The organism is Dorea sp. BIOML-A1, from assembly GCF_009875615.1.
GTDB classification, from domain to species: Bacteria; Bacillota; Clostridia; order Lachnospirales; family Lachnospiraceae; genus Dorea_A; species Dorea_A amylophila.
In genome coordinates this window covers 1-57671 of sequence record NZ_WWSA01000015.1, presented here as the reverse complement: position 1 = coordinate 57671, position 57671 = coordinate 1, and the positions used below count along the sequence as shown (strand labels likewise).

The following is a 57671-nucleotide window of genomic DNA, read 5'->3' as shown; positions in this document are numbered from 1 at the left end:
GATAATGTACGGCATTTTCCAGAAGTGCACCATGTTCATCGATCAGTCCAAAATCCACGCCCCATGTATCAATCCCCATACTGTCGATGGTTCCATATTTTTTCGCTTTGACAATTCCCTGCTTGATCTCAAAGAACTGCCGGAGTGTATCCCAGTACATCGTTCCGTTTACGATAACAGGATCATTCGAAAAGCGGTGGATCTCTTTCATCTCTATTTTCCCATCTTTCAGGGCGCCGAGAATTGCCCTTCCACTGGAAGCACCAAAATCAAATGCCAGAACATAATGTGTATTCTGATTTTCCATCCTGTACGCTCCTTTCTTTCCCGTTTTTCAGCTCTTTTGTGATTATTTTTTCAGTTTGTCGGCAGGATGTCTTCCTGTCAGTCCATACTGGCTTCTCATAGAATAAAGTCTCAGTACCTGTTCTTCCGGAAGTTCTTTCGGGCCGCCAAGCATTTTTGCCTGATACAGAAGTCTTGCATAGAACTCCAGTGATTCCATCTTGAAATACGCATTCATCAGGGAATCGGAATAGGTCAAAGCTCCATGGTTTTCCAGAAGTACTGCATCATAATAATCCAGATATTCTGCAACTGCATCCGGAATTTCGTCTGTAGAAGGTGTTCCGTATTTTGCAAGCGGTACTTCTCCAAGTGACAGTACTGCTTCCGGCATGATCTTCTCTGTCAGACCCATTCCACAACATGCGAATGATGTTGCATACATCGGATGTGCATGTACAACAGATTTTACATCTGGTCTTTCTTTATAAACACGCATATGCATCTTAATTTCCGAAGAGGGACGGAATCCTTCATTAGCCTCTAATACATTCGCATTCTCATCTACTTTACAGATGAATTCCGGTGTCATGAACCCTTTACTTACACCTGTTGGTGTGCATAAGAATTCGTGATCATTTAATTTTACGGAAAAGTTTCCATCATTGGCCGCCACCATGCCTTTGTTATATACGCGTCTGCCCACTTCACACATCTGTTCCTTGATTTCTAATTCTGTCATCTTTTTTCCTCCTTGATCTCTTAGATTCTTTTACAATCTGACTGCCGCCTGATTGATATAATACATTGCTGCTCCGATCGCGATCACATTCTCTCCATCTTCGCAGACTTTTACATAATCCTTTGCACTTTCTTCCCGGTAGATGTCCTGGCTGTCCAGAATCCCCCATATTTTTTCGATGAAGTAGTCAGCATATTCTCCCAGTTCACCGCCGATCAGCACCGTGTCATCATACAGCATACGGATATTGAATACCGCATCACTGAGTCTTTCCACATATTCGTCAAGAATTCGTTCATATTCCCGATTCCCCTGATCGATCCCGGCAAAAAAATCTTTTAATTCTCCTCCCGCCGCATCTTTCAGGATCAATGAATTGCAATACGCATCAAAACATCCATAATTACCGCAATAACAACGTCTTCCATTTTTTTCAAGACGCATATGTCCGATCTCACCGGCCCGGTTATGATTCCCATTATAGACTTCATCCTGCACAAGAACAGTTCCACCGATACTGCTGTTCAAGGATAGGTAGAATACATTCTGTCCGAGTTTTAGCTTCTGGTTGTATCCAGCTGCCGTCATATCATGAAACAGCCGTGTTTCAACCGGAATGTACTTTGCAAGTTCTTCTCTTCGGACATCTGACATTTGCTCCGTAAAACTGCAGGTCACACGTTCTCCCTCATTATCTGTCAGCCCTTCTACTGTGATTCCCACACCCAGGATCTCTCCTTCTTTTAATCCCATCTCCCATACCAGACGTTGATATAATTCACCTATTTTCCGCCTGTAATTATCATCCGACCGAAACTTTAACTTTTCTGTAATCACATTTCCAATTACATTCCCCTGCAGATTCAGAACAAGTCCTTTCATATAACGTTCCGATAACTGGATACCAATCGCACATCTTGCATTTTCATCGCAGCTATACGCCATCGATGACCGGCCGCCTGTATTGGTTGTACTTTTTTCAGCCCGGATCAGTCCTGCTTCTTCCAACTCTGTAACGATACTGGTCACGGTCGGAAAACTTAAGTTCAGCTCTTTCGCCACATCGGCTCTTGCTGCCATCGGATTCTTTTTGATATATTCAAATGTCTGTTCCCGGTTCAACTGCCGTATCTTTATTGTATCAATCTTTGTTCCCGTCATCTGTATTACCGCAGCTCCTCCTTCAATCCTCCATTATTCACATATCGTTGGATTGTCATCTTATATTACAATTTCAAATTTCTGTTCGTCATTCAATGCCACCTTGGTACAGTCATTCATGTAGGTTCCTTCCGGTAATACAATCAGACTCTGCAGTTCTTCTACATTCACGGGCATAGCTGCCAGATGCCATACTGCCGCATCCAGTTTTACCATCGTTCCTTTTGGTACAATAAACGCTTCTGTCAGTTCAGTCACTACATCCCCGCCGGACTTTGGTGCTGTATGCAGAACAGCGTCATCATTCAACGGCATAAACATCTCCCATGTCGTCTTATGATATTCCAGTTCCTCTACAATATACTTCTCCGGTTTACTCACTTTCAGTGTTGAAAAACCTATCCTTTTCTCTGATGACACTGCAATCCGGTCCGGATAAAATGTAAAAAATCCTCCGCCCAATCCATATCCTTCTCCATCGACTGCAGACCAGAATGTTCCGTACTGTCTGAATGCATCTGCTGTTAATGGCTTCGCCTGAATTGTTCTCATAATTGTATCTCCTTTCGTTATTTAAAACACTTTTTAAATGTGGTTTAATATATATTAAAAATAATATTATTTTTCAAAAAATTCAAGCGCATTTAACAAAGAACTCTGTTTTCTCTTTTTTCACCAAAAACAGAGTTCTCTTTTTATCTATTTTCACAATTTACTATTGCACTCCCACATCACATCGATGTAGACTCCATATCCAGACGTTTGATAATATCTTCCTGAATATCCGGTGACAGATCCAGGAAATTCACAAACGTTCCATGAATTCTCATAATATATACTCCGCTTGGTGCATATTTCTTCGGATTCGCCAATACTTTTCTTAGCATCTCCGGTGTGGTTACATTAACATACAGGTAGAATGGAGAGATTCCGTCTGTCTTCTTAGGATTAAAGAAGAGCGGGGCCATGATCTTGTCTTTGAATTCCATTCCTTTGCCTTCCATAGTTTCACTCTTGAAGTAATTTGGATTAATTCCAAGGTGAGATGCACATCCGCCATTCATCTTATCAAATGGAAGTTTCATGTTAGACATGATTCTGAATCCGAGTCCCTGATGCGCTTCGCCGTATAATGGGTCGATACCATATCCAAGCTCTTCTCTTGCAAGTCTTCCGTCCGGTGTTGCACCTACCCAGTAGCCATACAAGAGGTGAGTAGACGGTGAAGCCCAGTCTGCACGGAATGCATTGCCAAGATAATTCTTCTTAGAGCATACCATGTCACTTACTTTTCCTGCAATTTCCGCTGCATCCTTATCTACAGATGCGATGTTATTGCCATATTTCTTTGCTTTCATCAGATACTGACGCATCTCCGGATCATGTTCAAAGTTATCACGAAGTGCCTCTACCATACGTTCTGCATCTTCCGGTCTTTCTGCAAGCAGCGTATCAATTGCCGCAAATGAATCTGCTACTACAGACAGTCCATGGATCAGACAGCCGCTTCCGTTATATTTTGTTCCCTGTGTTTTTGTATCTCTGGTGTCTACGCCGGTCTTTATTCCATCCATCAGAGTTGAGAGAAATGGTACCTGTAAGATAGAGATTGCTTCAGAGGCTGCATTGGCACATTCTACCATCTGGTCTACGTATTCTTCCAGGTTCTCATAGAAGATCGGGCGGATATTCTGAAGCAGTTCCAGTGCGTTCTTACATCCGTTTTCTTCATAACTCTTGCCAAACTTCTTTCCTGAGATTTCTGATTTTCCATCATTTATGCACAGTTCCAGAACTTTTGCCATATTAAGCCAGCTGTTGGTTGTATTACCATTATCTTTACCCATGATTAGAGGCTCCTGACATCCTGCTACCGAGTAGTCTTCCAGATCCTGTGGTTCTACATGATTCTTCTCTTTTAAGAACTCAAATACGGAATCATCGTTAAAGAAAGACGGTGTCAGGCATCCAGGTGTGAATAAAAATCTTCCAAGGCTTTCATATAATTTATCCGGTGTATTCTTATGTAATTTCACAGACAGGATCGGCTGTGGAAGGTTCATGTCATAATATGCATCTAACAGCGCATACGAAGTTGGGTTTGTCATATCCTCTCCTGTATTGGACTTTCCGCCAATGATCAGGTTCTGTGAAATTGCCCAGCTTCTGTCTGCTACGTTATAGAATACAAGCAGGTGCTTTAATAATGCAGCTGTCATGTCTCTGCCTGTATCTTCTTTGCTTCTGTAAGGTTCGAAGATACGATCTGCATTTCCAACAGAGAAAGCATATGGGTTCGGTGTCTGCTCCAGGCACATTACCTGCCACATAATGATAAATAACTGAATTGCCTCATACAGATTCTCTGCTCCGTTCTCCGGTACTTTTCTAAGCGTTGCAGCCATCAGTTTAAAGCGCTCTTTATCTTTCGCTTCCAGTCCTTTCGCTTTTTCTTCTGCCATATCCGCATATCTGTTTGCAATGATCACTGCTGCATCCAGTGCAATATCCATAGCATCAAAATATACCTTCTTATCTTCATCCGTTTCTTTTGCTTTATTTACTTTGATCTGCTCTTTTAATCCTTTCACACCGACTTTTAATGCACCTCGCATATCCGGGATCAGATGTCCGGTAACCTGCTCGATAAAGAAGATTGCCTCGCTTGTCTTGTCGCCTGCAATATCATAAGCTGCACAGAGTGCCTGTGCAAATTTTGTATTTTCATTGTATTTTTTCAGATCATCAATTCTTTCCCGTGTAATATCCCCAATTGGATCAATATCACCAAATACAGCAACCGGATCGCAGTATCCTGTAAATGAATCTACCGAAAATGCAGGATTGATCAGTGCATAAGATCTTGCAAATGCATCGTCCTGTGTTCCCGCAAAAATATGATAATCACTGAGCCACAGTGGAATTCTCTTTGCAATTTCTACCAGTGTCTTTGAGATACGGATACTATCAACATCTTCTTTGAACTTCTCATCGCACTCTCTCATGATCTCTTTTGCAAGAAACCATCCTTCCAGGTGATCGGTTGCCCTTTCTTCTTTGAATCTTTCTTTTGCCAGTTCTGTAATTTCCTGTGCGTTTAAAATACTTTCGATCTTCATATCCTGCTTCTCCTCCTTTTTGAAGTTTTTACCGAAAACCTTTCTTTTGCCTTTAGGTTTTCTTATATTTAAGTCCCGCATCTTTGATCATCTGACGGAACTGTTTTACCAGTTCCTGATCTACGTACGCATCTTTGGTCATGCGGTATTTCCATCCACACTCTTCCCATTTTTTCTTACCGAATTCGTGATAAGAAAGCACTTCAAATGTTACATTGTCTCCATTGATTTCTTTAAAAAAGCGGACAAATGCTTCCAGATCTTCCGTTGCATTGTTCACGCCACCGATCAACGGAACTCTTACATGAAAATACGGATGCTCTTTTGCTGCTTTCCTGATATTTTTCATAATCTCTTCATTCGCACCGCCTGTGTATTTCTGATGTTTTACCGGATCACATAACTTACAGTCCATAATCAGCTGATCAACATATGGGAACAATTCTTCTGTCCTTACATGCGTTCCATTTGTCTCAATTGCTGTATTGATTCTATGTTCTTTCAGTTTTTTCAATGACTCAAGAAGTTCTTCAAACTGCATTGTTACTTCCCCTCCGGTAAATGTAACTCCGCCGCCATCGTAATACATCATTTCGTTATTCAAGACTTCTTCTACGATCTCGTCAACCGTATAATTCTGGTAAGACAGATACATCCCCTTTGTATCATGTTCTGTGATGCACTCATGATTTTTACATCCTACACAGATGGTCCTGTCTACTTTTGTTCCACTGATCGCTCCATGCGGACAGATGCTTTCCAAAATCCACTCCGGATCTGATACGATCGTTCCTTTACACTGCATCCCCTCCGGGTTCGCACACCATGGACACTTCAGATTACAGCCTTGCATATGATATACCAGTCTGTTTCCATCTCCGTCCTGGGAGTAATTGAATCCTTTCTGAAATATCTTCATCTGTCATCTGTCCTTTCTTAATAGTCTCACTATAACCTGAACAGATCTGCGTTATGTCCATATAACTCACGGAATATCGCGAACTGTTCTTCATAGTATTTCTGATTCTCATGGTTTGGTGTTACAATTGTATCTTTCATATGTACCAGTTTATCGCAGGCTTCCTCATAGTTTCCGAATTCTCCGGCCGCAATTGCTGCTGTTATCGCAGCTCCGATGCATGCCTGTTCATTTCCCTGATTTGTATAGATCTCGCAATCGAAGATATCTGCCTGCATCTCCAGAAAAAGCTTTCCTCTTGCTCCTCCACCGGATGCTATAATTTTGTGATATTCAATTCCGAGGTCTTTAAATATTTCTATCGATGTCCGAAGTCCGAATACAATTCCTTCCATCGTGCTCCGGATCATATGCGCTCTTTCATGTTTCAGTGTCATTCCAAAGTAAATGCCTTTTGCATTCGGATCATTATATGGCGTTCTCTCGCCACTCAGATACGGAAGGAATACCAGTCCCTCGCTTCCTGCTGGTACAGACGCCGCAAGTGAGGTCATCTCATCATAAGATCCCATCTCCAGAATGTTGTTCATCAGCCACTTCAGCGCAACACCGCCGCTTAAGTGTGCTCCCATCAGCATCCATAAGTCTTCTTTCACATGACAGAATGTATTGGTCCGGAATTTTTCATCATATAATGGTTCGTTAAATCCTCCCGAGATCTGACAGGACGTTCCGATGTTCGCTGCAAGTACGCCCGGCCGGATAATTCCGTTACCCACGCCCTGCATCAGAGTATCGCCACCGCCATAAGCGATCTTGATTCCTTCTTTTAATCCGGTCTGTTCTGCACATTCTTTATTAACTGTTCCCGCTGCTTCGTATGCTTCATGACATTCCGGGAAGATTTCTTTTGGCATCTGAAGTTTCTCTATCAGCCCCCATGCCCAGTCACGCTTCTTTGTATCGAATATTGCACCACTTGACGCATCCGACATGTCCGTTCCGATCTCTCCGCACATCTTATAACGGATATAATCTTTCGGGAAAACTACATAACGGATCTTTTCAAAATTCTCCGGCTCATGTTCTTTCACCCACATCAGTGAGGAGATCAAGAATCCTGTACTAAGTGAATTCAGCACGGTTCCACGATATGTATCCTTTCCTGTGATATCGTATATCTTCTGGATCTCTTTTTCTGATCTCTGGTCTGCCCAGATAATTGCATTGCGAATCAGCTTGCCGTCTGCACCTATCATAACCAGTCCGTGCATCTGTCCGGAATAACTGATCCCATGAATCTTAGCTGATTCCTCCGGATATCTCTTCACAAGATCTGTAATCGTCTCTTTTGTTGCCTCCCATAACTTCTCCATATCCTGTTCTGCATATTGTAACTTTTCTTTAATAATGTCATACCCAATCTGAGAAGTTCCGACTGTCTTTCCCTCGCTGTCCATCAATAATGATTTCACGCTGGATGTTCCTACATCCACACCAAGATAATAATTCATAACCGCTCTCCTTTTGGTATTGTCGAGTAGTACCATTTGTTTTCTAATATAAGGGACGGAATATATAATAGTTCCGCCCCTTGTTTTTTTACATTCGCAACTGCTTAATCTGCAATCTTTATCATGACCTTTCCGGCTCTTCTGTATTCAGGCTTTGTAAATACATCTGCAATATCATCCAATGGTACAATATTTGTGATCAAGTCCTCCAAACGTAATGTCTTTGACTCCAGAACCTGTATTGCTCTCTCGTACGTATAAGGATTGATAAATGATGATGTAATATGCAATTCTTTCTTAAACACATCATCCGGCTTCAGTGGGAAACTATCCTCTGGCGAAGCAAGACCAAAAAACATTACTGTCGCACCCTTACCGGCAAATTTCACTGCATCTTCCTGTGTATGTATATTTCCCACACACTCAATTACAACATTTACATTCGGTGTATATTCATCCAACACCGCCTGAACATCTTCGTTTATTGGATCGATTACTTTTGTTGCGCCTAATTTTAATGCAAGTTCACGTTTTTCTTCTACCGGTTCGGACAGGATCAGCTTTGTTGCACCTTCATTCTTTGCAAGCTGCAACATGATCATTCCAATCGGTCCTCCGCCTATAACAAGCACCGTATCACCAGATTTAATATGACAGAGATCTATTCCATGCAGGCAGCAGGAAACTGGTTCTGCCATTGCAGCCTCGATAAAACTCAGATCATCCGAAAATGTATACAACTGTTTTTCATGCATAATAACATATTCTGCAAATCCTCCATCTACAGTTGTACCTACACCAATATTATCTGTACAAAAATGCTGCATAGCATTTTTACAGAAATAACATTCCCCACACATATCATTCGGGTCACCGCTCACACGGTCCCCCACTTTAATTCTATTTACATTAGCTCCGATTTTTTTTACAACTCCCGAAAACTCATGCCCCGGAATCAACGGCGGTGTAACTTCAAAAGATCCTCCATCACCATTAAAAATGTGCACATCCGTTCCACATACTCCACAATACTTTACCTGGATCAACACTTCATTGTCTTTCAGTTCCCTTACCGGAACATCTTCTACTACCAGATTATGTTTTCCGTAATATACTGCCGCTTTCATATTGTACCTCCATAGTTTAATTTTTAACTTGCTTCTTTTAATGGCATTGTAGCACAATACCATTATTTCATCAATATTTTAACTTAAATTATCTCAAAAAACTCATCAATCATATGGATTGCTGCTCCCACTCCTGTCGGTTCTTTCTTATATTTAGAAGGAACAAGATACCTTTCTGATTTTTCCTTAAATGAATCTCTGGCATCTACCCTGGCACACAGATCTTCCATATACTTCTCTATATATGCCCCTACATAACCGCCGATTACAATTTTCGTATCATATAACATACGTATGTTGTGAATACCTATTGACAAATATTCTAAATATCTGTTCCAATGGCGCCTTGCTCCGAGATCCTTCGTTTCTAATAATTCAAAGAATTTTTCCAGATCACCATCCGCATATTCTGCAAGCACATTTGCTCTGCACACTGTGTCAAAACAACCCCTTTGGCCACAATAGCATCTGTCTCCGGCTTTCGGAATAATCGTCATGTGTCCGATTTCACCGCTTTTCCTGCGTTCTCCCTCAAATATTTTATTAGCAACAATCACAGCTCCACCTACACTGTTGCTAAGACTAAGATAGAATGCATCATCCAGGTCATTTCTGTCCCATACTTCCGCATAACCTGCTGCTGCCGAATCATGGAACAGCCGGTTATGATATGGAATATATTTCGCAATATCTGCTCTGGTCACTCCTGTGAAATTAAGCGTAAGCCCGTAAGTAACCCTTTCACCATCATCACTGATCAATCCCTGAACTGCAATCCCGACTCCGAGAAATCTGTCATCCGGAAGGCCAGTATCCTTTTTGACTTCTTCTACCGTCTCTCCAATCTTTCTCAGATAATTATCGTCATTCAAATCAAAATTCTCCCTGACCCTGATCAGACTGATAACATTACCGGATAAATCTACTGCCACACAATTAATATGATGCCTGTTTAAATACAAGCCGACTGCATATCTGGCTTTTTCTATGTAGGAATAAGCGGTCGCATTTCTCCCACCTGTATTTGATATTTTTTTTGACGTATCAATCAATCCCAACTCCGCCAGATTATTTAAATTCTGCGTGATCGTCGGAAGACTCAGCCCTAATCCGATCACAATATCCTGCTTTGATACTGCTCCCTGTTCCCTGATATATTGATATATTAACTGACTTTTCCTCAAAACTCTTCCCCTTGTCTACTAAAGTATTTAACGAAAATATTTTAGCAAAAATATTTTAGCAAAAAATCCCGGTAAAATAAACTTTTACCGGGATTTTAATATCTTTTCAGCTTTATTATTAGTTAGCCTGTCTCTTCTTCTGGATACAGTCAAAACCAACAGCAAGGACAAGTACAATACCAAGTACGATATCCTGAATCCAGGTATTGATATTCATAAGCACCATACCATTATTCAATGCCCCAATAATAAATGTACCAGCTACAACACCAGACATTCTACCGGAACCACCTGCTACAGACACACCTCCAAGGACAACGCAGGTAATAACTTTGAATTCGTAGCCAAGTCCTGCATTACCCATACCGGAATTTGTTCGTGACAAAAGTACAATACCGGCAAGTCCTGCAAAAAATCCTGATAATGCAAATACCAGATATTTAACTCTTCCTGTACGGATACCAGAAAGTCTTGCAGCTTCAATGTTACCACCTACTGCATAGAAATAACGTCCAAAATATGTCTTATTCAGAATAAATGCTCCAATGATAAAGCAGATAATCATAATAATTACCGGAATAGGTACCGGTCCAACCCATCCTGCACCAAATACAGAGAATTTTTCAGGGAATCCATTGATTGGCTGTCCATTACACATAATCAATGCAATACCGGAAAATGCTGTTTGTGTCGCAAATGTTGCGATCAGTGCCGGGATACCGATTGTCGCTACCATGAAACCATTCAAAAGACCAATCAGTGTAGATGCCAGTAACGAAATCAGTACTGCAAGATACATATTAACACCGAACTCAACCATCAGTTTTGCACATAAAATATTAACGAATGTAATAACAGATCCTGTACCAAGGTCGATGTCACCCAGCAAGATAACAAACATCATACCTACAGAAGCAATTCCCCATACAGCGACCTGACGCAGCATAATTAATAAGTTACTCATTGTAATGAATCTTGGATTTGCAATTGTAAATGCAATTACAAGAACGATAAATACTAACCAGATAGCCTGGTCTTTTAAAACTCTTGATACTTTGTTTTCTTTCATTTGTCTAACCCCTTCCTATGCCTATTTATCTCTTGCTGCGGATGCATATGTCATAATTACTTCCTGGGTGAACTCATCTTTTGAAAGTTCTCCTGTCATGTTTCCTTCTGAAAGAACCACAATTCTGTCAGACATACCCATCAACTCTTCCATCTCTGAAGAAATCATTAAAATTGTCTTTCCCTGATTCTCAACAAGATCGTTCATCAATTTATAAATCTCATATTTTGCTCCAACATCAATTCCTCGTGTTGGTTCATCAAAGATAATCAATTCCGAATCTGCTGCCATCCACCTTCCAAGGATAACCTTCTGCTGATTACCACCACTTAAATTTTTAACCAGCTGATTCAGGGAAGGAGTCTTAATTGCCATATTTTCTTTATATTTTTCTGCAATTTCCTGTTCTTGCTTATTGTTTATAACGCTGAGTTTGGAATTGCGCTCATAGATTGGCATATTAATATTATTCTTAATAGAAATACCCAACATAGCACCATGACGTTTTCTGTCTTCCGGCACCAGAGCAATTCCAAGATTAATCGCTTCTCTCGGGCTCTTCGGATCTATCTCCTTACCATTAAAAATCATTTTTCCTGATTTTTTTCTGACTGCCCCGAATATCATCTCGGCAAGTTCTGTTCTTCCGGCTCCGACCAGTCCACCAAGTCCAAGAATCTCGCCTTTATGAATCTTTAAGCTGATATCCGTATCTCCGTTACCTGTTACATTTTGTAATTCAAGAACAACTTCGTCTTTCTTAACACAATCTTTTCTAGGTGGATAACTTTGTGTAAGTTCACGTCCTACCATCAATTTAATCAATTCCTGGACTTCACTGTCCTTTGTGATCAATGTCTTTACATATTCTCCGTCACGCATAACCAGAATACGGTCTGACAGACGATATATTTCTTCCAATCTATGAGATATGTAAATAATAGAAACCCCTTCTTTACGAAGTCTTTCTACTACTTCAAACATACTCTCAACTTCTGCACTTGTCAAAGGCGCAGAAGGTTCATCCATAATCAGTATTTTTGCATTCTGCTGAACTGCTTTTGCTATTTCAACCATCTGCTGATATCCAACCGTCAGGTTCTTCATCAGTGCCTTCGGGTCAATCTTAATATGAAGAGCTTCAAATGCTTTTGCCGCCTCTTCTTCCATTGCTTTTTTATCAATGACTATTCCTTTACGGATAGGTCTTCCCAGGAATAAGTTTTCTGCTGCTGACAGTTCCTTCACATTGTTAAATTCCTGATAAATAATTGCAATACCATTTTCCGATGCCAACTGTGGTGTCATGCTAGAAAACTCTTTGCCATTTACTATAATCTTTCCAGAAGTTGGAATAACCGCTCCAGAGCAACACTTAATCAATGTAGATTTTCCAGCTCCATTTTCTCCAATCAGAGCCAGAATCTCGCCTGGCTTTAATTCCAACGTAACGTCCTTCAACGCTACAACACCCGGGTATTCTTTTCTTATATGCTGTAACTGTAATACATATTCTTCGCTCATGTTCATCCCCCGTGATTCTACTAATTAACAGAGGCGGCGTAATGCCGCCTCCTTTTTAATCTGTTTCAGTTTTATGACTGTTTTACATTCCTTTTAAGATCTCATCAATGTTATCTGTTGTGATAGGTTTGATTGTTCTGTAAACGTTGTGATCATCACCCTCAAATTTCTCACCGCTTAAGATTCTTTCATACATTTTCATACAAGCTTTTGCTGTATCTTCGTTAGATCCTTCAAATCCAACGATAGATCTTACTGCTTCATTTCCAGCTTTCAGGGAATTCAGCTGCTGCTCTGTAACGTCTGTTGTAATAACACCTACGTTCTCTGGAATTTTTCCTTTTCCGTATTTCTGAAGAAGAGCTTCATTCGAACCGATCATAGCACCAGCTCCGACTCCAACGAATACATTAGCATCTGGATGTGCAGAAAGTACAGACTCTACGTTGCTCTGTGCTTCCGGTGCTTCCAGACCATCAACTTCTGCGATCACTTCATAATTGTCTTTGCAATTTTCTTTCAGACCTTCTTTGATACCATCAGCTCTTTCTTTCAGAACCTTTGTTGAAGGATATCCGATAACTGTAACCTGTGCTTTATCATCTGCTGTAAATTTATCGTTGATAAATTCAGCTGCTGTTTTACCAATCTCTTTACCAAGCTCTGTATTGTCCAGTACCCAGTTAGCCGTTGTGTTTTCCATCGGGTCATCCCAGCACATTACTTTAATATCAGCATCAAGAGCTTCTTTACAGATGTTCTCTACCGCTTTTGCATCAGAAGGGTGAACCATGATCAGGTCACATCCCGATGTAATGAAGTTCTCGATCTGGCTAACCTGTGTAGCAGAGTTGTCTTCACAGTCGATCAATGTGTAATCCCAGCCTTTGTCCTTTAACTGTTCTTCGAGTTTTCCCATAACTCCTGCCCAGTACGCATTGCTTAATGACTGAATTGTAATTCCGACTTTGTACTTTTTGTCTTTGGAATCTCCGCTTTCTGACTTGCTGTCTGATCCTCCGTCTTTGCTTCCGCATCCAACTGCCATAGCTGCTACCATCGTTACGCACAGTAAGATACTTACGATTTTCTTTTTCATAGATTGTCCTCCTTGAAATTAATAATTTTATTCGTATAGCCGTTGCTATTAGCTATCTTAGAACGATATAACCGGTCAATTTAGAAGCATGTAAATGCTCCATCTACGATGATATCTGATCCGGTTGTAAATGTACTTGTGTCTCCTGCAAGATATACCAGAATTGACTGTAATTCTTCCGGTTTTCCAAGGCGTCCCATAGGAGCCATTGCATTCCACTGCCCAATCAGTGGTTTCAGATCATCTCTTGACATGATCAGATCTGTTCCAATGTATCCCGGGCTTATGCAGTTGACTCTGACACCTTTCTTTGCCCATTCTACAGCAAGTGATTTTGTCAGAAGACTTACTCCTGCTTTTGACGCATTGTATCCACACTGTGGCTGCGGAACATTTACAATATGTCCTGACATAGAAGCTGTATTAATGATGGAACCATAACCCTGTTTTAACATTACTCTTCCTGCTGCTGTTGCACAAAGGAAAACGCCTGTCAGATTGATATCAATTACTTTCTGCCACTGAGCAAGTGTCATCTCCTCAGCTGGTGCATTTACTGCGATTCCGGCATTGTTATAACATGCATCAAGTTTTCCATATGTATCAACCACTTTAGCTACCATTGCTTCAACCTGATCCTGCTTTGTAACATCACATTCAATTGCGATTGTCTTAGAACCTGTCTTTTCTGCAATCTCATCTGCTACTTTCTGAGCCCCTTCAAGATTAATATCTACGATTGCTACATCTGCCCCTGCTTCTGCAAATGCCATGGCTGCACATTTTCCGATTCCGCTCGCAGCCCCTGTTACGTAAATTGCTTTCCCGTCAAGTCTCATGTTCTCAATAATTCCCATGTTGCCCTCCTCCCGGTTGTTAGCCGTGTCTGTTGGTTTTGATTCCGCATAACTCTTTTGTAAATCACTTTTACAAAATCGCTTTGCATATCTTTGTTGGTATTATTATAATACTTGTTCTTTTATTTGTGCAATATGCAATATTAACTAAATTTTGTATGTGTATTTTGTATAGTTTTAATAATATTATTTATTTAACATTTGTCTATATTGTCTGTATATAGTTTTCTATTAATTTAATCGCAGCTCCAAGTGCAGATGCCTCCGCCCTGTAATCACAAGCTCTTACATAATTTCCATCATGACCAAACAAGTTCTTTTCCGCCACCATCTGACGTAATCTTGGTACATATGGTCCAATCAGATTACCTACATATCCACCCAGGACCACTTCACAATCAAAGCACATCCTGAGATTATCCACTGCTATTGCTAAATTATCCAGATATTCATCCCATATCTTTTCATACTCTGCATTTCCCTCTTCAAGCTTTTCAAAAAATATCTCCAATTTTCCTTCTGTAAGATCTGCAAGCCGGAGTGCCGAACAATACGCATCCAAACATCCTTTTTTTCCACAATAGCAGGTTCTTCCGCCCGGATGGATTACCATATGCCCAAATTCCGCACTCCGCCAGTTATCTCCCCGATACATATCAACAGCCTCAAGTTCATTTCCTGCCGTCATGATTACATTGCTGTTTTCAAACAGCACCGCACCACCAACAGTATTACTCAGCATAAGATATACCATATTACCACAATTCACATGCTCAGCACTTTCTGCAATCGCTGCACAATTCGCATCATTAAGAAGAACTGCCGGGTATTTAAAATGTTCTTTCCATTCACTGCAGGATACATTATAAATATCCAGTGCGTTGGAATATGTAATAAGCTGTTCTTTCTTATCTATAATACAAGGCATCGATATTCCGATTCCCAATATCTTATCTTCCGGTATTGCATTTTCTTCTATAAATCGTCTGGTAAATACAGCAAGTGCATCCAGATATTCATTCGTATATTCAAAACTCTTTCTGATCCTTACATGTTTTAATGCCTTTTCTGACAAGTCTGTATACGTAATACTTATATGGTTTGCCGTCAGATCAATTCCGACTGCGTATTTTATATCTTTTACCGCAGCAATTGCTTTTGCCTTTCTTCCTCCCGTTGATTTTAACTCCCCGGCTTCCTTTAGCACACCTTCTTCTTTCAGTTCATTCACAATTGTAAGAACCGTCGGTCCACTGATATCTAATGCAGCAGAAATCTCCGGCATACTCGTCTCTGCCTGTCCGTTCACATATCTGAATACACGGTTTCTATTCTGTCTTTTCACTTCTACGCTGTTCGTGCTTCTTTTCATAATTTCTGCCCTCTACTTTATTAAGTATTTTATTTAAGTGTTTTCGTAACATCTATATTATATCATGTTACAAAAAAGAATACAAATATTTTTCACAATTTTTTTCATTTACTTTGCGCATTTTTGTACCATTTGTATATACAGTTTTAAAATTATAATTATCTACTACAAAAAACAGATGACACAGTTTCTGTGAGCATAACCTCTTTCTTTTCTGTATCACCTGTTTGTATTTTTATTCATTCTTTATATATAAGATATCCGCCACCGAACAACTTCCATATTCTGTCTCTATCACAGTGCATGGCCATGCTTTCGTTCTGGTAAATATCTCGACACCATTATCCGCAAGGAATGTAGTGTCCTCGCACTTTGTCCCTGCAATTGTTGGATTCCATGCATATGCCTGATTCTTCTTAATTACACCTTTCGTCTCTGGTGTTACTGTAAATTCCCTACAGCCATATCCGGTCGGTCCGCCCTGATGGTGCATCTTCCATTCCTTCGAACATCCTTCTTTTGCATATAATTCCTGTGCTTTCCGAAAATACGCTTGATAACTCATACCGTCTTTCATCACTTCCCACCAATACACAGTCCGGACTGATTCCCCTTGCGATGCATCCTGTTCTGATCTTATCTGCAATTTCTTGCTCTGTCTGTCCAGGTCTTGCATTCATGGCTACACCTTCTACGATTCCGGCGCATTCCTGCCCGATCTTCCGGTAACGCTTCAGTTCTTTTTCACTTAACTGCATACGGACATCGATAAGCTCTGACTGTACATTATCCGTACCCGCAATTCCAGTATCGGATGCAAATGTCCGGTCTCCTATATAATCTTTCAGATGTGCTTCAAAAGATTCATACCATGGGATCAGCATTCCTTTTGCTCTCAGCGCATTCTGCTCCGTTTCCATACGTGGACAGTCACTGCTGTCTGCTGCTACTGTAACCGATCCGTCTTTTTCGATGAGCAGATGTGCCACTCCGACTTCTGTGTTCGTCACTACAGCATTTGCATTTTCTTCTGTGATCCATTTGAAATTATCCCGTCTTCCTAAGATCACTCCGTCATATTCCGAAGTCTGAAGCCAGGATAATAATTTATCTAGATTCTTCATTAATCTTCTATCTCCATATTAACACATACTTTACCTGTTTTTCCGGTTGCAAATACGCGGTATGCTTCTTCCGTCCGGCTAAGCGGATATCTGTGTGTAATGATCTGGCTTGGATGGATCTTCTTGCGGTCCAGAAATTCGACCAGACGCTCCATATTACCTACGGATGTTACCCATGATCCATGTAATGTCAGGTTCTTATGTAACAGAAGCGGACTTGGCTCGAATGTTACGGTTCCCTGCTCGCCAAGGAATACCACATTGCCCCACATTCTTGCAGCTTCCAGACATCTGTGACGGCCGATGCTGCTTCCGGAACAGTCCACTGCTACTTCTACACCTTTTCCGTCTGTATACTCCATTACTTTCTGTACAACGTCATCATCACCTAAGAGTACCTGATCTGCCCCGATCTTCTTTGCCATCTCCAGACGTTCTTCTGAGATATCTACACCGATCGTCTCTGCACCCATGGCTTTCGCAAGGATCAGTGCCGCCTGTCCGACAGGTCCCAGCCCCATAACCAGTACGCGGTCTCTTCCGGATACATTAGCCCTTAATAATCCCTGGTAAGCAGTTCCGAATCCACATGCGATCATGGCTCCGTCTTCATATGTCAGGAAATCCGGCAGATGAATACAGGTAGATACATCTGCTACCATATATTCCGCAAGTGCACCGTCTCTCTGCCATCCGTAAGCACGTCTCTCCGGATTCTGGCAGTTAATGAAGAAGCCTTTCTTACACTCGTCACAGTATCCGCATCCCTGAATGTGATATACAACCACACGGTCTCCTTCTTTAAAGTCCAACACGTCTTCTCCAACCTGTACAACCTGTCCGCTCGGCTCATGACCTGCAATCACATCGTCATATCTTGCTCCACCTGTCTTATCTGTATGTTCATAATAAATATATTTCAGATCACTTCCGCAAAGACTGGCTGCCTTCATCTTCAGAAGTACCTGTCCCGGTCCGGGTACCGGCACCGGCTGCTCTACCTTCTGTACTTTTGCTCCTCCCGTAAGTTTCATACCGATCATCTTTTTTGGAATTTCGTATTTCATGTTGTATCCCTCCTGAATATTTTTATGATTTTTCTGCTATTAATCTTTCTGGTGTATTCTTTTTGTCATCCTCATCTTACCCCTTTTTCACATTCCATAACATAAACAATCTGACGAATTAATGGACTATATTACTGCTTCTGGATATAGTCACCGTTCCGATATTCTTTTGGTGATACTCCCATTACTTTCTTGAATATTCTGGAAAAATAATAGGGATCATCATATCCCAGTTTTTGACTAATCTCCACAATATACAGATCTGTAGACTTTAAAAGCTTACACGCCTCCTGCATCTTCAGGTTGATAAAAAAATCAATCGGCGCCCTGCCGGTATATTTCTTAAATGATGCATTGATATAGCTTTTCGAAAGTTCCAGTTCCTCTTCCAGATCCTCTAATTTCAGATTCCGATCCAGATGACGGTACATATAACGTACGATTGTTGTAATATGCCGGTTCTGCCGGCTTGCCTCATCTGCTTTTTCGCGAAAATATATCTCGGACAGGATCAGTGACAACACCTGGGAAATGTAGATAAAGTTTCCAAGTGTATAGTTGCGCTCCAATACACGGAACAACACACCAAATAATGTTATGATCCTATTCTCCGCATGTATGGAATTCATCTGAATGATCTGGTATTCTTCCAATGGATAATAGCCTGTATTTTCGCCCTTGAAGTGTACCCAGAAGATACTCCACGGATTCTTCTCACTGGCATAATATTTATGCTTCTGGTTTCTTGGTATACAGAACACTTCCTGAGGGTGAAGATGATACTTTTTATTTCCGATATGGATATAGCCTTCCCCTTCTGTACAATATAAGAGGATATATTCTTCTGTTCCTTCCTCCCGTTCCCGGTAATGATGATACGCCTTCGGGAAGAATCCGATATCTGTCAGGTACATCGCTTTTACCAGCGGATGTTTCAGGTATTCTTTGAATGATTCTGTTGGAATTATGAAATATTGTTCATCTTTGAATCCGTCTCTTTTCTGGCTTTCCTGTATGTATGCTTCATCCTTTTCTCTTTCCATCTTCGTTTGTCCCCTTGCCTTTTATGAATTTCTTATTACTCTTTTCATGGTTCTTTTTCATTATATTCAGCATAGCAATTTTGTGGAATATTGTCCATCTTTTTATGAAATATGATATTCTGCCAATACTATTTTCATGCTATCGTAAAAGCATACACAAAAGCATTGCTATAAATATTCGCAGCTTTGAGATGGGAAAATCATCATCACATATTTATTATTTTCAAAGGAGAATCTATTATGAGTAATAACGTACACGTATGGGAAGAAAATGTAACCATCCCGACCTATAAAGTCTATCCACCGGAAAAGGGGCCTCTCTTTATCGAGAACCGTGCCTATCAGGGAAGTTCCGGCAAGGTCTACCCGCTTCCGGTAACCGAAAAAATCTCTGATAAAAAAGAAGATGTAAGCTACCACGCTATCTATTTGGAGAATGATTATCTGAAGGTTATGGTTCTTCCGGAACTCGGCGGACGTATCCAGAGAGCTTATGATAAGACAAACGGTTATGACTTTGTCTACTATAACCATGTGATCAAACCGGCACTCGTTGGCTTAACCGGTCCTTGGATCTCAGGCGGTATCGAATTCAACTGGCCACAGCATCACAGGCCAAGTACTTACAGTCCGGTGGATTATTACTATAAGGAACGAGAGGACGGCTCTGCTACCGTATATGTCAGTGAGATTGACAAGATGTACGGTACAAAGGGTATGGGGGCATTCACTCTCTATCCTGACAAGGCTTATATCGAGATCAAGGGACAGCTTTTTAACAACACCGATATTCCTCAGACCTTCCTCTGGTGGGCAAATCCGGCTGTTCCGGTCAATGACAATACTTACTCTGTATTCCCGCCGGATGTATATGCAGTTATGGACCATGGAAAACGTGCCGTATCTACATTCCCGATCGCAACCGGAGAATATTACAAATACGACTACTCTGCAGGCGTTGACATTTCCATGTATAAGAATATCAAGGTGCCGACTTCTTACATGGCTGCGCATTCTGACTTTGATTTTATAGGTAACTACGATGAAGGAAGAAAAGCCGGACTGCTGCACGTTGCCGACCATCACATCTCTCCTGGCAAGAAGCAGTGGACATGGGGCAACGCGGACTTTGGCCGTACATGGGACCGCAACCTTACTGATGAGGATGGACCATATATCGAACTGATGACTGGAGTATTCGCAGACAATCAGCCGGATTTCACATGGTTAAAGCCTTACGAAGAAAAGACATTTACCCAGTATTTTATGCCATATAAAAATGTTGGACGTGTGAAGAATGCTACGAAGGATGCCATGGTGAACTTTACAATTGAAGATTCTACAGCTACACTGCTTTTGTATACTTCCGGTTCTTATAACGGACTCACCTTATCTGTAGAAAAAGAGGGTAATGTACTTTACAGCAAGACCATTGACATTTCTCCTCTGCAGGCATTTGAAGATACTTTTACGACTGATACCAGTTCCACCGCAGGCTGCACAGTAAAAGTGACTGCTACAGATGGACATACACTTGTTACTTATACCGGACTGGAAGAAAAACTGGAGCCAATCCCGGATCCTGCTGTTCCTCTCGGCACACCGGCTGAATTGAAATCTACAGAAGAATTATTCTTAGGTGCACAGCATCTGGAGCAGTACCGTCATGCAACATATGAACCTGCTGATTACTACGAAGAAGGACTCCGCCGTGATCCAAGTGACATCCGTCTGAATAACGGATACGGTATGCTGCTTATGAAGCGCGGTGATTTCGCTGCTGCAAAGAAACATTTTGAAGCGGCCATTGAAAAACAGACCTGGAAGAATCCAAATCCATATAACGGGGAATGCTACTTTAACTTAGGTCTTGCAGAATATTTCTTGGGAAATGAATCTGCTGCCTATGATGCATTCTATAAATCTACATGGAGCCAAGAGACGCAGAGCGCCGGATTCTACTGGCTTGCACTGCTTGCATGCAAAAAACACGAATATGAACAGGCGCTTACATTTGCAGAGCAGTCCATGATCCGCAACTGGCATAACATGAAGGTACGTGCATTAAAAGCTTCTATCCTTCGAAAGCTTGGACGTTGCAACAAAGATTTTCTCACTGAAAGTCTTGCAATCGATCCGTTGTCACTTGACTGCCTGTATGAAAAATCCGTTTCAGAAGATGATCTGAGCGGATGGATCAGCACAATGCGTACCTCTGCACATAACTATCTGGAAGTTGCTTTGGACTATATCAAAGCCGGACTTTATGAAGATGTGGTACGTATCTTGGATGCAACACCGGACAAGTCGCCTATGACCTGGTACTATATGGGTTATGCTTATGAAAAAGATGGTAAAAATGAAGCTGCACTGGATGCTTACCAGAAAGCAGAACATACCAATCCGGATTACTGCTTCCCGAACAAGATAGAAGAGATTCTTATCTTAAATGTTGCTATATCTGCACTTAAAAAAGTACCATATGCACATTATTATCTTGGATGCCTGCTGTATGATAAGAAGCAGTATGACAAAGCTGTAAATGAGTGGAAAGAAAGCATTTCCGAAAATCCGAAGTATGCTATGGCTTATCGTAATCTTGCAATTGCTTATTATAATAAATGCAAAGAACCTGCCAAAGCTCTGGATTATATGAAGCAAGCATTTGAACTGGATTCTTCTTATCCAAGATTTCTTCTCGAATACGACCAGCTGGCTGCTAAGAATAATGTTGCACTGGAAGACCGTCTGGCTCTGCTTGAGAAATATCCGGAGTTAGTCGAAGACAGAGACGTGCTGTATCTTGAATATATCACGCTTCTGAACGAGACCGATCAGTACGACAAGGCTCTGGATGCTTTGAAGGGACATACGTTCCATCCATGGGAAGGTGGAGAAGGAAAAGTCAGTGGCCAGTACCGCTATGCGCTGACTCACAAGGCTCTTGGGCTTATGAAAGAGAAGAATTATGAGGAAGCAATTAAGCTTCTTACAGATACATTTACCTATCCGGATAACTTAGGCGAAGGAAAACTTCCGAATGTTCTGGATAATATTGCGGAATATTATATCGGATGCTGCTATGCGGCCCTGAATGCGACCGAAGAAGCTGCCAGATGGTGGGAGAAAGCTTCTGTAGGACTGGATGAGCCATCGGCTGCTCTTTACTATAATGACCAGCCGTCTGATACGATCTTCTATCAGGGTCTTGCGAATGCTGCTCTTGGAAGAACAGAAAAGGCTGCTAAGTGTTATCATCAGCTGAAAGCGTTTGGTGAGAAGCATATCTTTGATGAAGTGTCTTATGATTACTTTGCGGTATCGCTTCCAGAGCTTGAGGTATTCCCTAGTGATATTAAGCTTCGTAATACGATTGATTGTAAGTATCTGATGGCGCTTAGTGCGATCGGACTTGGGGATTATGAGAAGGCCCGTGATGGACTTGATGAGGTGCTTGCGCTTCAGGGGAATCATCAGGGGGCGATAGAGCATGTGAGGTATCTTGAAAAAATTGGCTGTTTAGTACATTAATTTGGGTTGGATTCCCAGTCACGACATGAGAAAGCGCTGGTATCCTATCTGCTGCTAGATGTCATGATGCAGCAGAGACAGGATACCAGCGCTTTCTCATGGATCGAGAGGCCACGATGAACTAGTGTATTAAACACCCACCATCCATCTCCCATACTACATCCGCCAACACACATATATCCTCACTATTATGACTGGTCAGCAGGATTGTCTTTCCTTCTTTTTTCAGATCCATAATCAGGCTCCGGATTTCTTCTACTCCTTTTTTATCCAGTCCATTGAATGGCTCATCGAGTATCAGAAGGTCTGGATTTTCCATGATTGCCTGTGCGATTCCAAGGCGTTGTTTCATACCTAAGGAATATTTGGCTACTGCTTTTTTTGAATCTGGATCCAGGCCTACTCTTGAAATTGTGTTCCTGATCTCTGTATCAGTTATTTTTCCTTGAATCTCCGCCAGCAATTTCAGGTTGCGGAAACCAGACATATTTGGCAGAAATCCTGGTCTTTCTATGATCATTCCCATGGATTCCGGGAAATCTACATCTTTTCCGATTACTTTGTCGTCTATGGTAATTGTTCCTTCGGTTGGTTTTATAAATCCACAGATACATTTGAACAGGACGCTTTTTCCTGATCCGTTATTACCTACTATGGCATGTGTCTTCCCTGCTTCGAAATCACAGGTGATTCCTTTTAGCACTTCTTCCTCACGGAATGTTTTATGAAGATTTCCCACACGAATCTTTATTTTCTTCATTTTTATCCACCTCTTTTCCCAGGTAATACTTTATTCTGTGTCGATATGTCCACCATCAATTGCATTTAAAGTTACCTCATAAGGCAGGCTTTCCTTGTTCACCTGTTCTTTATCTTGCCATGACCTATCCACTTCAAACACCCACATCGGCACCAGCCATACGCTGTTTGGATCTTCATATGCACTGATATTTCCCAGTCTGAGTTTTACATCCCGGATTTCATATGTGAATTTCAGTCCTTCTTTTTTCGTCCGTTTGCCGTCATCTGAAATTTGCATATATAAAATGTGTTGTGCTAATTTTTCTTTTATCTTTTCGAATGGCAACAGCTTTGTATTATCAGCGATTTTTTCTTTTTTCACAGATATATTATTCCACCGGAATTTTTTAACTCCGTTTTTTGTTATTATCATCTGTATGCTTTCTGTACCGAATTTTGGTACATAGACAGTCTCTGGTATTTTTGAACTGTCTCCATAAACATCACTATATGTTGTTTCATATCCTGTCAGATTTCCTTCTGTCCTGAAAAAATATAGAGAATATCCCACTTCTGTCTCGCATTCTCCGTCCAACATTCCCCAGCTTTCCGTTTCTGTACTTCCGGTTGCCCTGACACATTCCTGTATTTTCATTCCTGTAACCGCCAGATCTTTCAGCACCTGTTCTGCTTTTTTCCGTGCCTCATCTTCTGTTATATCAGGCGCATCCGAAATTTTATTCTTTAATTTTTCAACCCAGCTTTTATATTCCGGAGGATCTTCTTCCGAACCGGTCTCAAGCCTTTCTATCGTCTTTTCATCTATATAAGTTCCTTCTTGATATAAAAATCTTGTCACAGATCCAGCCTTCGTATCATAATTAACTGCCCGGATAACCGGATCTATGTTTCTCCCCTTATCTATCCTTACAGATAATCCTATTTTATCTTTTGTATCGTAATAGAAATCACTTTGTCCATCCCATTTATCTCTTTCTGTTTGATATGGAGTCTCCCATTTTGGCGCTACATATTGCAATGTTTCTTTTTTATCCGGTGCCTGAGCAATTATCTTATCCAGCTGTTTGTAACTATTTTGCCAATATGTGGTAGACGCTACAGCTTCCAACTTTGCCCATCTACCCTCAAAATTTTGTATCTTTTCCTGTTCTTTCTTCAGTTCATCCTTACTCATTTTCGGATATCTATAGATTTTATTTCCTTCCGAAAAATAGTTACACAAGCTGCCAAGTTCCTGATTACTCAGCTTTTTCATTTCATATGCATATACCGGTGTATTATATATTTCAGGAATATTCATCTCGTAGTCAGCATGAATCGTAATAAATCCATCACTTTTTTCGATTGTATCTGTCCAATGTTTTGGAATCTCCAGCTTCTTTGGATCCTTTGAAGCCGGAATTATATTTTCGCTAATAGATCCTTTTTTCTTGTCTGTAACTATTTTTTCTTCTGGTGTTTTTACACATGCTGCCAGATTGGTAAGGATAAACGATGTAATACACATTGTAATGATTATTCTTTTATTCATACTTTTCCCTCCCACACTTATGAAAATTGAAACTCATATCTCCCTGCCAGCCAATGAATCACACACAGATTCACTCCACTAAGAACGAATAAAATCAGACAGCTTTGCCATATTCGCGGAAGATAATCATATCCGAAATTATGCATATAATAAGTGACATGATTCAGAGGCGACAACCAGCCGCATAAAACATTGTTTTTGTATTGTACGGTCTCTGGTATATGTAAAAGTTTTCCTATTATCTGCGGAGTCAGCAAAAGGCCATACAGGTTTAATAAAAATACGCTCAATATTCCCCCTAACCGGTTCTTTCCAAGATTCCATATCATCATCCATGTCACAGTCAAGGTCTCATATAAAAGCATTAATAAGAAGATCTTAATCACACAGGTATATGGGTCTGACATTTCCATTGTCTTTACCGATGCAGGTAATGCAATGTCGCTTCCCACTCCCGAATATCCCAACATTGCTCCTGTCTCACTCCACATATTCCCCGGGAATGATAACGGTGCACACAAAAGACAAAATATGCCAAGTAAAAATAGTAAATAGATTATTGTTACAATTCCAACATATATGATCTGTGCACCAATCCATTCCCGCCTGGCCATGCGGATCAGATAATAAGGTGTCGCCTGATTTATGAATGGCATATCACCAAAGAAAAAGAGTAATAAAAGTGATGACAGCAGAATCGAATCCGCTTTTCCGAATGCCCATATAAACGGTTCAAAAATCTGCATTGTCGTTCCATATGTCCGTGCAAATATCAACGCCCTACCAGATAACATAACGCAAAATGTGAATGCCAGGACAAATCCTGCAATGATTTTCGGATTTCTTTTCCAGTCGAGAAAATTCAATCTTACGATTAATAATGTACGATGTAGTTTACCCATTTTCCCACCCTCTTTTAATTTTGAAATAATATCCTGTCCCCGTTACCATAATCAGCACAATTAAAAATATAATCGTCTCCACAGCCCCGGTCTGTTGTGGTATCATCCATTCCTTGGGACTTAACATCCACCGATTCTTCAGATATGCTTCTGCCAATGTAGAAACAACATAATAAAAGATAAAGGGTGCCGCATATGCCATATACCGATTTTTCGTTATCGCTCCAACCAGCCCGCCAGTCAATGCATACAGCATACCATTCAGACACAAAATCAATATATTTTCCAACAAAGCCATATGATATGACATTCCCATGTTTTTCCACTGCATAAATTGCATGTTATTTAACGGATATCGTATTACATTTACTACCAGTAATAGCAGAAGCGAACACGCTGCTGCCAGACCTCCGTATAACCCACAATTTACTACTTTGCTAAAACCGTATCGTTTTCTGGATGTCCTTGGCATAATATACATCGATATTCCATTTTGCAGATCTTCTAAATACGATGCGCTTGCCGGTAATGTACACGCCACAGGCAATAGAAAAATAAATATTTCCGAATGCATTCCCTGATACCAGCTTTCTGTACACCATACATAACTTCCTATATAATCAATCTCCCCCATTGCGTCTTTCAGGTCTCCCGCTCCGATTATTCCGGCTGCTGTCAAAACCAATATACCTATGTAAAATCCTGCGGAATAACTCCCCCGTTTTGCTTCCACTTTGAATATATGATTTTTCATACTTGTCACCTTCTCTGAACCTGGATAAAACCTCCATCAATTGCATTCAGCACGACTGTTTCCGGGCCAATGTTCTCCGTTGTAATTTCTTTTCCTGTTTTATGTTGCATTTTTCCTTCCACATCAAATACCCATACCGGAACCAGCCACGATCTTTTTGGTTTGTTATATGCATTTATATTTGCAGCACGAAGCTGTACATTTTTCACTGTATAAATATTAGCAAACCCCTCTGGGCTGATTCCTCCAAGATTTGCAATCTGCGCATATAACAAATGATCTGCCAGCTTTTCTTTAATCTCGTCAAATGTCAGTAATTTTGTGTTTTCTGCTATTACATCTGTTTTCTTTGAAATATCTGTCCATTCAAATAGCTGAATGCCTTCTTTCGTAACAATCATCCGGATACCTTCGGTTATAAAAGATGGAGCATATACCGTTTCTGCCAGATTCTCATATTGTTTTGAAGCTAATGTCAATGGATAACCTACTACATCTCCTGCCTTCACCGAAAAATAAACTGCATATCCACTGCTCACCTGTGTATCATCGGTTCCTACCCCTGCCCAGCTCTCACTGTCTGTATTTCCAATGGCCTTTACGCAATCTCCGACATCCATTTCTGTAATAGATAATTCTTTTAACACACTTTTTGCCATTTTCACTGCATCTTTTTCTGTAAAATTTTCATCCGTTACGTGTTCCATATTTTCCGATAAATAACTTAGATATTCTTCATTTCCATATTGGAATGCATGTTCAAGTTCCCATTCCAGATTCAGTTCTCTTTCATCAATAAAAGTTCCCTGACGATATGCAAATGCTGTCGTACTCCCAATCTCATTATCGTAACTAATCGCTCTGATTACCGGATCTACTTTTCTTCCCTTTGCAACTCTTGCAGTAAACCCAATATTTTTATCCGTCTCAAAATACCAGTTATTCCATGTTCTTTTATGTGTTGCATTACACCATGACTTTCCGATCCATTCCATACCGTTCTTCAACGGAATTCTTAATTCTGCTTTTATTTCTTTTGGTTCCGTTCTCTTTTCATCTGCATTTTTAATCAGATTTTCTACACTTCCAACCATAGATGCCATATAATTTGCATCATAAGATCCCCAGTTTCCTATGCCTGCTGTCATTTTTTCTTTTTCTGCAATGAGTTCTTCTTTTGTCATCCCCGGATCTTCATACAAAGATGAGCCTTCTGCAAAATAGCTGCACAAATTTTCCAGTACCTTCCGATCCATTTTCCGTATCTTATATGCGTATACCGGTGTATTATATATATTTCCAATGGAAATATCATCATCTGCCTCCACAGTAATGAATCCATCTTTTCTCGTGATTGTCTCTTTCCAATGTTCTGGAATATTTAACTGTTTTTCTTTACCATCCTTCTCTTTTGGAATAATATTTTCCTCTGATAATCCTTTCGATTTATCTGTCACGATATTTTCTTCCGGTGTTTTCACACATGCCGTTAAATTTAATAACATAGCAGTAAGTAACATAAAGGCCGCCAATTGTTTTTTCTTCCTCATACGCTTCCTCCCTCACTATTTTCTTTTACAACTTCCCTGTTTTTGTTATTCAAAAGGTAACACATTCGTATGTCATTCATATGTCATTTTGCTCCTTTTAGCATAATATCTACCCATATATTCAGCTCCTTACAGACGCATTTGCAACTGTCAGCTTTTCTTGCATGTTTTGGCATACATAGAACCTGCCACTGGCAGCTTCTATTGCATACTTTGGTATAAAAAACACAAGAAATATATCTTTTCAACATACTCCTTGTGTTCTGCTTTTTGATTCTTTATTCAATTTGTCCTGAACCAGAACTCCACTCCATTCTCTTTATTCCCACAGCCATATGCGAATCCATGCAGTTCCAGTATCCTTCGGCAGATTGGTAATCCCATTCCGGTTGAGCCTTTTTCTCTATTTCTTGACTTATCCTGCCTGCTTAAGATATCCCACACCCGTGTTATATCCTCTTCTTCTAATCTGGCACCTTCATTCCACACCCAAAACCTACATCCTTTTTTCTCTCTTGTTAGTTTTACGGTTATCGTTCTTCCGCTTTCCGTATATTTATATGCATTGGAAAGATAGTTATCAATGACCAGTGTCAATAACTCTTTATTTCCCCTTATCTGTTCTGTCTCTTCCATTGATACGTTACATTTAACACCGGCCGACTCGAATAAATCTTCGTATTTTTCTATTTCTTCCTGCACGATTTCTCTCATATCACATTTTACTTTTTCCAGATGCTGTATTTTCTGCAAACGGTTATATTGTAAAAATGATACGATCAGCCGGTTCATCTGTTTTGTTTCGTTATACACGGATCTGGTATAATCCATATTTTTTTCTGGTGCTACATTTTCCATTATGCACTCGCATTCGTTCTGGATGACGGCAAGCGGCGTTTTTAGTTCGTGTGCGACAGCACTTGTAAGCATCTGCCTTGATTCTTCCAGTTTTCTGTTTTTGATATGTAAATAATTCATAAGGCCTAGCAGCATTGTTCCCAGAATCAGAAACAGCAGACTCTGCGTAACCACGGCGCCCCGGAAAACGGAAGATTCTATTACTTCCACTCTTTCTTCATAAGCAGCTGCCAGATACATTGTATACACATTTCCATTAATCTCCAGGTTCTGTGTATACCAATAATGATGCTGATCATAATACTCGTACTCCGTTGCCAGTTTTCCTGCGATATGGTTCCGGATATTGGAGCGGTTCAGACTCTGATACAGACTCTGATATACACCTCTTCGTTTTCCACCATTATCCAGATCGGTCAGATACATCTGCATATACCGGTATCTTTTATCCTGCTTTAATTCATTCTGTCTCTTTTCCATGACTTCCTGCTTCACTTTTTTCTGTTTGTCTGTAAGATTCGTATCTGTATTATTCTCATATTTATCAAGCTCATATACTGCATTATATGCATATTTCGTAGATGAATGATTTGATAACTTTAGTGTAAGCACTTTTTCGGGTTTTATCCCGTTTACCAGGGTCAGCTTAACCGGAATTGCCTTTCCTTTCTTCATATAGTATTCCAATTCCTTCACCTGCACGGTATTAATCGGTCCGACTGTCGCCCGGAGTTTATCTATTTTCTCCCACTGCTTCTTTGTCAGATAATCGTCCAGATGTATTGCCTGATACTCTGCACCTTCGTACACTAGTAACATGCTTCCTGTCTTTTCTTTTACTCTGACTTCCGGATCTACGAATGCTGCCTGCCACGGATACTTATGTTCTGCCTCCGTATAAAAATCATATGTAATGGATTCCAGTGATATATATTCTCCCTCATTCGCTCTCTGGCAGTAGTTTTTTTCAAAATAATCTTTTACGCTTTTTACACTCTGTCTGAAATCACTTTCTACATAATTAACCGCAGATTTGTAACTCACCAGCAGACATGCCAGATACATCACTATAAGAAGCACAACCAGATACAAATTCATCTTCTTTCTGCTCATCTGCTACTCCTCCCTGTATACATATCCGGATCCAATCACTGTCTTAATGCAGTCCGCATGATCTCCCAGAAGCTTTCTGATGCGTTTGATATGTGTATCCACAACTCTTGTATCTCCTTCAAAGTCATATCCCCAGATTCTGGACAGTATGATTTCCCGTTCCAGTACTACATCCCTATTCTCCATCAGATATGCCAGCAGCCGGAAATCTTTACTGGAAAATGAGACTTCTTCCCCCTCTACATATACTTGTTTACGGATCAGATCTATCACGATTCCCTTTCCCGTCAGTCTGTGTTCCTGATCTACTCTTTTACTTCTCCTGATTATTGCCATAGATTTCTGCGATAATACTGACAGTGGAAATGGCTTTACAATATAGTCATCGGCTCCTACTGCATATCCTGCGAGCAGATCTTCTTCCTCTCCCAGAGCCGACAGAAACAGCACAGGAATATTCTGCTGTCTTCTTATCTCCCTGCATGCTTCTATTCCATTTATCCCGGGCATCATCACATCCAGAATAATCAGATCAAATGCCTGTGCAAATGCTGCTGTTAACGCCGCTTCACCATCCGGTGCCAGAACGATCTGAAAGCCTTTTGACACAAGATAATCTCTCATCGTTTCTCGCAATTTTCTTTCGTCATCTGCAATTAGTATTTTGTACATGCTATCCCCTCTTTCTGTTCTTATCATAACATGCTAATATGAATTTCATATGGCATATTGCACAGATTTTTCACTTTTCTATTCCATTTATTGACTTCTCTTTCTGTAACTTATATACTGTAGCTACATTTACAGATAACTATATCCATTCATGATATTTCGTTTTCTGATTAAACCGTTTTATTATAAACGGTTTTCCTAGTCATTCTAGTTGTTTCAACTAATTTTTCATTTTTTATTAATATGTCTGTTTTAACAGCAACATATGTTTAAGGTTGGTGATGTTTATGATTGTATTTTTATTTTATATTGAATAGTAAATAAATATTTGTTACAATTAAGGAGGAATATATTTGACATTTTACAAATTGAATAAGAAGTACAAAGACAGAATTTTCCGGCTCATTTTTCACGACAAAGCTGAATTGTTAAAGCTATATAATGCATTGAACAACAGTCACTACACCAATCCCGACGATCTCATTATTACAACCATTGACGATGTTGTTTATATGGGTATGAAAAATGATTTATCTTTTATTATTAGTAATATGATGAATCTTTATGAACATCCGAGTACATTCAGCCCAAATCTTCCATTACGCGGACTATTCTATCTAGCTTCATTGTATCGGACTTATGTGGATTCATTCAAAAATAAACTTTATACAGAAACAGCCGTTTCTCTTCCTTACCCGCAATACATCGTCTTTTACAATGGAACAATGGATGAACCAGAACGTCAGGAATTGAAATTAAGTTCTCTCTACGAGAAACCAATTCAAAATTGTACGCCTGCTTTAGAATGTACTGCGGTTGTTCTCAACATCAATCTTGGTCATAACCACGAACTCATGGAACAATGTAATACTTTAAAAGAATATGCAACTTTTATTGATACAATCCGCTTACATATTGCAAATGGAGAATCTTTTGAAACAGCAATAGAATCCTCGGTTGATGAATGCATCCATTCGGATATTCTGGCTAATGTGCTTCGGAAAAACCGTGCGGAGGTGATTGATGTGATTTTAGAAGAATATGATGAAGAAGAATTTCGCAAATATCTGCGAGAAGAAGCAACTCAACAAGGACTTGCCGAAGGTCGTGCTGAAGGTCAAAACCTTGAACGTATTCATGGAATCAAAAATCTAATTGAAAGTTTCCAGGAACTGCATATTTCACAAGAAGACACCATTTCTAAGCTTATAGAAAAATACACATTGTCAGAAGGAGACGCAATGTCTTACGTTTCACAATACTGGAAGTAAAAAAACAGAGCAATATCGTATCTCTAAGCGGAAGAGTTCTCATACGATATTGCTCGTTTTATCATAACTTTATAATGCAGATAACCTGCCACTGGCAGCTTCTCTTGCATACTTTGGTATGTAAAATATCCAAATCATACGAATATCTGCATATTGTAATACTATAATTTCTTAATCTCAATCTGCGGCAGTATACGTTCCATATCTTCTTTTACGAAGAATCCGGTTTCTTCTCTCAATGCTGCTGATGCTGAGATTGCACTTGCAAGCTTTAATGTCTCCTGTACACTTAAGCCTCTTTCAAATCCGAGTGCGAATCCTGCGATCATGGAGTCTCCGCATCCTACGGTATTGACCGCATCGATTCTTGGAACGATTGCCTGATATACCCCGTCTTCGCAGATCAGGAGTGATCCGTCTGCTCCAAGTGAGATGACTACGATCTCGATACCGGCTTCATGGATCTTCTTTCCTGCTTCGATCAGTTCTTCCCTGGTATCACAATGGCTTCCGGTCAGCATACGGATTTCATCAATGTTCGGCTTTACCATCGTTGGTTTTGCCTCGATACCCATCTCCAGAAGTTTTCCGCTCGTATCAAGAATGACCTTCTTACCTGCCTCTTTTACAATCGATACCAGTTTCTGATAAGCAGTTCCGTCCAGTCCCTTTGGTACACTTCCGGACATTGCTACTACATCAGCTTTTGGTACTAATGTCTTGAATTTTTCGCAGAATCCTTCAAAGTCTTCTGCGGATACGGTAAATCCAGGCTCTAGGAATTCTGTCTGTACATGGTTCTTTTCGTCCCAGATATTGATGCAGGAACGGCTCTCTGCATCCATGTGATAGAATTCACTCTTGATGCCGAATGGTTTCAGGGAATCTACGATATAATTTCCTGCATGTCCACCTGCGAATCCGGTTGCTACCACTTCTGCTCCTGCGATAGATGCAGGCTTTGATACATTCAGTCCTTTTCCACCAGGTGTATAAGTACACTCTGCTACACGGTTAACTTCTCCTACCTGGAATTCTTTTACTACATATCTTTTATCAATCGCTGCATTCAACGTAACGGTTAATATCATCGCACTTTGCCTCCTATGCTTCGCTGTCGATTAAGATCTTACCTTTTACCAGTCCTCTTGTCTTGTACATCTCAAATGCACTTGCGATTTCGCTAAGCGGAATCTTCTTGAAGATGAAGGAATCGTCAAACTTCAGTTCTCCTGTCTTGAAGTAGTGTGCTACTAATTCCCATTCATGTCCCGGGAATGGTGCACTGTATGACATCCATGATCCTGTCAGGATAAATTCTTTACGGTTTAAGTTCTCCCACTCTTTTACAGAGAAGGTAACTTCTTTTGTAGGAGTTCCAACGCAGCATACCTGTGCTTTGTTGGCAGCTAACTGGAATGCCATCTTAATTGTGATAGAATTTCCTGCTGTCTCATACACATAATCATAGCCTTTGCCACCTGTAAGTGCCATAGCTTTATCCATGAAGTCTTCTTCCAATGTATTGATTCCGGCCGTTGCTCCGAGACGTTTTCCTAATTCCAGACGTTCATCAGAGATATCAAATACAACAACTTCTTTTGCTCCGAAGATCTTAGCCCACTGCATAACGAACATTCCGATGGTTCCGCCTCCAAGGATGGCTACTGTCTTTCCACCTTTGAAGTCTACTCTTTCCAGTCCATGAAGTGCTACTGTTGCCGGCTCAAAGAATGCACCTTGTTCGAAGCTTACGCTGTCTTCGAATTTTACAGCATTCTTTTCAGGAACAACCACATACTCTGCAAAGCTTCCGAATTCTCTGGAACCAATGAAGCTATAATGTTTACACAGAGAGTAGTTACCCTTCTGACAGTCTTCACATTCCATACATGGTACAAGTGGTACACCTGCAACTCTGTCACCTGGTTTTACAGATGTTACGCCTTCTCCTACTTCTTCTACTGTTCCTGAGAACTCATGTCCCAGTACATTAGGGAAGAAATGGCATGCATCCCCATTGACACGTGGAATATCTGATCCACAGATTCCTGTATATTTTACTTTGATCAGTACCTGGCCTTTTTTTGGTACTGGTTTCTCGATTTCTTCATATCTGATATCTTCTCTTGCGTGTACGACTCCTGCTTTCACTTTTACATTCCTCCTGTTTTCTTCATGGTCTCTTTTAAGTTCTCATAGATTTCCAGATAGGTCTCATAATTCTTCTGGTAAATTGCATGTTTTTCCATATCAGGCTCGTGATGGCGAGTCTTTTTCACTGTAATCTTTACAGCTTCTTCAAAATCTTTATACATTCCGATTCCGACTCCGGCAAGCATAACTGCACCAAGTGTAGTCGCTGTATCGGAAGATGGTACGGTGATTGGTTTTCCTGTTACGTCACATTTGATCTGTGTCCAAAGAAGAGAGTTTGCAGATCCACCCATTGCGAGCAGTTCTTCTACTTTTGCTCCTGTCTGTTCTCCAATATCCAGGTTGTGCTTCAATGAATATGCCACACCTTCCATTGCTGCACGGATCAGATGTCCTTTTGTCTTACTAAAGTCCAGTCCGTAATACACACCCTTGGCGTTCGGATCCCAGATTGGTGAACGTTCTCCTGACATATATGGAAGGAAAATCAGTCCGTCACTTCCTGCAGGTACCTTCTCTGCCAGCTCATTGAACTGAACTAACGAAGATTTTCCACATTCTTTTGCGATACTTCTCTCATAATCCCCAAGTTCCTTCTCGATCCAGCGCATAACTCCGCCGCCTCCGACGGTTCCGCCCTGTAAGATCCACTGATTCGGAACTGCATGATAACTCAGGATCAGTCTTGGATCCGCAGCATACTCATCCAGACAGATACTCATTCCACCTGCTTGACCGCCCTGTTCCTGTGTCTCTCCCGGATGGATTACTCCGGAACCAAGTGTTCCGCAAGCCGCATCCAGTGCTCCGGCAACAACCGGTGTTCCTTCTAAAAGTCCGGTCTCTTTTGCAGCTTTTTCACTGACTCCGCCTACGATTTCCGAACATTCGTAAATGTCTGACAGAAAACTTTCCGGTATCCCAAGCTTCTTACACATCTCCATATTCCATGTACCAGTTCTCATATCAAAGCAGTGGAGACCATATCCTTGAGATTTATCCTGTGAACAGATTCCTGTAAAACGGTATACAATGAATGCGTTGGACTGTAAGATCTTGTATGTATTCGCATATACCTCCGGCATATTTTCCTTATACCACAGAATCTTTGCTGTAGAATAGGATGGCTGCATGGAATTTCCTGCCACCTGGAAAATGTTATCTGCACCAATCTCTACATTTAATCTGTCACAGATCGACTGCGCTCTGGTATCCATCCAGATTGGTGTATTCGTTAATACATTTCCATCTTTATCAATTGGAATAGCCGACCAACTCTGTCCATCCACTCCGATTCCTTTGATTTCTTCCGGCTTAACATTGCCCTTTTTCAGGACATCTCCAATCGCGCTGCATACAGCGCTCCACCATTCATCCGGATTCTGTTCTGCCCATCCCGGATGTGGATAATATACCTGATAACCACCATTTCCACTGGCGATTACCTCTCCTTCTCTATTGAATACCGCAACCTTGCAGGCGCTGGTTCCGATATCGACTCCCAATAATAATTCCCGCATAGGAACCTCCTTTTCGCACTTTCCAGACAGGGATTATTCTGCCTTTCCATCACATCCGCATACTCTCATACGGTTCATAACCAGTTCTTTGACTGCTGCCATACCAACTTTTCCGTATGCCTTTGGATCAAATGTCTCTGGTTTTTCTACATATAATTTTTTGCATGCATCTGTAAATGCTACACGAAGCTCTGTTGCGAAGTTTACTTTTGAAATTCCACGGCTTACACAGTCTGCAACATCTTCATCGCTGATTCCGGATGCTCCGTGAAGTACAAGTGGAATAGATACTACTTTTGCAATTTCAGAAAGACGTTCTTTATCAAGTACCGGAGTTCCTACATAGAATCCATGTGCAGTTCCGATTGCGATTGCCAGTGAATCAACGCCTGTTCTTTCTACGAATTCAACGGCTTCATTTACATCTGTATTTGTATCAGCTTCTGCTACCAGGTCATCTTCTTTTCCACCGACTTTTCCAAGTTCGGCTTCTACCGGAATACCTTTTGCATGTGCCATTTCTACGACTTTTTTGGAAACGGCAATGTTATTTTCAAAATCTTCTTTTGATCCGTCGATCATAACAGATGTATATCCGTTTCCGATACATTCTTCTGCAAGTTCATAACTGCTGCCGTGATCCAAGTGCATGCATACCGGTACGCTTGCTTTCTCAGCTTCTGCTTTTACAATCGCTGCATATGTAGCACTTGTTCCGTATTTTACAGTAGAAGGGGTGGTCTGGATCATAACAGGCGCTTTCAATTCTTCTGCTGCTGCAATAATTGCTTTGACCATCTCCATATTCTCTGCGTTGAATGCTCCTACTGCATATCCACCTTTCCTTGCTTTTGTTAACATTTCTTTTGAAGTAACTAATGCCATTTTCTTTATCCTCCTGATATTCTTTTAAATTATTTACAGTGTTCATATTAATATAGAAGAAACTTCTCTATTTTTCCGAGTATATACATTTAATTCCCTTTTCTTCACAAGATTTCAATACTGCCTTCTGTGGTTTTCTGTCTGTGATGATCACATCTATACCTTCTGTGTCCATCACTTTGGCAAATGCAGATTTTTCAAATTTGGTAGAATCGATCGCCATAATCTTCACATCTCCACGTTCAATCATCGCCCGTTTGGTTCTTGCAAACTCATCTCCGGTATCATAAAATCCTTCCTCCGGGTCAAATGCTTTGCAGGATGCGATGGATTTTTCCACTTTATATTCTTTCACTCCTGCGATTGTTGCTGCTCCGATGGCTGCGAGAAATCCTTCTTTTAAACTTCCTCCAAGAGAAATCACATTCCAGTCCGTCATATCTGATACCTCTATCAGAACTTCTATAGAATTGGTAACGACTGTAAGATTTCTCTTACTCTTCAGTGCTTTTGCAATGTATACGGCAGTGGTACTTGCATCCAGTAAAATGTGTTCTCCGTCTTCTACCATACCGGCTATCAACTCTGCAATTTTCTGTTTTCCTGTTGCATTGCTTTTCTTTCTGACGTTGAACGGCATCTCCACATTGTTATTCTCATTGAGCACAGCCCCGCCATAACTCTTTGTACATAAACCTTCTTTTTCCAAACGTTCCAGATCTCTTCGAATCGTCTCTTCAGATACTTTATATAACTGGCTGAGTTCTCCGACAACAACTTTCTTATCTTCCTGTAGTTTTTCCAATATACCGTTTCGCCTTTCTATTGCTATCATGACTATCTCTCTCACTCCTCCTTTTACCTGAATTCGTGTTCTGTTCTATTGTGTTTTTGTGTTTGTTAAATCTTTGTTTTTCTTTGTTTTATCTTGTTTCTTGTTGTTTTTAAGTTGATAATACTAAAAAAGCCACACAATGTCAATAGCATTGTGTGGCTTTTTCTGGTTTTTATATTCTTTTTTCTTTACACCAATAACTTTCGCATATAAACTGATGTTTTCTGCTGATATGATCTACGCTTCAGCATCCGGATTGATCTGAATCACTGCTTTTACAATATCTGCTTTATTATTCACACTGTAATCCATAGCTTTCTGTGCTTCATCTAATGGGAAGATGTCTGTAACGATTCCCTTAAGATTCACTTTTCCGGAAGCAACCGCATCGATTGCAAGTGGATAAATATGACGATAACGGAATACTGTCTTGAATGTCAGTTCTTTATCCAGTGCAAGACTTACAGGAAGTGTAAGTTCTCCTGTTTTGCTGTATCCAACCAGAACAATTGTAGATCCCTTCTTCGCAATATGTATAGCCTGTGACGTTGTAATCTGTGTACCTGCTGTCTCGATTACAATATCTGTTCCAAGACCGCCTGTCAGTTCTCTCACTTTTGCGATCACATCTTCTTTTGCTCCGTTAATGACACCAGTTGCTCCAAGTTCCATTGCTTTTTCCAGACGCTTATCCATGATATCAACAACGTATACTTCTGATACACCTCTTGCTTTTAATGCCATCAGTGATACAAGTCCGATACATCCGGCTCCCATAACAACTGCTTTCTGTCCAAGATGTGCATCGCCCTGGATTGCTGCATGGAATCCAACAGCCAGAGGTTCGATCAAAGCTCCTTCCAATGTGCTTACATTATCTGGCAGTTTGAAGCAAAGTCCTGCCTCATGTGCTACATACTCCTGAAATACTCCATCAACCGGTGGTGTTGCAAAGAATACAACATCCGGACACAGATTATATTTTCCTTCCTTACAGAATTCACAGTGTCCGCAGGTTTTTCCCGGTTCCAGTGCAACTCTGTCGCCAACTTTCAGATGTGTTACATCTTCTCCTACTTCTACCACAACGCCCCCAGGTTCATGTCCCAGTACAAATGGAGGCTCAACCACATAATCTCCGATTGCCCCTGTCTCATAATAATGAAGATCGGAACCGCAGATTCCTACATAATCCAGTTTTACTAATACTTCGCCTGCCTTTGGTGTTGGGATATCACGTTCTTCAAAGCCCATTTTCCCAATTCCGTTCATCACTGCAACTTTCATTTTTCCATCCATGAAACCGTTCCTCCTAGACTTTATTAAATCTTTTAATAATGTACTTATATTATCATCCACAAGGCTAAAATTGTCAAGATAATTTTGCCGTTTTATTTCTTAGATCGAGGTCTCATATTTCTCCAAAATCATCTATCAAATCCTTTTCTTTTTCATGAACTATATTTGTGAACTCTTTATTTTATGATTTTCCCTCTGATGAGATAGCTCTCTGCTTTCCAACCGCTTCCGAGTTCTGACTGTTCTTCTAATCTCTGATATATCTTTCTTGCCGACTCTCTAAGATTTTGCACACATACCTTTACCGGATAGCGATCCGATCCATCGAAATCATCGATCGTACCGATGATATATTTTTTCTCCTGACTCATCATCTCCCATAAGGATTCCGATATTCGCTGTGCAATCTCACCTGCCCCACAGACGATCATCCCCTGTGGCATCTTCTGAATCTCTTCTTTTACTCGTTTTACCGATTCTTCTTCGATTTTCCTGTCTCTTCTCCATGGTATTCTTACCACACCGCCATCCGGACAATTCTCCGTAAATGCAGCTTCCCTTTTTCTTACATTACTGATGCTCCGGTTATCCCATCCCACATACAGATAATTTTCTCCCGGAAATTCTACGCTTTTCAACAGGCTCTTCACGGCATCTACATTGTCCAGAAACACAGCATCTGCATACGGCAGTGCATCATCTGCATCAAAAAAGACCATATTCATTCCAATACTCCGCAAACGCAAAAGTTTCTCTCTGTCTACTGTCTGGTCATCCTGCCATACTACCACGTTTCTGATATTTCTCGTATACAAACGGTACAGACAATCTTCCAACGTTGCTCTTTCCGGTACCTCTACATATAGTAATAATGTATTTTTTTCCCATGCCTGCTTTTGAAATTCTGCAATAAAATTTGCAAAAAAAGGATTCCTCGATGGTGCCGTAAGCGCCACAACATCCAAAGGATTTGCATTTCCATAATTTTTCAATGTCACCCGTGTTCCATTTCCCACTTCGCGGACAATCAGATTTTCCTTTTCCATAAGCTCCAGTGTTTTTCTCACCGTAATACGGCTCACTTCATAGTCTGTAGATAACTGTCTCTCCGATGGAATCTTTTTTCCATCCTTATATATGCCTTCATATATTTTTTCACATAATGCATTCTTCAGATCCAGATATCTGAGTTCATTCATTTCATTTCCCATATTCCTGTCTCCATTTCCGTCTCTTCTTAATGGTATTATACCAAGATACCATCATATTCTCAAGAAAGGTTCTACATAAAAATTACCCGTCTCACTGATTTTTGTGAAACGGGTAATTTTTATATTACACTTTCTTAAAGAATACCTTACGCTTTCCGATCATTGGTAAGCTTTAATTTATCTAAGATATAGAATATCAGGCTAAGTGCCATGGCAACAACACATGCCAGAACCATTCCTGTTAATGACACGGTTCCGATATTCACAGATATTCCGGACAGACCGGTTACAAATACAATGGATGTTAGCATCAGGTTTCTGGATCTTCCATAATCTACTCTGGAGTCTACCAGAATACGAAGACCCGATGCTCCGATCATACCATATAAAAGGAACGAGATTCCTCCGATAACCGGTCCCGGAATTGTCTGGATCATCATCGACAATTTCCCAACAAATGAACAGATAATAGACAGGACTGCAGCCCCGCCGATTACACGAACGCTGTATACTTTTGTCACTGCCATAACTCCGATATTTTCTCCATACGTAGTTGTCGGTACTGATCCGATCAGTCCGGATACCATTGTCGAGAAATTATCCCCGAACAGGGATCTGTGAAGTCCCGGGTCTGTTAACAAATCTCTTCCGATAATTTTGCTTGTTACAACCTGATGTCCGATATGCTCGGATGTGATAACCAACAGTACCGGAAGGATCATAAGGATTGCACCCATATCGAACTTTGGCGCCTGAAAATTCGGGATTGCAAACCATGAAGCTTCTACTACCTGTGTAAAATCCAGGATTCCGCATGCCAACGCTGTCAGATATCCTGCGACTACTGCAATCAGGATCGGGATAACTGATAAAAATCCTCTGAATAAAATATTTCCAAATACCGCAACCCCCAGCGTCACTGCAAATACAAGTACATTCTTTGGATCGATCTTATCCTCCAATAAGCCTGCGTTACTTGCGGCAGAACTTGATAATTCCAGTCCGATCAGCGCAACAACCGGCCCCATAGCTGCCGGTGGAAGCACAATATCGATCCACTTCGTTCCACATTTGTAAATAATAAAGGACAGGATACATCCGCAGAATCCAACTGCTACAAATCCTCCCAGTGCATACGGATACCCCATCTTACTGATCACAACACCAGCCGGTGCAAGGAATGCAAAGCTGGATCCTAGATACGCCGGTGACTTCGCTTTTGTCACCACGATAAAGATCAGCGTTCCCACACCGTTCATAAAAAGTACGATCGCTGGATTGATTCCGAATATGAACGGAACCAGCACCGATGCCCCAAACATCGCAAACATATGCTGGATACTAAGTGGCAGCAATAGTTTCAATGGTACTTTTTCTTCTACCTGGATAATCTTATGACTTTCCATAGTTCATTTTCCTCCTCTTTTTCCTTTGTCTTAAAAAAGAGGTATGAGAATTACACATCTCATACCTCTTTATCTAAGATTTCACTCTTCAAGTTATTTTAACATATCCATTCTGTCCAAAAAAGTAAAATCCTTATTTTCCCTTATATTTTTATAATAGTTTTCCAAGTTTTCGTCGTGAATGCTGTATTGAAGTAAGATAGCATTCACTGTCTAACTTTACATTATGATTATCAAATCCAACAATAAATAAATCCTGCGGAATCCGCGCCCCTCTTTGCCTCAGATCATGATACATCTCTTATTGTTTTTTTATTTTTACAAATAGTTGTACAAAAAACAAAGCCCGTGGCATCAAAGCCAGGCTTTGTTTTTAGAAGTAATCTCCTATCCAATATCCATAATTTCTATCTAGTTATTTTCCTGAAATGCTTTTAATTTTTCCGGTGTCGGAAGTCCTTCGTTATCTCCGATATTCATTACCTGAATTGCTCCAATCGCATTTCCTCTTTTTACACTGTCCTTCAGATTCAATCGTTCCAGAATTCCACTTAAAACTCCGACTGCAAATCCATCACCGGCTCCAACGGTATCTACAACTTTCTCTACCTTATAGCCTGCTACATCGTAATTCTCGTTTGCAGTCTGCACATAGGCACCTTTCGATCCATCTTTGATAATCACTGTTTTCACACCCAGCTTCTGATAAAAATCTGCTGCTTCTTTCTTGTCTTCTGTTCCTGCTAATATCTTGCACTCACCAATTCCCGGAAGTACTACATCTGCCTTCGCCGCCAACTGGTTGAGCACAGTACACATCGTCTCTTCATCTTCCCACAACACCGGTCTGAGATTTGGATCAAATGTAATAAATATTCCAGCCTCCTTTGCTCTGTCCATTAAGCGAAAAGTTGCTTTTCTTGCACTTTGCGAAAGTGCCGGTGGAATTCCAGTCACATGAACCAGTTCTACATCAGTCAGATCAATCGCATCAACCTCACTCACCGTAATATGCGATGCCGCTGACCCTTTCCTGTAATATGGCGCATATGGATCACTTCCGTCTGTCACACGGTTCTTTAACTGGATTCCGGTTCTGTACACATCATCATATGTAACCAGAGAAGTCCCTATCTCATTCTTTTTTAATGCATTTGCAATATAATGTCCAAATGGATCGTCACCAAGTCTGGTGAGATATTCTACCGGATGTCCAAGTCTCGATAATCCAATCGATACATTCACTTCTGCCCCTGACATTGCTCTTGTAAAATGTTCCACTTCTTCTAATGGTCCTGTCGTATCTGCGATCAAAAGTGCCATTGGTTCACCAAATAATATTGTCTTTCCCATTTCGTCTTTCCTTTCCTGCAATATGCCTCTATGCTTCCTTCGGCTTTCTTACCAGATGGATTGCAAATCCGCCCACTTCTTCTGCCATATAAACTGCCTGTATCTTTCCGTCCGGCCGGTAAACGGTGCTATCTTCATTAAACTTGACACCTTTTCTTTCCAGATATGCTTTCGCCAGTTCTACAGAATATGTTGCAATTGCAATATGTCCTTTTGTTCCAAGATATGGTTTTTTCATTGTCTCTACATATCCTGCTGAAAAGATAGAACTCGGATTTTCATTTGGCGCAAATCCAAACATTGTATCAAATGCTCCTGCTACTAGATGAGCCTCCGATTCATTCTCACAGTTAATTCCTACATGTGCAAGTCTGAATCCGAGCATGCTTCTAACCGCTTCTTCTGTCAATTCTCTAATCTTATCAAAATTTCCCGCCTCTATCTCTGCCGCAGGAACCATCCAGGTTCCTCCACATGCCAGAATTTTATCTTCCGCAAGATAATCGCTGACATTGGATGGATTGATTCCACCAGTCGGCATAAAACGGATCTGACTATAAGGTGCTGCCATGGCTTTGATTGCTTTCAATCCGCCTGCTGCCTCTGCCGGGAAGAATTTCACCACATTCAATCCATATTTGATTGCCTGCTCAATATCACTTGGGCTGGAGCATCCTGGAAGAATCGGAATCCCTTTCTTCACACAATACTCAACTGTGTCCGGATTCAGTCCAGGGCTTACGATGAATTTCGCCCCTGCTTCTACAGCTGCATCTACCTGATCTGTATTCAATACAGTTCCGGCTCCTACCAGCATCTCCGGATAAGCTTTCGTCATTTCCGCAATAGATTCTTTTGCTGCGTCTGTACGGAATGTAACTTCTGCACATGGAAGTCCTCCTTCACACAATGCTTTTGCAAGCGGGACCGCATCCTTTGCATCATTCAGTTTGATAACCGGAAGAATCCCCATACATTCAATCTGTTTCAATAATTCTTCTACCATGTCTTCTACCTCCTATGCCAGTTTATTGATCGGGTAGTGAATTGCTTCACCATTGGAAAATCTTACAGATTCTTCTGCAACCTTTCTCTTCAGTTCACTTGCTGCTTCTTCCGAATACCAAGCCATATGAGGTGTTACAACCAGATTTTCATGCTTAAACAATGGTGAATCTTTACTTACCGGCTCTCCAAGCATACAGTCAAGTCCTGCTCCTGCAATTTCTCCATTGCTCAACGCCTCATCCAAATCTGCTTCATTAATGATTCCTCCACGTGCCACATTGATTAGCACTGCTGAATTCTTCATCTTCTTAAATGTCTCTGCATTGAATAAATCTTTATTTCCATCTGCCGGACAATGTAAGGAAATAATATCTGATTTTGTAATAATATCCTCTACAGAAACTGCTGTCACATATTCATCCGTCTCTGGTGTCGCTTTAAAATATGGATCTGTTCCGATTACTTTAAAACCAAGTGCATGCATTTTCTTTGCAAAATTACGCCCAATTCTTCCAAGTCCTACAACTCCAACTGTCAGTTCGCTGAATCTGTGGATTGGAATTGCTTTTGTATAATCCCATTTTTCATTCTTTGTAAACTGATTCATTTTTACAACTTCTCTTACCATTACCATGGCCAGTGCAATTGCGTGATCTGCCACTTCGTTCATTCCATAGTCCGGTACATTTCCTACCTGAATACCATGCTTCGTAGCCTCCGGTACATCAATCGTATCTACTCCAACACCATAACGGACAACATATTTTAATTTCGGACAGTTATCCATTACTTTCTTTGTAATCTTTGCATACTGTACAATAAATATCTCCGCGTCCTGGCACTGCTCAATCACCTCATCCTCTGTGATTGCCTGTTTCAGTTCTACTTCCATTCCTGCATCTGCAAATACTTTCTTTTCAATATCAATACTGTCATGATCACAGTCTGTAATAATTACTTTCATGTCTGTTCCTCCGATTATGTCATATTTTTCTATTATCTTTCATTCAATGTCTTTACTTTCTCTATATGTTCTGTCTCTACCTCACGAGATATCCTCCATCCACCGGAATGACTGCTCCGTTTAGATAGTCAGATGCATCCGATGCCAGGAATACACAAGGACCTTTCATATCTTCCGCTGTTCCCCAACGCTTTGCAGGAATGCGGTTTGTGATGGCTTCTTTTCTCGGATTGTTTGGATCCAGAAGTGCTGTATTCATTTCAGTCGCCATATATCCCGGTGCAATGGAATTTACATTAATTCCTTTTTCTGCCCATTCATTGCAGAATGCTTTGGTAATCTGAGCCACACCGCCTTTGGATGCCGCATATGCAGGTACCGTATATCCGCCAAAGAATGACAGCATCGATGCTACTGTAATAATCTTTCCTTTGCTCTCCTGTGCCATGAACTGTTTTGCCGCCAGCTGACACAATTCAAATACTGCAGTCAGATTCACATCCAGCACTCTTTTCCAGTCCTCCATCGGAAATTCTTCCGATGGATGTCTGCTCTGTACACCATGTGCGGTTACCAGAATATCCAGATGTCCGCCAAGTGCTGCCAGCGATTCCTGAAAAGCTTCTTTTAATGCTATTTCATCTCCCAGATCTGCCTGTACTCCCGTGCACTTGAATCCCTTTTGGTTGAATTCATCTGCACGGTCTTTAATTGTTTCTCTGATTCCTATAATTACAACTTCGCATCCAGCTTCCAGCAGTCCTTCTGCCATTCCGTGGCCAAGTCCTCTGGAACCGCCGGTTACAATTGCTTTTTTTCCTGTCAGATCAAATATACTCATAGCTGCCGTCCCTCCTCGTTACTTCATGAATATATTCGGAAGTGTCATACTGATTGCCGGGATAAATGTAATCAGTAATAAATCCACAACCATTACCAAAATAAATTTTATAATTCCGGAGCATACAGTTTCCAGATCACTCCGTCCAACCCTCGACGCAACAAACAGGTTGATTCCAAGAGGTGGTGTAATGAATCCGATTGCCAGATTGACAACCATTACGATACCAAAGTGGATTGGATCTACTCCAAACTGCATTGCGATCGGTAACAGGATCGGCGCCAAAACCATCATTGCAGGCGTCGTATCCATGAAGCATCCAACAATCAACAGTAATACGTTGATCAGCAATAAGATCAGGATTTTATTATCTGTAAAGTTGATAATTCCATTTGTGATTGCTCCCGGGATTTTTTCAATGGTAAGTATCTTTGTAAATGCAGTAGCACATCCAATGATTACCATGGTTGTTCCTGTTGTATTACATGCATTTCCAATTGTTGCAAACATTTCTTTGATATTAAACTCTCTGTAAATAAAGGCTCCGCAGATAAATGCATATACTGCTGCAACAGCTGCTGCCTCTGTCGGTGTGAAAATTCCTGCATAAATTCCACCAAGAATGATAATTGGATTTAATAATGCCCATTTTGCATCCCAGATTGCTGCAAGTTTTTCTTTTGCCGTATATTTTCTTTCATCACCTTTCCATCCCTGTTTCTTACAATACAGATAAGAAACAACAATCAGAGAAAAACCGATTAAAATACCCGGAAGGAAACCTGCCATAAACAAAGAACTGATGGAAGTACTTGTAGATACTCCATAAATTACCATCGGGATACTTGGCGGAATGATAACTCCGATACTACCTGCCGTAGCAATCAATGCCAGAGTAAAGCTCTTACTGTAGCCCTTATCCAGCATGGTCGGAATTACCATGGAACCAATTGCTGCAACGGTTGCCGGACCAGATCCGGAAACTGCTGCGAAGAACATACATAACACAATAGTTACTGTCGCAAGTCCACCTGTGAATCTTCCCAAAAATACGTTACATACATTCAACAGACGCTTGGATACACCACCTGCACCCATCAGTTCTCCTGCGAGAATAAATAACGGAATTGCCATCAGCGGAAAGGAATCAGCACTTGTAACCAACTGCTGTACAATGTATAAGGAACTGATACGTCCGTCTGCCAAAATTGCACAAAGAGAAGATACTCCAATTGCAATTCCAACCGGCATATTTAAAACTAAAGTAACAACTAATGCGATAAATAAAACTGCTGCAACCACTATTTTTCACCCCCGTTTTTTTCCGGCAGTTTTCCTGCCAAATACCAGATTGTCTGAATCTGTCTGATTACAACCAAACCAAATCCGACAACCGGTGCTGCGTTGATATACTGCAATGGAACTCCCAAGGCTGGTGACACTTTTCCGAACAGCCATTGTTTATATGTAAGTTCTACACCTGTCACAACGATGTATGCTGCAAATGCAAGTACCAGAAGTTCGCCAACAATTGTAATATACGGTCTTATTTTTTCCGGGAACAACTTTAATGCCGCATCAATTTTTATATGTTTCATCAGTTTACATCCATAAGCCACACCTATGTAGATCAGCCAAACGAAACAATATCTTGCAAGTTCTTCCGACCATGAAAGCGAATTATGCATTACATATCTCATAATAACCTGAATGAATATGATGATTGTCATAACCGACATCAGGATGATACAGATTGTTTCTTCCAGATAATCATTCAAGAATTTTAATATTTTTTTCATTATTTTCCCTCCTCACGATACTGGGTCAATTCTTTCTGAATTTTATCGAAATATTCCGGATGTTCCATGGAACTCTTTGCCAGACTGAATACATCTGCATCTTCAATGAGCTTCTGGAATTCTTTTTTCTGATCGTCCGTCAATGTATTCACTTCGCATCCATATTTTTCCATTTCCTTGATTCCTTCTTCTTCATCTTTTGCAGATACTTCCAGCTGATATGCTGATGCTTCTTTCATTGCTTTATCAATAATTTCCTGCTGTTCATCTGTCAAAGAATCATATTTGTCCGGATTCATAACTACTACATAAGGTGTATATACATGCTGTGTCAGTGAAATGTATTTCTGAACCTCATAAAAGCGGTTACTATAGATAATTCCGATTGGGTTTTCTTCTCCATCTACAGTTCCCTGTTGCATAGCTGTAAATAACTCTGAAAATGCCATTGGTGTTGGGTTTGCTCCGATGGATTTCCATGCTTTCAAATGAATTGGATTTTCCATTGTACGGATTTTCTGTCCTTTACAGTCTGCCGGTGTCTCAATCGCATGATCATTATTCGTGTAATTACGGAATCCGTTTTCCCACATTGCCATATGCTTCAATCCAACTTTGCTTACACCCTTTAACATTTCCTGTGCCGCTTTTCCATCAAATCCCACATCATATACTTCCTGTGAATTCAAGAACAAATATGGTGTATCGTAAATGTAATAATCTTTGTATAATGTTGATAAACTACTGCTGGAAGATACTGCAATATCAATATCTCCATTCTGTACACCTTCAGCTGCTGTCTTGTCATCACCAAGCTGATTGTCCTGGAACAGATCTACTTTGATATCTCCGTCTGAATATTCTTCTACAAGTTCTTTAAATTTTTCTCCTGCTTTTTTTGCTGAATTTGATGTTACATTTGCAAAAATAAGATTCACCTTATCCTGCGTTTTATATTTACTGCCTGCCTTTGTCATTCCAACTCCGGCAACCAGTGCAAGTACGATTAATACCGCTGTTACTGACTTTGTCTTACTGGACATCTGCCATTCCCTCCTTATACATTTTCACAGTCAACTACAATCTTGATCGTTCCACATTCTGGATCTGCTATCATATCGAATACTTTGTCACTTTCTTTCAGTGGAACAACATGTGTTACAATTTTTTCAAGTTCTGTTTCTAATTCTTTTGTAAGTTCTGCAGCTCTTCCAAATTCTTCTTTCGTATATACTCTTGTTCCAACCACTGTCTGCTCTTTGAAGTTCACATCTCTTAAGTTCACTTCGTGTGGTTTTTTATGTACTGATACGATACAGATTTTTCCGCGGACTCTTGTAATATCTGTCATCTGCATTGCCGGCACTGCCGCGCCGCTACATTCAAAGAATGTATCGCATCCCTCACCGTTTGTTGCATCCTTTACAACTTTTTCCAGATTTTCTTTTGCCGGATTCACTGGTATAAATCCAAGTTCTTCTGCAATTTCAAGCCTTTTTTCAACAACATCGGAAATAAATATCTTTGATGCCCCTGCATGTTTTAACATGATTCCACATAACATTCCAATTGGTCCGGCTCCAACTACCACTGCTGTGTCCAGTGCCTCAAATCCTGACATGTGAATTGCGTGGACAAGTACTGCAAGAGGCTCAATCACTGCTGCCGCTTTATCACTGACCCCATCCGGAACCTTAAACAGCACATCCTCATCTGTGTATACGGTCTGACACATCCCACCGTCTGTATCAATCCCGATCAGTCCCAGTGTATTACATACATGTTCATTTCCACTTCTGCATGCAAGACAGTGTCCACAGGAAAGTAACGGATAAGGGACAACTCTGTCACCTTTTTTGAATTTCTTTCCTTCTTCTGCAACAATCCCCAAAAATTCATGTCCCAGAATCAATGGTGCTTTTGCTCTTGGATGTGTTCCAAGATAAATACCAATATCTGATCCACAGACTCCGCAATATCTGATATTTAATTTCACTTTCCCGTCCTGCTTTTCAGGTTCTTTTACCTCTTGAACTTCTACCCGCTTAGGTCCAGCATATACTAATGCTTTCATTTGCTCTCCTCCATTTTCCTTGTAATTGTCTGATTAATCTTTATGGTTTTATTATATATGCGTCTTACAACTTTGGCAATATTGTATATTTTTTTCTCCGTTTGCACCATTTATTTTGTGCACACTTGTTAATTATATACAATTTAACGCCTTAAATACATCTGATGTCTTAATTTTTGTCAAAAAAAAATCAAGAACCAATTGCCAAAAAACCTTGATTTTAAGGCATTTCCTCTTGATTTTTATTTAAAAAACTTGTCTGACATCCTTATTTTTCGCTACTTTTTTACATATTTTTCTACTCAAAACGTCGCTTTCGTTCGATTTCTTTTATGATATAAATCCTGTTTTCGCTGATATGTGCTATCATCGCACTTCTTGCTCCGTTCGCATCTCCTCTTGTTATAGCTTCGACAATCTGTTCATGAAAACTCACCGTTGTCTCTGTCAGGCGTTTACTCGTCATCTCGACTGTCAGTCCTACTGACTGCTGAATAATCGGCACAAGCTTCGCTATGATCCGGTTCTTTGTCGCCTCTGCAATCAGCTGATGAAATCGTGCATCCTCTTCATGATGATTCAATCCCTGTCTGATCATTCCGATCACTTTCCGGTTCTGTCTGGATATCTCCGCAATCTCGTTCTTATCTGCATGAATTGCTGCCAGTGCTGCACTTTCGGGCTCCAGTATCATACGCACATCCAGAAGTTCTAATGCCATCTCTTCATCCTTTCCCATCAGGGAAATTCCAAGCGGATCTACCGCTACACCTTCATTTTGCGAAATAAAGGTTCCCGCTCCTCTTTTTATCGTCAGTATATTTCTTGTTTCAAGGCTTTTTACCGCTTCTCTGACCGTACTTCTTCCGACATTTAGTTTTTTTGCCAGTTCATATTCATTCTCCAGACGGTCTCCAGGCTTCATATGATTGGTTCGGATCATCTCAATGATATCTTCTGCCGCTGCTTGCGCCAGAGGCATCCCATTTTTTTGTTTCATCACAACACCTCCCGGTCATGCCATTTATGCTTCTGTTTCCAATGGTGAATATACCCACTCCCTTGTGTTATCCTGAATCAGTTTCTCGATATGTTGCCTTGCTTTTTTCAGTTCTTCCATTGCTTTTTTTTCAAATTCTTCTGAATAGTAAAACACCGGAACAGCCACACTCATCCCTGCAATTACATTTTCTTTGTATTTTACAGGAACTGCAATACACTGCACATCTTTATTCGATTCCTCTTTTTCAAATGAATAGCCTGATTTTTGCGTCTCTTCCATCTGTGAGAAAAGTGTGTCAAAATCATCAATCGTATATTCTGTCAATTTATATAGCCCTTCCGGATATAATGTTTTAATGTCTTTTTCTGTCTTTCCGCTAAGCAGGGCTTTTCCAATACCTGTTGCATATGCCGGATATTTGTATCCTCTTTTTGCCTGGATCGTGATGGGCGTCGGTACTCTTTCTTCCAAAAGATATAAAACCTCACCACCGGATAATACCGAAAAATATGCAGTCTGATTAACCGCAGATGACAAATTCTTCAAAACATAATCTATTTCCTGTAACAGATCGGAATTCTTCGTGTAAGAAGAACCAGCAAAATATGCTGCCTGTCCAATTGTATAATTCCCATTATCATTCATTCTGATAAAATTCATTGCCTGCATGGTCTTTAAGATTGGATGAAGACTTCCCTTTGGAATCTCCAGTCTCTGTGCCAGACCGGTCAGTGACATTCCTTCCGAAGTTGCAGATAAAAGCTCAAATATTTTCAAAACCCGATAGGTCGATCGGTGCATTTTCTCTTCTTGCATAATAGCTTCCTCTCTTTCATTTACACTCATTTTACCATATCCAAAATGAATGCTCTATACAATATTACCAAATTCAGGCAAGTTTTTTTGTTATCAATTGAGAATTGTCACCATTCCTTTCCAGTGTTATAGTTCCTATATAGGAACTAATTATTATTTGCAAACATTCGAGGTGCTATAAATGAATTATGTATCTATCTTAAATCAACTGTTGGAGAATAAGATCATCGCCATCTTACGCTTAGATTCTCCGCAAAAAGCGCAAAAAGGAATTGAAGCATTAAAAAAAGGCGGTATCCAGGCAATTGAAGTGACCCTGAATACTCCCGGAGCACTTCAGGTTATTTCTCACTATCAAAATGTATCTGATCTGCTGATCGGAGCCGGTACTGTACTTGATGAAGCATCCTGTCTAAATGCAATTCAGCATGGCGCACAGTATATTGTTACTCCTACACTCAATGAAGGTGTTATAAAATGTGCTAACCGATACCAGAAACCGGTCATCTGCGGCTGTATGACTCCGACAGAAATCATTACTGCTTTAGAACTTGGGGTAAATATGATCAAACTATTCCCGGCTTCTATCCTTGGCCTGGATTCTATTAAAGCCATAAAAGCTCCGATTCCACAGGCGCTTATAGGACCAACCGGAGGAGTGAATCTTGAAAATATAACTGTATGGCAAAAATCCGGTGCAGATTTTTACGGCATTGCCGGAGAATTTTCCAAATTAGCTAATGAAGAAAAATACAGTGAATTAACGGAAATCGCACATAGATACTCTGCTGCCATTTCACATTAAACATTATAACAGCAGTATACTCATTATCACGGAGGATAAATCATGAATTATATAATAACCGTAGACGGTGGAACAAGTAATACCAGAACTTATCTTTGGACTGCCAATGGACAAATCCTTACACAACGCTCACAAGCAATCGGTGCCAAAACATCTGCGATAAATGGCAGCAGCCAAGCATGGAAAAAAGCAATTCACAATATGATTGAAAGCATGCTTACTGAATGTGCAGTTTCCGATAATGCTATCCAAGGAGTCTATATGTCCGGAATGCTAACCAGCGACCTTGGCATCCTTGAAGTGCCACATCTTACTGCTCCTGTTTGCATGAAAAATTATCAGGAGCATCTGATCCGTGTACATCTGCCGGAAGTATTCTCAAAAGAGATCGTTCTGATTCCCGGCATAAAAAATACACTTTCCAATTCTGAATCTCTTGATTCTCTGCGCAGATTTGACATTATGCGAGGCGAAGAAACAGAAACTTATGCCTTGATCGAACGGTATGGTGCCGGTCAGAATACTATCTATATTCTGCCTGGCTCACATAATAAGTACGTTTTTGTAGACGAAAGCTCTACAATACTAGCTACAAGCACCACACTCTCCGGAGAATTATTAAATTCGATTGTCAATGATACCATTGTATCCAGTTCTGTCGATCATGGATTTCCGACAATGGAACACTACAATCTGGAGATGATACAGTATGGCTGTGAAATGCATCGCAAAGAAGGGATTGGACGTGCACTCTTCCTCACACGACTTTTTGATCGGTTTGGTAAACAGTCAAAATATAATCTGCAGAACTATGTTCTCGGAGTTGTATTGGAAAGTGATCTCTCTGCCCTTCACAATGCAGCTTTTTTTGAAGATACCATGAATGTACGTATTGTCATCCATGGAAACGGTGCTTTCAGTCATGCACTTTATGATCTGTTAAAAGATGATCCTGCGTTCCATAATATCGTGCTGGATAACTCTGAAGAAATACCGATTGCCGCACAGGGTGCATATCACCTTGCCATGAAAGACCTGCAAATGCGTTAAATTCTAATCCTTTCCTATTATTTTTATAGAATTTAGTAATTGCAGTATTATTTTTTCATGCATATTCGCAGAAAGGGGAGCTATTGCAATGTGAACTTCCAGAAATTTTAAACCTAAAAGTCTCCGGTTTTCAACACGAAGCACTGAAATCGGAGACTTTCTGTAGATTATAATTCCTGCTCTTCAAATGAATCTGACTGAATGTATCTAAGAATCTCCTCATAGGAGCGACTGCTCTTCATGACTGCATTCATCAGCCCTTCTGTCTGCAGTGCTTTCTTTTTCTCCAACAGACTCTTTAGTTTATCGGTTGCTTCATCATACTTTTTTCAGTTCTTTTATGGTGGCTGGCACTGTCATATAATTCGGTTTTTTATTCAATCTACCCACACAGATTCAGTTCTCTTTCTGTGACCTGTGTGTTTTCTTCCGGCAATAGGAAGATTTTGTTTTCCTTCTCATAATGCAGATAGAAGTATTTTTTATACATAGGACCGAAGGTGAATTCCTCATCTCGATGATTCATCATATATGTTTTCATGTTCTTTAGCTTGTCTTCAAATCGTATCCTTTCAGAGGCTTCCTTCGATATGCTGTGATATATATGAAAATATCGCTCTTTTCAATCTGCTTCATACAGTCTTCCTTTTACAGTTTTTCCATAAACGCCAAATCCATCCATGTCACAATTTCGCTTGTTTTCAAAACTACCTTTATTACTCAGAATCAGTTCTGATACCAAATCTGCCATTCCCTTTACCATAATAATAAAGCTATATCCACATTTATCCATATGCTCAATGTTCTGTTTCGAAAAATATCCGCGATCCAAAATAAAACCAACTTTCTTATATCCATATCCCTGTGCCTTATTCAACATCAATTTGAGCTGCGATATATCTACAATACTACCCGGATATTTTTCACAGAACAGAGGTTCCCGGTTATTCACATCGTATCCCATGGCATAGTTAAATACTGGAAATCCTATATCAACCTTGGACTTTCCGTATTCTACGAGTTCGACATCACCAGCCTGACTGTTTTTATTTGTGGAATCATATGAAATATATGTTTTTATATGACAAAATTCATTTTTCTGAAAAAATCAGCCTTTTTCATATAAGCATTTCACAGTTGGATAGAGCTTTCTGAACTGCTGATAACGTTCTTCATATTTTGCTGTCAGCTCCTCATCCGGCCCCACTGTATCTACTACTTTTACAATCTTTGCTGCTGCCGTCTCTACATCCGGATATTCACCACAGCCAACTGCTGCCAGCATTGCTCCGCCAAGTGCCGGTCCTTCTTCATTTTCAACTACATCAACCTTCAGGTTCATGATATTGGCAATCATCTTCTTCCAAAGTGGACTCTTGGCTCCACCACCACAAATCTTGGTTCTCTCAATTTGAATCCCAAGACTCCTTGCAACTTCCAGAGAATCACGAAGTCCAAACGCTACACCTTCCAGCACCGCCTGAGTCATATCTTCACGGGTCGTATCCATCGACATTCCGATAAACATCGCTCTTGCATCCGGATTATTATGAGGCGATCTTTCCCCCATCAGATATGGGAGATAGAATACACGATTCTCGCCAAGCTTTGTAATTCCGGCCTGTTCTGCAGCAAAATCCTTAGTCTTTAAAATTTCTTCATTCCACCATTTATTACATGATGCCGCACTTAACATACATCCCATCAGATGATAATGACCATCTGCATGTGCAAATGAATGCAGTGCATTATTCTCATCTACTCCAAACTTGTTGCTTGATATAAAGATAGTCCCGGATGTTCCGAGGGAAATGTTACACATTCCGTCTCCCACTGTCCCTGTTCCTACCGCTGCTGCTGCATTATCTCCGGCTCCTGCAATTACTTTTACATTCTCTGCAAATCCAAGTTCATCTGCAATTTCTTTTTTCAGAGTTCCAACTACTTCATAACTTTCATATAATTTTGGCAGTTTATCTTCTGTAATTCCACAGATATCCATCATCTCTTTTGACCAGCTGCGATTCTTCACATCCATAAGAAGCATTCCTGATGCATCCGATACATCAGTACAGAAAGATCCTGAAAGTTTATACGCCAGATAATCTTTCGGCAGCATAATCTTTGCAATCTTTTCAAAATTCTCCGGCTCATGCTTTTTCATCCAGAGAATCTTCGGTGCAGTAAATCCTGCAAATGCAATATTTGCCGTATATTCTGATAGCTTATCTTTTCCAATCACTTCATTCAGGTACTCTGTCTCTTCCCCTGTTCTTCCGTCATTCCAGAGAATTGCCGGACGAATAACATTATCATCTTTATCCAAAGCAACCAGACCATGCATCTGGCCTCCAAAACTGATTCCTGCTACCTGTGACTTATCACACTCAGCAGTCAGTTCTTTGATCCCTTCCATTGATTTTTCAAACCAGTCTTCCGGTTTCTGCTCTGACCATCCCGGATGTGGGAAGAAGAGCGGATATTCTTTCGAAACAATCTTTTTAATATCTCCTGTCTCATCCATCACCAGAAGTTTTACTGCTGATGTTCCAAGATCTACACCTATGTATAGCATCATTTACCTCCATAATCACTTTTGGGACTGAAAAAACAGTCCCATCTATTACTTATTACCTGTCCATTATTATCCCCACGGATTCTCTGTCGGATATTTTACCCCCGCCGGCTGGTTATAGCCAATCTCATCTAGCGGAACTCCGATATATTTGAATACGTCATCTGTATAATATCTTTCGAATGTTACAACTGGTTCAACTTTCAGAATCTATTATTCAGCATTCTATTTCAACCACATTACCTCAGCCATGTAGTCGCTCCAATATGCTGAACCGCCTCTGCGCCATATCGGTTTCCCTCTTTTGCACATTCTTTCAGGCCTTTTCCATTCAGCAATGCATTCAAAAATCCCGCCGCAAAGCTGTCTCCGGCTCCGGTTGTATCAATACACTTTACATTTTCTTCCGCAGCTATCCAGCAATTTTCCACATCTGTCCGAATATAGCATCCACGCTTTCCACATTTTATGATCACATTTCCCACACCTGTGGATTTTATGCATTCTGCTGCTTCTTCGACTGATTCCGTTTCCGTCAGAAGCATCGCCTCTTCATCATTTGGAAACAGATAATCAATATACGAAAAAGCTTCTGCCATATCTTCCAGCGTCTCGCCCTTTTTACGCTTTGTCATATCCGAACAGACAATTTTCCCCTGCATTTTTGCCTGTGAGAATATTTGCACCAATTTATCAGGATCAATCTTTGGAAATACAAATATGCTCGCAAAGCATATGATTTTTGCACTCTCAGGAAATGGCATCTGGATATGTTCTACTTTCAAACTTCGAAGTGTACCATGCGGATTCGTTAAAAAACTTCTTGTTCCATCTTGCTCCACAAGAACAATATTCATTCCCGTCTTTTCTTCTTTTTTGATGCACGCATCCCGTACAATGATCCCTGCATCATCGCAATGAGTTTGTATGAATTTTCCCGCATCATCCTGACCTATCACCGTTTCCAGCTGAACTCTCCACCCTTTTTTGGCAAGTATAGTGGCTTCATTTAATGCATCTGCGCCCGTCGACATATGTATATCTTCTGTTGAATACGATCCCGCTTCAAATACCTTCGCGTTTACAGGATATGCCAGAACATCAATAATTGCTGCTCCTATAATTACTATTTCCGGATTTTGCATACTGCTCTCCTCTTAATTTTTTTTATATTTTCAAGTATACATAATTGAATTATTTTCTTCAAGATTATTGTGTCCATCGCCCAAACTTTCACTGGTCATTTCTTTCTAAAGTCTGGCAAGTTCTCTTGTATATTTAGGTATAGCAAAAACCCCAGAGGTTTTATCCTCTGGGGTATATATTTGAGTTAATATTCTGATAACAGATTATAATTACTCGATGATTGTAGCAACACGTCCTGATCCTACAGTACATCCACCCTCACGATACTTTAATCCCGTTTTACCCTGCATTTTTTATGTTTTTCTATCCAAAATACAGTGAAAAATGGCTGATTTACATACTCTATTTTTATTTGCCTGATTTCTTGGCACCGTTTTGGCACCGGAAATCTTATTCTAAATGCTTTGTCATCAACGCCTACTACTTCCTCTGCCATTTTCTTATTGCACCCATTATTTTTTATTGTTATAATCAGAACATGGATGCTACCATAACGGTAGGCGGTTAGTCCTTCAACAGAGGGACTGTGACCCTCTGATTACATAGAAACCCGAAAGGGAATCCGCTGGAAAGGAGGGCTAAGCCAATGAGTATTGTGGACTTCATAGCAGTAGTGAGCTTCGGCTTAACCTGCTTTAGTATCGGATATACATTAGGCAAAGATAATCATAAACCACAAAAATAACCGCCCCAGCCTGTGGTATGCTCCCCGTCAAGAGGACAATAAAAAATAATAAATTTTTGTATCGTCAGCCATGCTATGGCTGGCGATAT

At 40.5% G+C, this 57671-nt stretch carries 52 protein-coding genes (1 of these 52 running past the window's edge); 4 read left to right on the top strand and 48 right to left on the bottom strand.

Going from position 1 to position 57671, the window contains the following annotated elements; translation table 11 throughout:
• The 18 genes from GT508_RS07745 to GT508_RS07665 form a co-directional block, all read right to left on the bottom strand.
• Window positions 1-307 carry the start of a rhamnulokinase gene (locus GT508_RS07745; RefSeq protein WP_161143949.1) on the bottom strand. 1193 nt of this gene lie to the left of the window's left edge, so only the first 307 of its 1500 coding nucleotides appear in the window; it begins with the start codon at window positions 305-307; the stop codon falls past the left edge of the window.
• A 42-nt stretch (window positions 308-349) separates the two neighbouring features.
• The gene (locus tag GT508_RS07740; protein WP_055281928.1) at window positions 350-1027 is read right to left on the bottom strand and encodes a class II aldolase/adducin family protein; all 678 of its coding nucleotides are present in this window, start codon (window positions 1025-1027) and stop codon (window positions 350-352) included.
• Window positions 1028-1057: 30 nt separating this feature from the next.
• Window positions 1058-2188 (bottom strand): ROK family transcriptional regulator, encoded by a 1131-nt coding sequence (locus GT508_RS07735; RefSeq protein WP_161143948.1) that lies wholly within the window; start codon window positions 2186-2188, stop codon window positions 1058-1060.
• A gap of 60 nt (window positions 2189-2248) precedes the next feature.
• On the bottom strand, window positions 2249-2740 hold the full coding sequence (locus GT508_RS07730) for an ureidoglycolate lyase (protein ID WP_161143947.1): 492 nt from the start codon (window positions 2738-2740) through the stop codon (window positions 2249-2251).
• Between the two features lie 179 nt (window positions 2741-2919).
• Window positions 2920-5307 (bottom strand): pyruvate formate lyase family protein, encoded by a 2388-nt coding sequence (locus GT508_RS07725; RefSeq protein ID WP_118225286.1) that lies wholly within the window; start codon window positions 5305-5307, stop codon window positions 2920-2922.
• Between the two features lie 52 nt (window positions 5308-5359).
• Entirely contained in the window at window positions 5360-6226 is an 867-nt protein-coding gene (locus GT508_RS07720; RefSeq protein ID WP_161143946.1) for a glycyl-radical enzyme activating protein, read from the bottom strand.
• Between the two features lie 29 nt (window positions 6227-6255).
• Entirely contained in the window at window positions 6256-7740 is a 1485-nt protein-coding gene (xylB, locus tag GT508_RS07715; protein WP_161143945.1) for a xylulokinase, read from the bottom strand.
• Between the two features lie 104 nt (window positions 7741-7844).
• On the bottom strand, window positions 7845-8867 hold the full coding sequence (locus GT508_RS07710) for a zinc-dependent alcohol dehydrogenase family protein (RefSeq protein WP_161143944.1): 1023 nt from the start codon (window positions 8865-8867) through the stop codon (window positions 7845-7847).
• Window positions 8868-8950: 83 nt separating this feature from the next.
• Entirely contained in the window at window positions 8951-10051 is a 1101-nt protein-coding gene (locus GT508_RS07705) for an ROK family transcriptional regulator (protein WP_161143943.1), read from the bottom strand.
• 118 nt (window positions 10052-10169) lie between these two features.
• Window positions 10170-11120, bottom strand: coding sequence for an ABC transporter permease (locus GT508_RS07700; protein ID WP_028086394.1), 951 nt, complete (start codon window positions 11118-11120; stop codon window positions 10170-10172).
• 21 nt (window positions 11121-11141) lie between these two features.
• Entirely contained in the window at window positions 11142-12644 is a 1503-nt protein-coding gene (locus tag GT508_RS07695; RefSeq protein WP_161143942.1) for a sugar ABC transporter ATP-binding protein, read from the bottom strand.
• Window positions 12645-12726: 82 nt separating this feature from the next.
• Window positions 12727-13743 (bottom strand): sugar ABC transporter substrate-binding protein, encoded by a 1017-nt coding sequence (locus GT508_RS07690; RefSeq protein WP_161143941.1) that lies wholly within the window; start codon window positions 13741-13743, stop codon window positions 12727-12729.
• Between the two features lie 80 nt (window positions 13744-13823).
• Window positions 13824-14600 carry an SDR family oxidoreductase gene (locus GT508_RS07685; RefSeq protein WP_028086391.1) on the bottom strand — a complete coding sequence of 259 codons (777 nt, stop codon included), beginning with the start codon at window positions 14598-14600 and terminating at the stop codon, window positions 13824-13826.
• A 205-nt stretch (window positions 14601-14805) separates the two neighbouring features.
• Window positions 14806-15972 carry an ROK family transcriptional regulator gene (locus tag GT508_RS07680; RefSeq protein ID WP_161143940.1) on the bottom strand — a complete coding sequence of 389 codons (1167 nt, stop codon included), beginning with the start codon at window positions 15970-15972 and terminating at the stop codon, window positions 14806-14808.
• A gap of 235 nt (window positions 15973-16207) precedes the next feature.
• Window positions 16208-16465 (bottom strand): hypothetical protein, encoded by a 258-nt coding sequence (locus tag GT508_RS14655; RefSeq protein WP_243123412.1) that lies wholly within the window; start codon window positions 16463-16465, stop codon window positions 16208-16210.
• Entirely contained in the window at window positions 16428-17096 is a 669-nt protein-coding gene (locus GT508_RS07675) for a hypothetical protein (RefSeq protein ID WP_243144094.1), read from the bottom strand. Before GT508_RS07675 ends, GT508_RS14655 begins: the two co-directional genes overlap by 38 nt.
• A complete protein-coding gene (locus GT508_RS07670; protein WP_192934795.1) occupies window positions 17096-18163 on the bottom strand; it encodes a zinc-dependent alcohol dehydrogenase family protein in 1068 nt (355 codons plus the stop codon). The genes GT508_RS07675 and GT508_RS07670 overlap by 1 nt, the downstream gene beginning before the upstream one ends.
• 131 nt (window positions 18164-18294) lie before the next feature.
• Complete coding sequence (locus tag GT508_RS07665) at window positions 18295-19206, bottom strand: AraC family transcriptional regulator (RefSeq protein WP_161143939.1); 912 nt, start codon at window positions 19204-19206, stop codon at window positions 18295-18297.
• Between the two features lie 240 nt (window positions 19207-19446).
• Here GT508_RS07665 and GT508_RS07660 point away from each other — a divergent pair, with 240 nt between their 5' ends.
• Window positions 19447-22737, top strand: coding sequence for a DUF5107 domain-containing protein (locus GT508_RS07660; protein ID WP_161143938.1), 3291 nt, complete (start codon window positions 19447-19449; stop codon window positions 22735-22737).
• A gap of 121 nt (window positions 22738-22858) precedes the next feature.
• Here the strand turns inward: GT508_RS07660 and GT508_RS07655 are convergent, their stop codons facing one another.
• The 7 genes from GT508_RS07655 to GT508_RS07625 form a co-directional block, all read right to left on the bottom strand.
• Window positions 22859-23497: an ATP-binding cassette domain-containing protein gene (locus GT508_RS07655; RefSeq protein ID WP_161143937.1), complete on the bottom strand. Its 639-nt coding sequence runs from the start codon at window positions 23495-23497 to the stop codon at window positions 22859-22861.
• Window positions 23498-23527: 30 nt separating this feature from the next.
• Window positions 23528-25030, bottom strand: a complete 1503-nt coding sequence (locus GT508_RS07650) for a DUF6034 family protein (protein ID WP_161143936.1) — start codon at window positions 25028-25030, stop codon at window positions 23528-23530.
• Window positions 25031-25047: 17 nt separating this feature from the next.
• A complete protein-coding gene (locus GT508_RS07645) occupies window positions 25048-25932 on the bottom strand; it encodes a hypothetical protein (RefSeq protein WP_161143935.1) in 885 nt (294 codons plus the stop codon).
• Complete coding sequence (locus tag GT508_RS07640; protein ID WP_161143934.1) at window positions 25925-26686, bottom strand: hypothetical protein; 762 nt, start codon at window positions 26684-26686, stop codon at window positions 25925-25927. Before GT508_RS07640 ends, GT508_RS07645 begins: the two co-directional genes overlap by 8 nt.
• 5 nt (window positions 26687-26691) lie before the next feature.
• On the bottom strand, window positions 26692-28236 hold the full coding sequence (locus tag GT508_RS07635) for a DUF6034 family protein (protein WP_161143933.1): 1545 nt from the start codon (window positions 28234-28236) through the stop codon (window positions 26692-26694).
• Between the two features lie 282 nt (window positions 28237-28518).
• The gene (locus GT508_RS07630) at window positions 28519-30207 is read right to left on the bottom strand and encodes a sensor histidine kinase (protein ID WP_161143932.1); all 1689 of its coding nucleotides are present in this window, start codon (window positions 30205-30207) and stop codon (window positions 28519-28521) included.
• Window positions 30208-30210: 3 nt separating this feature from the next.
• A complete protein-coding gene (locus tag GT508_RS07625) occupies window positions 30211-30879 on the bottom strand; it encodes a response regulator transcription factor (protein WP_161143931.1) in 669 nt (222 codons plus the stop codon).
• Window positions 30880-31232: 353 nt separating this feature from the next.
• On the opposite strand from GT508_RS07625, the gene GT508_RS07620 reads away from it, so the two are divergent.
• Complete coding sequence (locus tag GT508_RS07620) at window positions 31233-32150, top strand: hypothetical protein (protein ID WP_161143930.1); 918 nt, start codon at window positions 31233-31235, stop codon at window positions 32148-32150.
• A 161-nt stretch (window positions 32151-32311) separates the two neighbouring features.
• Here the strand turns inward: GT508_RS07620 and pfkB are convergent, their stop codons facing one another.
• From pfkB to GT508_RS07530, 18 genes are all read right to left on the bottom strand, one after another.
• The gene (gene pfkB / locus GT508_RS07615; RefSeq protein ID WP_161143929.1) at window positions 32312-33241 is read right to left on the bottom strand and encodes a 1-phosphofructokinase; all 930 of its coding nucleotides are present in this window, start codon (window positions 33239-33241) and stop codon (window positions 32312-32314) included.
• Window positions 33242-33254: 13 nt separating this feature from the next.
• Window positions 33255-34304 (bottom strand): galactitol-1-phosphate 5-dehydrogenase, encoded by a 1050-nt coding sequence (locus GT508_RS07610; RefSeq protein WP_161143928.1) that lies wholly within the window; start codon window positions 34302-34304, stop codon window positions 33255-33257.
• Window positions 34305-34306: 2 nt separating this feature from the next.
• Complete coding sequence (gene xylB / locus GT508_RS07605) at window positions 34307-35827, bottom strand: xylulokinase (RefSeq protein ID WP_161143927.1); 1521 nt, start codon at window positions 35825-35827, stop codon at window positions 34307-34309.
• A gap of 33 nt (window positions 35828-35860) precedes the next feature.
• Window positions 35861-36712, bottom strand: a complete 852-nt coding sequence (locus tag GT508_RS07600; RefSeq protein ID WP_161143926.1) for a class II fructose-bisphosphate aldolase — start codon at window positions 36710-36712, stop codon at window positions 35861-35863.
• Between the two features lie 67 nt (window positions 36713-36779).
• Window positions 36780-37547: a DeoR/GlpR family DNA-binding transcription regulator gene (locus GT508_RS07595; protein WP_161143925.1), complete on the bottom strand. Its 768-nt coding sequence runs from the start codon at window positions 37545-37547 to the stop codon at window positions 36780-36782.
• A 237-nt stretch (window positions 37548-37784) separates the two neighbouring features.
• Window positions 37785-38846, bottom strand: coding sequence for an NAD(P)-dependent alcohol dehydrogenase (locus tag GT508_RS07590; protein ID WP_161143924.1), 1062 nt, complete (start codon window positions 38844-38846; stop codon window positions 37785-37787).
• Window positions 38847-39022: 176 nt separating this feature from the next.
• Entirely contained in the window at window positions 39023-40057 is a 1035-nt protein-coding gene (locus GT508_RS07585; RefSeq protein WP_028086379.1) for a GntR family transcriptional regulator, read from the bottom strand.
• A 146-nt stretch (window positions 40058-40203) separates the two neighbouring features.
• The gene (gene uraA, locus GT508_RS07580; RefSeq protein WP_161143923.1) at window positions 40204-41463 is read right to left on the bottom strand and encodes a uracil permease; all 1260 of its coding nucleotides are present in this window, start codon (window positions 41461-41463) and stop codon (window positions 40204-40206) included.
• Between the two features lie 411 nt (window positions 41464-41874).
• On the bottom strand, window positions 41875-42816 hold the full coding sequence (locus tag GT508_RS07575) for a sugar kinase (RefSeq protein ID WP_161143922.1): 942 nt from the start codon (window positions 42814-42816) through the stop codon (window positions 41875-41877).
• A gap of 28 nt (window positions 42817-42844) precedes the next feature.
• Complete coding sequence (eda, locus tag GT508_RS07570) at window positions 42845-43822, bottom strand: bifunctional 4-hydroxy-2-oxoglutarate aldolase/2-dehydro-3-deoxy-phosphogluconate aldolase (RefSeq protein ID WP_161143921.1); 978 nt, start codon at window positions 43820-43822, stop codon at window positions 42845-42847.
• Between the two features lie 12 nt (window positions 43823-43834).
• On the bottom strand, window positions 43835-44788 hold the full coding sequence (locus GT508_RS07565; protein WP_055214592.1) for a C-terminal binding protein: 954 nt from the start codon (window positions 44786-44788) through the stop codon (window positions 43835-43837).
• A 76-nt stretch (window positions 44789-44864) separates the two neighbouring features.
• The gene (locus tag GT508_RS07560) at window positions 44865-45629 is read right to left on the bottom strand and encodes an SDR family oxidoreductase (protein WP_161143920.1); all 765 of its coding nucleotides are present in this window, start codon (window positions 45627-45629) and stop codon (window positions 44865-44867) included.
• 18 nt (window positions 45630-45647) lie between these two features.
• Window positions 45648-46931 carry a TRAP transporter large permease gene (locus GT508_RS07555; RefSeq protein ID WP_161143919.1) on the bottom strand — a complete coding sequence of 428 codons (1284 nt, stop codon included), beginning with the start codon at window positions 46929-46931 and terminating at the stop codon, window positions 45648-45650.
• Complete coding sequence (locus GT508_RS07550; protein ID WP_161143918.1) at window positions 46931-47428, bottom strand: TRAP transporter small permease; 498 nt, start codon at window positions 47426-47428, stop codon at window positions 46931-46933. The genes GT508_RS07555 and GT508_RS07550 overlap by 1 nt, the downstream gene beginning before the upstream one ends.
• Window positions 47428-48471, bottom strand: a complete 1044-nt coding sequence (locus GT508_RS07545) for a DctP family TRAP transporter solute-binding subunit (RefSeq protein ID WP_243144093.1) — start codon at window positions 48469-48471, stop codon at window positions 47428-47430. Before GT508_RS07545 ends, GT508_RS07550 begins: the two co-directional genes overlap by 1 nt.
• Before the next feature lie 14 nt (window positions 48472-48485).
• Window positions 48486-49502: a zinc-dependent alcohol dehydrogenase gene (locus GT508_RS07540; protein WP_161143917.1), complete on the bottom strand. Its 1017-nt coding sequence runs from the start codon at window positions 49500-49502 to the stop codon at window positions 48486-48488.
• A 298-nt stretch (window positions 49503-49800) separates the two neighbouring features.
• Window positions 49801-50502, bottom strand: a complete 702-nt coding sequence (locus GT508_RS07535) for a FadR/GntR family transcriptional regulator (RefSeq protein WP_161143916.1) — start codon at window positions 50500-50502, stop codon at window positions 49801-49803.
• Window positions 50503-50526: 24 nt separating this feature from the next.
• On the bottom strand, window positions 50527-51321 hold the full coding sequence (locus GT508_RS07530) for an IclR family transcriptional regulator (protein ID WP_161143915.1): 795 nt from the start codon (window positions 51319-51321) through the stop codon (window positions 50527-50529).
• Window positions 51322-51502: 181 nt separating this feature from the next.
• Between GT508_RS07530 and eda (GT508_RS07525) the strand changes: the two genes are divergently transcribed.
• Both eda (GT508_RS07525) and GT508_RS07520 read left to right on the top strand, forming a co-directional pair.
• Complete coding sequence (gene eda, locus GT508_RS07525) at window positions 51503-52126, top strand: bifunctional 4-hydroxy-2-oxoglutarate aldolase/2-dehydro-3-deoxy-phosphogluconate aldolase (RefSeq protein WP_161143914.1); 624 nt, start codon at window positions 51503-51505, stop codon at window positions 52124-52126.
• A 42-nt stretch (window positions 52127-52168) separates the two neighbouring features.
• Window positions 52169-53176 (top strand): 2-dehydro-3-deoxygalactonokinase, encoded by a 1008-nt coding sequence (locus tag GT508_RS07520; protein ID WP_138376111.1) that lies wholly within the window; start codon window positions 52169-52171, stop codon window positions 53174-53176.
• A 167-nt stretch (window positions 53177-53343) separates the two neighbouring features.
• On the opposite strand, the gene GT508_RS14800 is transcribed toward GT508_RS07520, so the two are convergent.
• The 5 genes from GT508_RS14800 to GT508_RS07500 all read right to left on the bottom strand — a co-directional run bounded on the left by GT508_RS14800 (window position 53344) and on the right by GT508_RS07500 (window position 57333).
• Window positions 53344-53466: a hypothetical protein gene (locus GT508_RS14800; protein WP_264292344.1), complete on the bottom strand. Its 123-nt coding sequence runs from the start codon at window positions 53464-53466 to the stop codon at window positions 53344-53346.
• A 332-nt stretch (window positions 53467-53798) separates the two neighbouring features.
• Entirely contained in the window at window positions 53799-54167 is a 369-nt protein-coding gene (locus GT508_RS07515; protein WP_226851069.1) for a transposase, read from the bottom strand.
• Window positions 54168-54284: 117 nt separating this feature from the next.
• Window positions 54285-55751 (bottom strand): xylulokinase, encoded by a 1467-nt coding sequence (gene xylB / locus GT508_RS07510; protein WP_138376134.1) that lies wholly within the window; start codon window positions 55749-55751, stop codon window positions 54285-54287.
• Between the two features lie 239 nt (window positions 55752-55990).
• Complete coding sequence (locus GT508_RS07505; RefSeq protein ID WP_161143912.1) at window positions 55991-56896, bottom strand: carbohydrate kinase family protein; 906 nt, start codon at window positions 56894-56896, stop codon at window positions 55991-55993.
• A gap of 269 nt (window positions 56897-57165) precedes the next feature.
• Window positions 57166-57333, bottom strand: a complete 168-nt coding sequence (locus GT508_RS07500; protein ID WP_161143911.1) for a hypothetical protein — start codon at window positions 57331-57333, stop codon at window positions 57166-57168.
• Between the last annotated feature and the right edge of the window lie 338 nt (window positions 57334-57671).

Excerpts from the sequence above, each read along its gene's own strand:
- GT508_RS07725 (WP_118225286.1), bottom strand. The coding sequence starts at position 5,307 with ATGAAGATCGAAAGTATTTTAAACGCACAGGAAATTACAGAACTGGCA.
- eda (WP_161143914.1), top strand. The coding sequence starts at position 51,503 with ATGAATTATGTATCTATCTTAAATCAACTGTTGGAGAATAAGATCATC.
- GT508_RS07625 (WP_161143931.1), bottom strand. The coding sequence starts at position 30,879 with ATGTACAAAATACTAATTGCAGATGACGAAAGAAAATTGCGAGAAACG.
- GT508_RS07710 (WP_161143944.1), bottom strand. The coding sequence starts at position 8,867 with ATGAAAGCGGCAGTATATTACGGAAAACATAATCTGGTAGTAGAAGAT.
- GT508_RS07740 (WP_055281928.1), bottom strand. The coding sequence starts at position 1,027 with ATGACAGAATTAGAAATCAAGGAACAGATGTGTGAAGTGGGCAGACGC.
- GT508_RS07565 (WP_055214592.1), bottom strand. The coding sequence starts at position 44,788 with ATGAAAGTAATTATTACAGACTGTGATCATGACAGTATTGATATTGAA.
- GT508_RS07730 (WP_161143947.1), bottom strand. The coding sequence starts at position 2,740 with ATGAGAACAATTCAGGCGAAGCCATTAACAGCAGATGCATTCAGACAG.
- GT508_RS07735 (WP_161143948.1), bottom strand. The coding sequence starts at position 2,188 with ATGACGGGAACAAAGATTGATACAATAAAGATACGGCAGTTGAACCGG.
- GT508_RS07680 (WP_161143940.1), bottom strand. The coding sequence starts at position 15,972 with ATGAAAAGAAGCACGAACAGCGTAGAAGTGAAAAGACAGAATAGAAAC.
- GT508_RS07585 (WP_028086379.1), bottom strand. The coding sequence starts at position 40,057 with ATGGGAAATGAAATGAATGAACTCAGATATCTGGATCTGAAGAATGCA.
- GT508_RS07695 (WP_161143942.1), bottom strand. The coding sequence starts at position 12,644 with ATGAGCGAAGAATATGTATTACAGTTACAGCATATAAGAAAAGAATAC.
- GT508_RS07690 (WP_161143941.1), bottom strand. The coding sequence starts at position 13,743 with ATGAAAAAGAAAATCGTAAGTATCTTACTGTGCGTAACGATGGTAGCA.
- GT508_RS07665 (WP_161143939.1), bottom strand. The coding sequence starts at position 19,206 with ATGGAAAGAGAAAAGGATGAAGCATACATACAGGAAAGCCAGAAAAGA.
- GT508_RS07595 (WP_161143925.1), bottom strand. The coding sequence starts at position 37,547 with ATGATAGCAATAGAAAGGCGAAACGGTATATTGGAAAAACTACAGGAA.
- GT508_RS07650 (WP_161143936.1), bottom strand. The coding sequence starts at position 25,030 with ATGAATAAAAGAATAATCATTACAATGTGTATTACATCGTTTATCCTT.
- GT508_RS07655 (WP_161143937.1), bottom strand. The coding sequence starts at position 23,497 with ATGAAGAAAATAAAGATTCGTGTGGGAAATCTTCATAAAACATTCCGT.
- GT508_RS07505 (WP_161143912.1), bottom strand. The coding sequence starts at position 56,896 with ATGCAAAATCCGGAAATAGTAATTATAGGAGCAGCAATTATTGATGTT.
- GT508_RS07675 (WP_243144094.1), bottom strand. The coding sequence starts at position 17,096 with ATGAAGAATCTAGATAAATTATTATCCTGGCTTCAGACTTCGGAATAT.
- GT508_RS07550 (WP_161143918.1), bottom strand. The coding sequence starts at position 47,428 with ATGAAAAAAATATTAAAATTCTTGAATGATTATCTGGAAGAAACAATC.
- GT508_RS07520 (WP_138376111.1), top strand. The coding sequence starts at position 52,169 with ATGAATTATATAATAACCGTAGACGGTGGAACAAGTAATACCAGAACT.
- GT508_RS07630 (WP_161143932.1), bottom strand. The coding sequence starts at position 30,207 with ATGAGCAGAAAGAAGATGAATTTGTATCTGGTTGTGCTTCTTATAGTG.
- GT508_RS07645 (WP_161143935.1), bottom strand. The coding sequence starts at position 25,932 with ATGGGTAAACTACATCGTACATTATTAATCGTAAGATTGAATTTTCTC.
- pfkB (WP_161143929.1), bottom strand. The coding sequence starts at position 33,241 with ATGATATTAACCGTTACGTTGAATGCAGCGATTGATAAAAGATATGTA.
- GT508_RS07560 (WP_161143920.1), bottom strand. The coding sequence starts at position 45,629 with ATGAGTATATTTGATCTGACAGGAAAAAAAGCAATTGTAACCGGCGGT.
- eda (WP_161143921.1), bottom strand. The coding sequence starts at position 43,822 with ATGGTAGAAGAATTATTGAAACAGATTGAATGTATGGGGATTCTTCCG.
- GT508_RS07545 (WP_243144093.1), bottom strand. The coding sequence starts at position 48,471 with ATGTCCAGTAAGACAAAGTCAGTAACAGCGGTATTAATCGTACTTGCA.
- GT508_RS07590 (WP_161143924.1), bottom strand. The coding sequence starts at position 38,846 with ATGGATGGAAAAATGAAAGTTGCAGTGATGAACGGAATTGGGAAAATG.
- GT508_RS14655 (WP_243123412.1), bottom strand. The coding sequence starts at position 16,465 with ATGCACCATCAGGGCGGACCGACCGGATATGGCTGTAGGGAATTTACA.
- GT508_RS07685 (WP_028086391.1), bottom strand. The coding sequence starts at position 14,600 with ATGGGAATTATTGAGAACATGAGACTTGACGGGAAAGCAATTTACGTA.
- GT508_RS07600 (WP_161143926.1), bottom strand. The coding sequence starts at position 36,712 with ATGGCATTAGTTACTTCAAAAGAAATGTTAACAAAAGCAAGGAAAGGT.
- GT508_RS07660 (WP_161143938.1), top strand. The coding sequence starts at position 19,447 with ATGAGTAATAACGTACACGTATGGGAAGAAAATGTAACCATCCCGACC.
- xylB (WP_161143945.1), bottom strand. The coding sequence starts at position 7,740 with ATGAATTATTATCTTGGTGTGGATGTAGGAACATCCAGCGTGAAATCA.
- GT508_RS07670 (WP_192934795.1), bottom strand. The coding sequence starts at position 18,163 with ATGAAATACGAAATTCCAAAAAAGATGATCGGTATGAAACTTACGGGA.
- xylB (WP_138376134.1), bottom strand. The coding sequence starts at position 55,751 with ATGCTATACATAGGTGTAGATCTTGGAACATCAGCAGTAAAACTTCTG.
- GT508_RS07535 (WP_161143916.1), bottom strand. The coding sequence starts at position 50,502 with ATGAAACAAAAAAATGGGATGCCTCTGGCGCAAGCAGCGGCAGAAGAT.
- xylB (WP_161143927.1), bottom strand. The coding sequence starts at position 35,827 with ATGCGGGAATTATTATTGGGAGTCGATATCGGAACCAGCGCCTGCAAG.
- GT508_RS07720 (WP_161143946.1), bottom strand. The coding sequence starts at position 6,226 with ATGAAGATATTTCAGAAAGGATTCAATTACTCCCAGGACGGAGATGGA.
- GT508_RS07530 (WP_161143915.1), bottom strand. The coding sequence starts at position 51,321 with ATGCAAGAAGAGAAAATGCACCGATCGACCTATCGGGTTTTGAAAATA.
- GT508_RS07640 (WP_161143934.1), bottom strand. The coding sequence starts at position 26,686 with ATGAAAAATCATATATTCAAAGTGGAAGCAAAACGGGGGAGTTATTCC.
- GT508_RS07700 (WP_028086394.1), bottom strand. The coding sequence starts at position 11,120 with ATGAAAGAAAACAAAGTATCAAGAGTTTTAAAAGACCAGGCTATCTGG.
- GT508_RS07635 (WP_161143933.1), bottom strand. The coding sequence starts at position 28,236 with ATGAGGAAGAAAAAACAATTGGCGGCCTTTATGTTACTTACTGCTATG.
- uraA (WP_161143923.1), bottom strand. The coding sequence starts at position 41,463 with ATGGAAAGTCATAAGATTATCCAGGTAGAAGAAAAAGTACCATTGAAA.
- GT508_RS07575 (WP_161143922.1), bottom strand. The coding sequence starts at position 42,816 with ATGGGAAAGACAATATTATTTGGTGAACCAATGGCACTTTTGATCGCA.
- GT508_RS07540 (WP_161143917.1), bottom strand. The coding sequence starts at position 49,502 with ATGAAAGCATTAGTATATGCTGGACCTAAGCGGGTAGAAGTTCAAGAG.
- GT508_RS07500 (WP_161143911.1), bottom strand. The coding sequence starts at position 57,333 with ATGGCAGAGGAAGTAGTAGGCGTTGATGACAAAGCATTTAGAATAAGA.